The organism is Hymenobacter glacieicola (genome assembly GCF_014640315.1).
Lineage (GTDB): Bacteria > Bacteroidota > Bacteroidia > Cytophagales > Hymenobacteraceae > Hymenobacter > Hymenobacter glacieicola.
This window is the reverse complement of record NZ_BMGS01000009.1, coordinates 1-56,478: the sequence shown is the minus strand read 5'-3', so window position 1 is coordinate 56,478 and position 56,478 is coordinate 1. Positions and strand designations below refer to the sequence as shown.

The window sequence follows — 56,478 nt, the reverse complement described above, 5'->3', positions numbered from 1 at the left end:
CTCCTCCGTGGTGTCAAAACCCTGCTCAAACAGGATGCTGGACACGATTTCCGAGTCGGAGAAGTTCATCTGGCAGCCGTAGCTTTCGATGTAGAGCTTGCGGGTGCGACCCGTGCGGGTAGCCGGATTCACGCGCACTTCGCCCGAGGGCTCGTGCTCATGGGTAGCCGCATCCACGGCGGGCGTGGGCAGGGCGGGCGTATCGAGAAAATCGAGGGTAATCAGCGGTTGGGACATGAGAAAGGCCTGGCGGGCGTCAGCTTCACAGTTCAGAGACGAAAGGCAAAGGTAGCAGATTTACCCCTAAAATGACAGAATGGCAGGGGTAGTGAGGTGGCGAAATCGTGACGTACAGTTTTCACTCACCCCTTTCGCCAATTACCGCATCACTTCACTACTGCTCCTAGCACTTCCAGCAGGGCTTGGGCTTTGAGCAGGCACTCCTCATATTCGCGCTCGGGTACGGAGTCGTAGGTAATGGCGGAGCCGACCTGGAAGCTCAGGTAGCCGGTATCGGCGCGGTACTGCAGGCTGCGGATGACCACGTTCAGGTCGAAGTCGCCGGTGGGTAGCACGTAGCCGATGCTACCGCTGTAGAGGCCCCGGCGGCTGCATTCGTACTCCTCAATAAGCTGCATGGCCCGGACTTTGGGCGCGCCGGTCATGGAGCCCATGGGGAAGGTAGCGCGCAGGGTTTCCGCTAGCCCCACACCTGCGCGGACCTGGGCCTGCACCGTGGAAATCATCTGCCAGACGTGGCGGAAGGGGTAGAGGCCGAACAATTCGGGTACCTGCACGGTGCCGGGCTGGGCGACCCGGGCCAGGTCGTTGCGGACCAGGTCCACAATCATCAGGTTTTCAGCCCGTTCCTTCTCGTCGTGAAGCAAGGTTTGGCGCTGCTGCTCGTCCTGGGCCGCAGTCAGGCCCCGCCGGATGGTGCCTTTGATGGGCTGGGAAAGTAGCGTACGGCCCTGTCGCCGCAGAAAGCGCTCGGGCGAGGCGCACAGCAGAAAATGGTCGTGGTGACGATAAAATCCGGCAAAAGGGGTAGGCGAGGCAGCAGTAAGGCGCCAAAAAACGTCCACCGGGTCCAGTTGCACGTCTTCAGCATAAAACTCCTGGCACAGGTTCAGTTCGTACACTTCCCCACTGAGAATATCCTCCCGAATGGCCTCCACCGCCGCCAGATACGCGGGTCGGGGCATGCGGGGGCGGAGCGTGGGTACCTGCGGGGCGGCGGTGGCGGGCAGCGGGGTAGCGAGAATCTGTTGGTAGAGGGCGGCCGGCTGCGGGGCGTGAATCTTTACGGCGTCTTCCTGCCAGGTCAGCCAGGCGTCGGGCCGGAAGAAGTGCAGGTGCGGCCAGGCCAGCCCGGCCGCGTTGCGGCTGCGTAGGGCTTCTATTTCGTTTTTGACGTCGTAGGTAATAAAGCCGCAACGGGGCGCCTCAGTAGCGGGGCCGGCCAGCCACTCGTCCAGCTCCGGCAGGGTAGCCGGGGCAGCCGGCGCGTGGTGAGTTACGGCCAGCAGCCGCTGGAAGCCGCCGCCGGGGTAAGGCAGGGCATTCGGTTCGAAGTAGGCACAGTGCGCAAACCCAGCGGCCCAGCGCAGGGCCCGGGTCCGGAAGTCAGCCGGAAGTTCAGAAAGCGGAACGGAAAGCACGGGGCAAAGGTAGGGGATGCCAGCGGGGGTAGGCAAACAAAGAACACCTGGGCGGCGCTACTCCAGCTCCTTCAGCGCCAGCTTGGCTTTGGTATCGGTGCTATTCTTGTACTCGTGCCGGGGGTAGGCCAGGGCCTTTTGAAAGTACACCTTGGCCGTGTTGCGCTGCCCTTCCGCTTGGTACAAATACCCCAGTTGCAGGGCCGATTGAGGGGCGAAATAGTAGGGCGCACTCCCGGCCCGGGCAATGGTCTGGGCGTAAAAGAGCCGGGCCGAGTCGGGGCGGCCGAGCAGGTGCCAGGCCCGGGCCCGGCGGTAGGGCTCCTCCAGCCGGTCGCGCAGGGGGGTAGCGGCGCTGGGCCGGAAGCTGTTGAGCGTGAGCAGGGCGGGGCGGTAGTAGCCCCCGTCAATCTGGAGGCGGGCGCGGGTGAGGAGCTTGCTGAGGGGCAGCTTGTCCTCGAAAAAGCGTTGGGCGTAGTTGTCTTCTTCCAGCACCGTGCGCCCCCCGCTGCCAATCTGCCGGCGGTACTGCTCGGCGGCGCCCGCATCACCACCCAGCCACGCCGCCAGGTACAGCTTGAAGGCGGCATCCTTGCGGTAGTGCTGCCCCCGGTACTGCTGCAAAAACTGCTGGTTGGCCCGCAGCGAAGCAGCGTACTGGCCCTGATAAAGCAGCAAGTCGGCGGCCATGTGGTGCAGGTAGGGCAACGATAGGTAGTCGGGTCCGGTAGGGCGGGTCCGGTAGGCGGTCAGGGCCGCGTCGGTGTGGTGCTGCTTTTTGTGCTGGCTGATGAGCAGGTAGCTGATGAGCAGGTTGTCGGGCTGCTGGCGGTACAGGGTTTCTACCAGCCCCAACGCCGCGTCCGGCTTCTTGTAGTACGTTTCCTCCAGCAGGGCCAGAATCAGGCGCGCCTCCAGTTGAAAATCGTTGGCTTGGGTGGCGGCCAGGCGCAGGTTGTGCAGCCCCGCCTCCACGCTGCCCGGCAGCCCCAGCAGCTTCAGAAACCACCGGTAGGATTCCGGCAGGGAGCCAATAAAGAACTGCATCATGCCCAGGGTTTTGCGCGCCGGCAAATACTGCGGATACTGGCGCACTACCTGCTGCATCTGCTGGTAACTCTGGCGCAAATTCCAGGCGCCCTGCACCTCGTGGCCAAACACCACCTGCGCCGCCGCCTGGTGCAAACGGATTTCGGCGCGGGCGTACGCCGGCAGCGCGCCGGGCGCGGCCGCCTTCTCCAGGGCCTTCAGCCGCTGATCCTGGGCCTCCACGGTGGCTTGGTACCGGCTGGCATCCTGGCTAACGAGCAACTCGGTAATACTCAGGCAGTCCTGTACCAGTAGGGTGCCCGGGGCAGTCGGGGGCGCGGCCCGGAGCTGGGCGCGGGCCGCGTCGGGCCGCATTTTTAGTACTTCGGCGTAAGCGCGGGCCTGGGGCGCCGAGAGAACCGGCGCGGGGAAGGTTTCTGGCGGAGGTTCGCTGCGGGCCACACGGGGATTTACAGCGGTAAGCGTCAGCAAAAACAACAGCCTCAGCGTACCTCTGCGTAAACCTCTGCAAACCTCAACGAGAAACTTCATAAGCAAAAAAAGAACGGCACAGAGGCCGTTCTTCTTAAGTGAACCAACACGAAAATCCTTACGCCGTACGAGCTTCCACGTCGGCCAGTACGCGGCCGCAGTGCTCGCACACGATGATTTTCTTGTGGGCAATGATATCGGCCTGGCGCTGGGGCGGCACGGTGTTAAAGCAGCCGCCGCAGGCGTCGCGCTTTACCGTTACCACGGCCAGACCGTTGCGCACGTTGCCGCGGATACGGGTGTAGGCCATCAGCAGGCGGTCTTCCACGGGCTGCACGGCGGTGCCGCGCTCGTCCATGAGCTTTTTCTCGTCGGCTTCGCTTTCACCCACAATGGTTTCCAGCTCAGCTTTCTTGTTGTCCAGGTCTTTCTTACGCTCTTCCAGGCGCTGCTTGGTTCCGCTGATTTCGGTGTTCTTCAGCTCAATCTGGTACTGCGCTTCTTTGATTTTCTTTTCCGAAATCTGGATTTCCAGTTTCTGCAGCTCGATTTCCTTGGCAATGGCCTCGTACTCGCGGTTGTTGCGCACGTTGGTTTGCTGGTCTTCGTAGCGCTTGATCAGGCCATCAGCATCCTTAGCATTTTGCTTGCGCTGCTTGATCTGGTCGTTGAGGGCGGCAATTTCCTCGTCGAATTTGCCTACGCGTACCTCGTAACCCGCAATTTCATCCTCCAGGTCACGAACCTCTTCGGGCAGGTCGCCGCGTACGCGCCGGATTTCGTCCAGTTGCGAGTCAATGCGCTGCAGGTTCAGAAGGGCTTCCAGCTTACTGGCAACGGGGGTTTCCGCGGAGGAATTAGAAATCATAACGGACGGGGTTGGTGATGGTCTCAGCAATGAAGAGCGCAAAAGTACTTCCAAAGTTGCCCAGAAGCAAATCCCGGAAAATTTCGCCGGTAAACTGCTCGCTCTCAAAATGGCCTACGTCGCAGAGCAGCAACCGGCCTTCCGCCCCAAAATATTCGTGGTATTTCAAGTCGCCGGTGACGTAGGCATCAGCCCCGGCGGCGCGGGCTTTGCCAATAAGGAAGCTGCCCGCCCCGCCGCACAAAGCCACGCGGGTAATGGGCTGCTCGAACTCCGTGTGCTTGACCACGGGTATGCCCAGGGCCGTTTTCAGCAGCTGCCGGAACTGTCCCGGACTCAGCGGCGCGGGCAGTTCCCCAATCATGCCGGAGCCGACTTCCTGGTTTACGTTTTCGAGCCGGATGATTTCGTAGGCTACTTCCTCGTAGGGGTGAGCCTGCCGCAAGGCCCGCAGCGCGGGGCCCTGCAGATGCAGGGGCAGCAGCACTTCCACCCGGTTTTCGCGTACCGTTTCGGGCTCGTGCGGCTGCCCAATAAAAGGGTTCGTGCCGGCCCCGGGCGTAAAGGTGCCGATGCCCTCGGTGTGGAAGCTGCACCCAGCGTAGTCGCCTACCTGCCCGGCCCCGGCCTCATACAGGGCATCTAGCACAGCCTGGGTGTGGGTAGGCGGCACGTAGGTAATGAGCTTGGCCAGCAGCCCCGGCTTGGGGTCGAGAATGCGCAGATTCTGCAGTCCCAGCTTTTCGGCCAGCTTGCGGTTGACGCCCTGGCGCACGTTGTCGAGGTTGGTGTGGGCCGCGTACAAGGCCACGTCGTGCCGGATGGCCTTCAGCAGGGTTTGCTCTACTTCGTTGGCTCCGGTCAGGCGCTTAAGGGGCTTGAAAATGAGGGGATGGTGGGCCACTACCACGTTGCAGCCCCGGCTTAGGGCCTCGTCGACTACCGCCGGGGTGCAGTCCAGGGCAATCAGGACGCCTCGCACTTCCATCTGCGGGTTGCCGCACTGCAGGCCGGCGTTGTCGTAAGATTCCTGGTAGGCGAGGGGCGCGGCCCGCTCCAGCACGCGGGCAAGATCTTGAACGGTAGGCATGGGCAGAGAGTAGAAACAAAAGGGCGCAACAGCGGGCAAAGAACGGCAAGCTTTCCAGTTTTACGCTACAGAATAGCGGCGGAAAGCACTTCCACGTAGCGGGCCACATTCTCCGTTAGGTGCCTCCGCTTGTATTGCATGAGGTAGCGCGGATGATCCAGCACGTGAATCTGGTCGAAGAGCTGCAGCTCCTCATTCAGGCGGTTGAAATACAGTGCGTTGCGCCGGCCCAGGCAGATGGCGGCGTGCCGCGCCAAGCCCACTTTCTCCACCTGGCGTTTCATGCCTTGCTGGATGGTAGGCCACAGCGCCGCCGTGACGGCCGGCGAGTCATAGAAGTTGTAATTCAGGCCATTGCGCAGGAGCACCAGCGGGTAAAGGGAGCCCAGGAAGAAACGCTGGTAGAAGGCCGTTGGCCCGCCCATGGCTTCCACTACCGCCTGAATAAACTCGCTGGAGGGCTCCCGGCGGCGGGGCAGTTCATTGGCAATGCCCCAGGCGGCCAGCGCCACCGGATCGGTGAAGGCCACGCCGGTGCGGCCGTTGCCCAGGCGGCCCGGGTTGATGCCCAGCAGCGCTACCCGGCGCTGGTTGCCGGCATAGTACTGCCGGGCAAACTGCGTAAACAAAGCCCGCGGCGTCGACTCCTGGTAGGGGCTAAACGCCTCCACATTCTCAGGGAGGGTAGCCGGTAAAGGAAATTCCGTTAAGAAATGCAGCAGGCGGTCAGAAAAGGACATAAGGCGAGGAAGTCGTGATACATAAAAAATACTCTCTGCGTATTACTAGTGGCCTTAGGTGCTCATACAGGGAATACAGAAAATTATTTTTTATGTATGATACTTATTGCACAAACAAATAAGCTAAGTGAAATAGCTGTAATCAATGTAAATATAGCTAATTCTATAATGCTGCTCCAGTCGTATAAATATCCTCCGAGGATTTCCTCCGAAAATATTGTTAAGCCGAAAAACAGTAGCCAGAACGTGGCGAAAAAGACTTTCAGGCAAAACTTCTCGTGCCTGTCCCTGAAAATCGAGAGCCCCGATACCTTTTTATAAATTCCAACAGTGAAGGAAATAAGTAGACCTAAAATAATAGGAATATAGATGAAACCTGCATTCCACATGGTAGTGTATTTGTTGAGTAAATAAATATACAGCCGCTCATTGCTTTAACAAATGACGCAGAAAATCGTGTCAAACTGAAAATGACATGCCTGCTATTCTGCTTAGCGGTCCACCAAAACAAGAGGCGAAAAAACAGTGGGCGGATTTCATAAGCTGACCGCGAGCTAGCTTGTCAAAACTAAGGAGTATAGAGGTTCCCACCACTGCCACGCGAAAAAACGGATGTGCTGGGGCAACACCCCGCCGAACCCGCTACTTTTGCAATTCGCGCCACTCTCCACGCATGCCCTCTCTGCTCACGCTGTTGCTGCTTCCCGCCAGCTGGCTATACGCCGGCGTGATGGCCGTGCGCAATTGGCTGTACCGCATCGGCCTGAAGCCTCGCACCCGTTTTGCCCAGGTGCCCGTGCTGAATGTGGGCAATTTGCGGGTAGGGGGCACTGGCAAGACACCCCACGTAGCCTGGCTGGTAGCTTGGCTGCAGACCCAGGGGCAGCGGCCGGCGCTGCTGAGTCGGGGGTACGGCCGCGCCACCCGCGGGTACCGCCTGGCCACCGCTACCGACTTGGCCGCTACCATCGGCGACGAGCCGCTGCAGCAGTTCCGGCATTTCGGGGGGCAGGTGCCGGTAGCCGTGAGCGAGGACCGGGTGGCCGGTATCCGACAACTGCTGGTGCAGCAACCCACTGTTACGGCCGTTGTGCTGGACGATGCCTACCAGCACCGGCGCGTGCAGCCGGCCTTTACGATGCTGCTCACGGAGCAGGCCCGACCATTTTACGAAGACTTTGTGCTACCCGCCGGACGGCTGCGCGAAAGCCGGGCCGGGGCCGTGCGGGCCGATGTGGTGGTAGTGACCAAGTGCGCGCCCCGGCTTTCGGCCACAATTCGGCAGGAAATAACCCGGCGCATCCGCCGCTACGCCCGTCCCGGCGTGCCCGTGCTGTTTTCCTGCTATGAGTATGGCGCCCCCGTACCCGTTACGGCGGGTCCCTTGCAGCTGCCCGGAGCTGAGGTAGTGTTGCTCACGGGCATTGCCCAGCCCGGGCCGTTGCTGGAGCATTTGCGGGCGGCGGGCTACCGGGTAGTGCACCACGCCAGTTTTTCTGACCACCACGTCTTTCAGGCCAAGGAGTTGCAGCAACTGGCCGCGCAATTACGGCCGGGCCAAAGCGTTCTGACCACGCAGAAGGATGCGGCCCGGTTGCTAGAACCGGCCGTAGCTGCAATTGTGGCCGCTATGCCCGTATTTTACATTCCAATTGAGGTGCGGTTTCTGGCCGACGGGGAAACCCGGCTGGCCGAGCTGCTGACCCCGTACTTTCAGCCCCACGCTGTTGTCTGACCCACTGCTGTTTTCGTTGTCACAAGCACCTGCCGCCCGTCTTTCAGTTTCCGCCTTGGTTAGCTGCCGGGTGCGCCGGCCACTCCGGCCGGGCCGGGCGGCGGCGCTGCTCCTGGGCGCGGGCCTGCTGACCACTGCAGCTCACGCCCAAGTCATCGACGATTCTACCAAGGTGCGCTACGGGGCGCACACTACGTTCATTTTGCGCGAGGCGGATGTTTTCCGGGGCGACACGCTGGGGCGCATGGTGGATACTACCCTCACGCGCCTGCCCCAAAATCGGTACTGGACCCACGACAGCACCTACCAGCAGGACCTAGGTAACTTCGGGACGGCCTCGCGCCGCTTGCTCTGGGAGCCGAATCTGCAGCTGGGCGCCCGCCTCGGCCGTAACGTGTTCGACCGGTACGTGCGCGACGCCGCCACGGTACCCTACTACGATACCCGCTCGCCCTACACCTTCTTCCGTTTTTTCCAGGGTAACCCCTACGAGCAGGTGTTTGAGCTGTCCTACGCGCGCAGCATCAAGAAAGCCTTCAACGTAGGCTTTGCCTACGAGCGGTTCGGCTCCAACAAGTACCTGGCCGTTACCAACACCCAAACCGGGCAGACAGAGCACAGCAACTTTCTGTTCTTCGTGCGCTACCAGTCGCCCGACAACCGCTACCACGCGCTGGCTAACTTCAGCACGGCCCGGCACCGGGCCGTGGAGCAGGGTGGCATCCAGCCCCTGCCCACCGATACGCTGCGCGATACCAACGGCCAGCAGATTGATTTGTCGCGGCTGTTTGACTACCAGCGGGAGCAGGTGCGCCTAACCAACGCCGTAAACCGCGACTCCCGCGACCGGGTGCGCCTGGCTCATACCTACCGCTTGCTGGGCCGGGGCCTGACCGTATTTCATATTTTCGACTGGAACCGCCAGCTGAATAAGTACACCGACGACCGGCTGGTGCAACAGGCGGGAATCGTGCAGTTTTACCCGGCCCTGCTGCTGAGCACCGCTGCTACCGATGACCGGGCCGAGTTCCGGCAGCTGGAAAACACGGTGGGCGTGATGGGCAACAGCAACACCGTGGAATACCGGCTCTACGGCCGGCAGCGCACGTATTCGCTGGTAACCCGCGCCGCTTTCGGCGAGCCGGCGGTGGTGAGGCAAGCCCTGGCCGAACGCAACGATACCCAGGTGTTTCTGGGAGGTACGGCGGCTTTCCGCTACCGGCAGTTTGCCATTGAAACCGCCGGGGAGCTGCGGCCCGTCACCAACATCAAGGACAGTGAGTACTGGGCCCGCGGCATTGCCCGGCTCGGGCCCCTGAGCGGGGAGCTGCTCCTGACCAGTTATGCCCCCACGCTCACGGAGCAGCAGTTTTACGGCAACCACTACCGCTGGACCAATGAGTTCAGCAACACCCAGGTGCAGCAGCTGAAGGTGCGGGTAGCGCAACCCCTGGGCCGCCACTACCTGGAGGCCGCCGGTATGCTGGCCAACATCAGCAACTTGGTGTACTACAACCAGCAGGCCCTGCCCACCCAGCGCAGCCAGGCCCAGCAGCTCACCAGCCTAATGGCCCGCTACCGCCTGAACGTAGGTCATGTTTTCTTCGATAACCAGGCCACCTACACGCTCGGGGCCGAGGACGACAAGCAGGGCATTCGGGTGCCGAAGCTGGTGGGTACCTCCCGGCTGTACTACCAAGGCTACGTGTTTAAGAAAGCCCTGCTGGGTCAGATTGGCGCTCAGGCCTACTTCCAGTCGCGCTGGAAGGCCTACGACTACAGCCCCAGCACCCAACAGTTCTATCTCCAGGACCATTTCACCATTCGGAACACGCCCCTAGTCGACGTGTTTCTGAGCGGGGACATCAAAACGGTAGGCGTGTTTCTGAAGATGGCCTACGTCAATCAGTTTCTGCCGCAGTCGGGCTACTACACTACCCCATACTACGCCGGCTTGCCCCGCCGATTCGAGTTCGGTATTCGCTGGCAGTTCTTTAACTAAGTAAGTCGTGGGCCTTTCGGATCTTGAATGATGCTCTTTCCCTCTTGTGCCGACTTGTTAAGAGCTACCAGGGTAAGTACTACCATCCAAGCCCTACAATCCGAAGCCCCCCAGATACCCTCGCTCATGAAAGAAAAAACCATTCTGAAGCTGAAGCTGAACACGGACCCCCGGTGGGTAGATATTGCCAGCAAAAACATTGTGGATATTCTGGTAGACCATGCGTACTGCGAGCAGAAGGCGGCCAGCACCGGCATTTCCCTGATTATAAAATACCCCGAGAAAACCCGCTTGGTAGAAGAACTCACTGGCCTGGTGGCGGAGGAGTGGGAGCACTTTACGCGGGTGCTGCAGGAACTGCGCAAGCGGGGCCACGAGCTGGGCCGCCCCCGTCGCGACGAATATGTAGTGCAGCTCATGACCCACGTGCGGAAGGGAGGCCCCCGGGAACGGCAGCTCATGGATCAGCTCCTGGTAAGCGCTCTGATAGAGGCCCGTAGCTGCGAGCGGTTCAAGCTGTTGTGGAAGCACATTCCGGACCCCGAGCTAAGCCAGTTTTATTACGAGCTGATGGCTTCGGAGGCGGGCCACTTCGTGAGTTACGTGGACCTGGCCAAGGAATATTGCGACCCGCAGGAAGTAGACGCCCGGTTGCAGGAGCTACTCAAAATTGAGGGCGAAATTGTCACGAGCCTCCCGGTACGCGACGACCGAATGCACTAGTTCTACCTAAATTATATGCAGCCTTAAGTGTGCTTCCTGTTCATTCGCACTATCAGGCGCCTATATTGGCCTTGGAATTGTACGTGCGACTGAATGAAAAAACTTCTCCTCCTTTTTTTTCTACTGGCCCCAGGCTGGGCAATGGCCCAAACCACCGCGCCTGCTGCCGGCCCTACCGTCAACTTCTGCGGCCTCGATTTGGCGTTAACTTCCGGCTGCACCCCAGAATCGAAATACTCCGTGCGTTGCCAGGACTACCAGATGACGTGGATGTACCTGGACTACAACATGATGCGAACCTTTCCGGAGCAGTTCGTGCAACAAATTCAGAAGAAGCACAAGCACACGGAGCGTCAGCCGCTGGATTGCTTTATCCTGAATACGCCCAGCAAAGGTTTCCGCCTGAGCTACCCCACCGAAGCCGGCGGTATGGCTTATGAGTTGATTGCCTACGGGGTAGCCAACGGCCAACCGGTTATGATTCAGCTAACGCTGGCCACGGACCCTGATAAAACCGCCGATCTACCCGAATTACCCCGGCAGATCCTGCGCCTGGCGAAGTAGCCCGGGCAAATCGGCGGTAGGCTCACGCTACGGCGCCTTATGATGCCTTGGTCTCGTCCTTAGTCTCCGGCGCAGAAGGGCTTTGCGAGGCCAGCAGGCCCTCCGGCACCGATAGTTCCCCGGTGTGCGGGTCCAGCAGGCCGTTGCGCTCATCTTCAATGTTGGTAGCTTGGGTGTACACGTCGCCGGCGATGGGGCGCTTGCGCAGTTCCAGCTTAAACTGCCGGATGCGCTCCGTCCGCTCCTCGGAGCTTTGCGGTCCGCCGTAATCAGCGAAACCGAAGCCACCCCACTCGCTGACAATCAAAGGCTTCTGGCGGCCGTAGAAGAATGGGTCGCCAATTACGAGGGGTAGTACGGCCACGTTGTTTAAGTCGCCCTGCACCATGCGGTCCAGCAGTTCCGCCCACCGCGTCAGCTCCGGCGTGTACACGTGGGCCGTCAGCAGGTCCGACTTCAGGCGGCCCTCCTGGGAAATATGCTGCCACCCATCATTATCGACCACCAAAAACTGCGGGTGGTTGATGTGCATGTAGTGGTACATATCCACGATGTAGCGGCGGGTGTTGGCATTAGTGGCAATGTCCTGGGCGCCCCAGTCCTCATTGTACAAGCTCCAAATAACTACCGACGGGTGCGACTCCGTGAGGGCCAGCATCCGTAGCAACTCCGCCCGGTGGTTTTCCCGGCTCTTGCTGGTAGAAGAGTGAGGGCTAGGTACTTCAATCCAGAGCAGCAGGCCCAGCTCATCGGCCAGGTTGTAGATGCGCGGATCGACACCGGCAATGTGCACGCGCACCAGATTACAGCCCAATGCCTGCATGGCGTGCATGTGGCGCTGCATTTCTTCGTAAGTGGCCGTGCCTGGCTGGTAGAGGATGCCGTCCAGGTAAATGGGCTCATTGTTGAGGTACACATACGTGCCGCGCGACTCAATTTTGCGCAGACCGAAGTGAGTTTCAATTTCCGCCGAGTAGCCTTCACTGTCGATAAGCTGGGCCACGAGGCGGTACAGGTTCGGGGAACCCGGGGCCCAGAGCTTAGCTCCCGGCAGCTCCATTACTACCCGCTGCTGGCGCTGCCCAGCCTCCAGGCGGAGTGGAAAATCGGCCGTGGCCAGGGGCTGGGGGGTAGGCGCCACCCGGTCGAAAACCTGTAGGCGCAGAGTGTACAGGCCGGGGTCGTGGATGCGGGTGGTCATGTTGAAACGCACCATCTGGTCCTCAATTACGCTGTCGACCCCCACGCGGGAGCGGAGACGGTTGCGCTCCACCATTTCCAGCCACACGCTACGCACGGCGCCGGTATACGTCTGGTACCAAATGCCGCCCCGCTTGTACACGTGCGACTCCTGCTTCCCGCGAGGCGTTTCGGCATCCATCGTGTCGACAATGCGCACGGTCAGGCGGTTAACGGGCCGTAAGTGTTCTTCGCGCAGCTCAAAGGAAAAGGAAGTGTACTCGCCGTAATGCACGTCTTCACCCTCAATAGTGCTGAGCAGGAAGCCGTTCAGCCACACCCGGGTTTCATAGCCGCAGGCCCCAAACGTGAGCTGGAACAGGGAGTGGGTGCCATCGTCGCCGCGCTCCGGCAGGGTAAACTCCCGCTCGTACCACACCACTACCTTATCCTGCCAGGCTGGGGCCTGGGGCTGGTACTTGGCCATGTGCTCCTCTACCGAGCCGGGCCAGTTGGCTATTTGCTCGTACGGATGCGCCAGATACCACCCGTCCCGCAGGCCGACGTCCTCCGAGTCCAGGGCAAAATGCCATTCCCCATCCAGTAACAGGTAGTTATTCGAGCGAAGGACCGCGCGCGGCAGCGGGTTAGCCGCACGCACGTCTTTTTTAGCAGTTGAGAAACCGTAGTTAGAGGCAGAGGATGGCATAACAGCAAGTTTGGTGTGATTGCTACAAACGAGTTTAGTACGGAGCTGGATACTTTCTGCAGCGCATTAAAGCGAAAAACCCCGCCGCAGGCTTTCCGCGGCGAGGCCTTTCAGCTTGAGTATAAGTACGTAAGCAGGAAGTAGGTTAGGTTTTCTGCTTTTTCTTTTTCGCCGCCGGAAACAGAATGTTGTTTAGAATGAGCCGGTAACCAGGCGAGTTTGGGTGCAGGGCCAGGTCGGTGGGCTCTTCCTCCACGAAATGCTGGTAGTCCTCCGGGTCGTGCCCCCCGTAAAAAGTCCAGGTGCCTTTGCCCAGCGTGCCGTGCATATAGCGGACCTCATTGGAAGCCTTGTTGTCGCCCATTACCACTACGTCGGGTTTAATCAGGGACTTGCGGAAGGCCGTGGTCTGGCCCATAAAGCCGTGCACGGTGCGCTCATGGTTCTGGGTGAGCATAGTAGGCACGGGGTCGTACTTGGCCGAGAAGGTGAAGAGCTGGAAATAGTCGTTGTCCTCGTACACGCGCCGCTCCCGCGGGTCCATGTCAATGTCGGAGTACTCGTACTCCAGCGGGTCGCGCACCAGATGGAAGTTCTGGAAGGCCAGCGTGCGATTGAAATTAAGCTTCTGCTGCGCGGCCGGATCGGCCGGGTCCCCGTCGTACATGCCTTCCACCAGGTCTACCCCCAGGCCCGCCAGGGCAATGTCGTAGGAGTCGGTGGCCGAGCACATGGCGAACTGAAAGCCCCCGCCGGCAATGAATTCCTGCATTTTCACCACCACGGCCGCCTTCATCTGGCTTACCTTGTTGAAGCCGTTGCGCTTGGCCGTGGCCTCCGACTCGCGCTGCTGTTGCTGGTACCAGGGGCGGCTGCTGTAGTTGCGGTAGAACTTGCCGTACTGGCCCGTGAAATCCTCGTGGTGCAGGTGCAGCCAATCGTACTTGGGTAGGTCGCCGCGCAGTACTTCGTCGTCGTAAATCTGGGTGTAGGGAATCTCAGCGTAAGTCAGCACCAGGGTCACGGCATCGTCCCAGGGCTGTTTGCCTTTGGGGGTGTACACCGCAATTTTGGGCACTTTCTCCAGCTTCATCACGTCCATGTTGGCGTTGGGGTCGGCTATTTCGGAGAGGATGCTGGTGTACTGGGCCTCACTGATTACCTGATAGGTTACCCCGCGCACGGCCAGCTCGTTTTCGGCCCCGGCCACTACGTCGCAGGCAAACGCCCCGCCCCGGTAGTTCAGCAGCCAGTCGACCTCCACTTGCTTGCCCAGCAGCCAGTAGGCTACCCCGTAGGCCTTCAAATGCTCCTTCTGGGTGTTATCCATCGGGATGAAAATATGGTTGGCCCACGCCGCAGCCGGCCGCAGCCAAGCCGTTGCCAGAAGCAGCACCAGCGCAATCAGACGAGAAAATGTCATAGTAAACAAGCGAAACAGGACGCTTTGGGCCTTACCTGCTACCGCCCCACCCGCTGGGGAGCCGAGGCAGATAAGGAAGCCGCGTCAACTGAAAAAATGCGTCTAAATCCGTCCTTCTAAAGGTAGCAAATGCCAGTGGGAGTTTACGTGAAACCCGCTACCTTGCACAGCCGGGTGCTGCTGCCAATACGTTGCTAAGCGCAAGTTTAACCCGCGTTACTTCTTCGCGTCCGCGTCTACTTGCTGTCCTTATGCATCTGCTGGAAAACATCAAAGAGGCATTTCGTTCCATCAACAGCAATCTGCTGCGCACCATCCTGACGGCCCTGATTGTAAGCATCGGCATTATGTCGCTGGTGGGCATCCTCACGGCCATTGACGCCATCAAGGCTTCGCTGAATACCACGTTTGCCAGCCTGGGAGCTAACTCGTTTGAAATCAAGGCTAAAGGCTATAACAACCGGTCCCGCCGCGGCGGGGTGCAGCAGAAAACGTATCCGGCCATTACTTACCTGCAGGCCCGGCAGTACAAGTCCCAGATCGGGGAGGAGGCCAAGGTCGGCATATCGGCCTTTATTGCGGGTGCCGTGGAAGTTAAGGCCAACGGCAAGAAAACCAACCCCAACATGCAGGTAGTAGCCGGCGACGAAAACTACCTCATGATTCAGAACTACAACCTGAAAGGAGGACGGATGTTCTCGCCGGCGGAGCTGGGTAGCGGGGCGAACGTGGCCATTGTGGGCGGAGAAATCAAGGACAAGCTCTACCCCAGCCAGAGCCTGTTGGGCGAGTACGTGTACTTGCTGGGGCGGCGCTTTCTGGTGGTAGGCGAGCTGGAGAAAAGCGGCAGTACCATGGGCGGCGGCGGGGCCGACCGACTCGTGCTCATTCCGCTGGAAACCGGCAACCAACTGCCCCGGCAGCGGGGCCTCACCTTCGACATCAAAACGGCTACGCTGGATGCCAACTACCTGAACTACCTCACGGGCGAGGCCAGCGGCATTATGCGCGCCGTGCGCCACGATGCCCTGGGCCAGCCCGACAGCTTCGAGCTGGAGCGCAGCGATTCGCTGGCGGGCAAGCTGGACTCGTTGTCGGGCAACCTGCGCATGGGCGGCTTTCTGGTGGGCTTCATCACGCTGCTGGGGGCCAGCATTGCCCTGATGAACATTATGATGGTATCCGTCACGGAGCGCACCCGCGAAATCGGCATCCGCAAGGCCCTGGGCGCCACGGCCCTGCAAATTCGCCAGCAGTTCCTGATTGAGGCCATCGTTATCTGCGTGATGGGTGGCACGCTGGGCATTCTGTTGGGGGTAGGCATGGGCAACGGCGTGAGCCTGCTGGTAGGTAGTGGGGGCTTTATTGTGCCTTGGCTCTGGATGATTGTCGGCCTGGTTATCTGCGTGACGGTGGGCCTGGCCTCGGGCTACTACCCAGCCAGCAAGGCCGCCGCCCTGGACCCCATCGAGTCCTTGCGTTTCGAGTAGAAATCTGTTGCCGGTCAAGTAAAACGCTGACTGGTGAAACGGTTCGGCTGGTGGCTGCCGGGGTAGGGGCGACGCTGGGAACAGGAGTAGGAGCCCTGGCCCAAACACGCCCCGGCGAGCACGCATAGGTGTATATAATTACCGGCGGCCCAGGGCCGGGACTTTTCAGATACCTTAGGTCCGGTTGCCTGGTGCCGCCGTAGCTCGGCGTATTAACCGGCGCCTATTGGGCTACGCTACCGACTACATCAGCTCGGTGGACACAACCGCCAGCCCGCGCCGGCAGCTGGCCCAGGTGGCGCGCGAATGCTGCTACGACGAGGATCTGAAGCGCTGGTGGACCAGCGGCGCCGGCACGAGCGGCATTGGGTACGATGTGCTGCTCAACCAGAATGATCTGCTTTCGGTTGGGTACCAAATGGAGTACCAGGGCCTCACGCATCCGTATACCGAGCATTTAACATTCGATTTGCGAACGGGTCGCCGGCTCACGCTAGCGGATCTAGTGGCGGACTCACCGGCTCAGCTAGGTTGCCGGTTGCAAGCTGCCATGAGCAACCGCCTCCGCGACAAGCTGACGGGAGTAGCTGCTGGCTTTGGAGATTCAACTCAGCTTGCCCGCGTGAGCGAGTTATATGAGTTGGAAGATTGGAACATCACCCCACAGCGGGGCCTGCACCTCGATACGGCCCACGGGGCCGAAGCTGACGTTACCGATTTCGCCCTGCGGCCCGATGCGTTCCGGCTGTTCCATCATGTAGGCATGTCGCGCTACAACTTCCAGTTCTTACCGGACGAAAGGTATGGGTTTCCCTTTGCGCGCCTGCAGCTACGGCCGCTGTTGCAACCCGTAGTACAGGCAAATAAGGGAGAGAAATAACCGATTACCCGAGTGGTAGGATATACGCCTGTTTTGTATACATTTGCACAAAATAGCATTTGGATATATGGTAAACCCAGAAACGGTCGGGCAGCGTTTTACGGCATTGATTTCCCATTTGGGTATCAGTAAGAATGCCTTTGCTGCCTCTCTTGATAAAACCGCTACGGTTATTCAACATCTTGTAGATGAGCGTAATAAACCAGGTTTTGACCTTTTGTGTAAGGTTTTTGAGGTTTATCCAAGTGTTTCAAAAGATTGGTTGCTACAAGGCATTGGGCCCATGCTAAACGAGAACTCTGCTTCTCTGCCTCGGCCAAGCTCAGCTACCAGCAATCCGGCCCCTTCCCAGGAAAAAGTAACTAACTCCATAGCCCCGGTTACTACCCCTGCAGTGGCCCCGGCCGCTGCTACCGCCCCCGCGGCCGTAGCAGAAGCAGTGCCAACAGTAGCTCCTGAGCCAATAGCAGCCCCCACTCCCGCGCCTTCCGCGCCCGACGCAACCAGTAACCCCGTCGTGGCTTTGCCCGCGGCGCCTGCCCCCGCGACTAGCCCGCTACCCGTAACCACCCCTGCACCCGTGGTGGCTCCCGCAGCGCTGGCGGCTGATACTGGCTGGCAAACGGCGCTATACACGCAGCAAATGGCTCACCAACTGGCCCTGGCCGAGTTGCGCAACCAGCATATGCAGGAACAGCAGCGCCTCATGCAACAAATGATGGATTTGATGCAACGGCAGCTTACTCGTTAAATCTCTGCGCTACTTAAAAGCAAAACCCCACGGCGTGGGGTTTTCCTTTTGTGGAACGCCAAGCTGGTTGCTCAGTGCTGAAATACTTCAATGCCAAGCTCTTCCGCCTCCATGAGATTTTGCGCATTGACTGCTACCAGCCGCAGGCGTTTTAGCTCGCCTACCAGCAGCGGATCGTATTTGGCGGTTACCCGAATGTAGTTGGGGGTGAACCCTTCCATTAAACCATTTGTCACATCGTCTTCAAAAAGCACGGCGGTTTCCAGGCCCACGTGTTGCTCATAGAAATAGCGCTTTTTCTTTTCCGAAAGGCTGCGCAGCTGGGTGGTCCGCTCGTGGCGGTGGCGGTCCTGCACGCGGCCGGGTAGGGTAGGCGCCAGCGTATTCTCGCGCTCCGAATACGGGAAAACGTGCAGGTAGCTGACATCCAGCTCGTTGAGAAACTGGTAGGTTTCCAGGAAATCGGCTTCCGTTTCGCCGGGGAAGCCTACAATGACGTCGACGCCAATGCAGGCGTGGGGCATCACTTCCTTGATCAGGGCGACGCGCTCCTGGTACAGCTCCCGGCGGTAGCGCCGGCGCATCAGGCCCAGAATTTTGTTGGAGCCCGACTGCAGCGGAATGTGGAAGTGGGGCATAAACCGCTTCGATTGGGCCACGAAGCGGATAATTTCGTCAGACAGTAGATTGGGCTCGCAGGAGCTGATGCGAAACCGCTCGATGCCCGCTACCTCATCGAGGGCACGCACCAGGTCGTAGAAGTTTTCTTTCCGCTCCCGCTCCGGGCCCTGCAAGCCGAAGTCGCCGAGGTTTACGCCGGTCAGCACGATTTCCTTGACGCCGGTTTGGGCCAGCTTTTCCACGCGTTCTACCACGCTTTGCACCGAATTGGAGCGGCTCTTGCCCCGGGCCAGCGGAATGGTACAGAAAGAACAGGAGTAGTCGCAGCCATCCTGCACCTTCAGGAAGGTGCGGGTCCGGTCGCCGTAGCTGTGGGCAGCATGAAACTCCGTGGCTTCCGCAATGGGGGAGGCAAACACCTGGCCCGGCTGCCCGGCAGCGGGTTTTTGAAAGCCGGCCAGCGTTTCCACGAGCTGAAACTTTTCGGCGGCGCCTAACACGGCGTGCACGCCCGGAATTTCGGCAATTTCCTGGGGCTTGAGCTGGGCGTAGCAGCCCACAATGGCCACGAAAGCCTCCGGGTTATGCTTCAGCGCCTCCTTTACCACCTTCCGGCACTTACGGTCGGCGTGGTCGGTAACGGAGCAGGTGTTGATGACGTAGATGTCGGCCGCATCTTCAAAGGCTGCTTTCACGAAGCCGTGCTCCTCGAACTGCCGGCCGATGGCCGAGGTTTCGGAGAAGTTAAGCTTGCAGCCCAACGTATAAAAGGCAACTTTTCTGGTTTCCATAAGCAAGACCGCAAAGATACTACCTCTGCTTGGATCCGACACGGGGTGAGCAGCTGCGCCAGCCCGGAGCCGCCGTAGCTGTAGCCTAATTGCCGGAGAGGTAGGGTTTGTTCCAGTGCTGATCTGTTTTTCGCCCATGACTGCCCCACTTCGCCCAATTACTCAACTCGTACCAGCCACGCCGAATCAGGCGGAAGACCTGCTTATTATGCAGCCGCTGCCCTCCGACCAGCTGCCAACGCTGGACCCGTTTCTGCTGCTGCACCACATCGGTCCGGTTGCATTTGCGCCTGACAATGCCGGTTTGCCGTTTGGGCCGCACCCGCACCGGGGCTTTGAAACCGTAACGCTGGTGCTGGAAGGCGAGGTAGAGCACCAGGACAGCCGCGGCAACCACGGCACTGTGGGCGCCGGCGGTGTGCAGTGGATGACAGCGGCGCGGGGCATCATTCACGCCGAAAACTTGCCGCCTGACTTTCGGCGCCGCGGTGGCCGGCTGGAACTGCTGCAGCTGTGGCTAAACCTACCCGCCGCCCGCAAAATGGAGCAGCCGGCTTATCAGAACCTGCCCGCGGCGGCGCTACCGACCGTTGCGCTGGCCAACTGCGGAAAGCTTACGGCAGTAGCTGGCGAGTGGGAGGGCCAGCGGGGCCCAGTTCACTCCTTGCTGCCGGGGGTGCGGCTGGCGGTGGTGCACCTACCAGCCGGTGGGCAGTACGCCGTGGTCATTCCTGCTGCCGAAACCGTGCTGTGCTACCTGGCCCGGGGCGAGGCCAAGTTAAACGGACAAGCAGTGCCGGCTCAAACTTTAGTTATGTTTGGAGACAAGGGCGAAGGAATAGAGCTACTGGCTACCACCGCCGCAGTGCTGCTGCTAGCCGCCGCACCCCCGCTCCGGGAGCCTGTAGTTCAGCAAGGACCCTACGTCATGAACACGACTACGCAGGTTATGGAAGCCATGCGCGACTACGCCCTGGGCCGGATGGGCGTCTTTATCCCGCACTATCCTGGCTAAGAAACCACCGGCAGCCGCTGGCGGATAAGCTGAATCAGGTCTGGTAAATCAAGGGTTTGCAGCTCCGCGGCGGCCACAAAGAGCTGCCAATCTGCAGCCGCACTTTCCCGCCGAAACACCGCCGGCAAAGGCTCAGTCAGCAGCGTTGGGTAGCGCCGGGCCAGTTCGTCGCGGTGCAGGAAGGTAGGGTGCACGGGCAACGACTTGAGAAACTCCCGCCACTGCGGCCTCATGCTGGTAGCGCCGTACGTGAGGGCGCAGAGCGAGCAGGCGTAGGTAGCCGGCGACAAGGCTTTGTGCAGGCTGTCCAGCAGGCCATTAACTACCCCCGAGTCGGCATTGTATACAAAGAGCAGTTCCGTCATAGAAGTACGAGAGGCACTAAGGGCACCCGGCGCTGGCAATGGTAGAGGGCCGGGCGGCTACTTTTTCAGAAAGTCCGCGAAGGAGGTTTGCTCGTAGGCTTGCCCGAACTGCAGCTGCTGGGGTGAAATCTGCCCGGTACGCTCAATTTCGCGGCGGGCTACGTTATCGTAGGTCACCGTGCCGCCGGGCGCCGCCACCCCAAACCCATCGGTGAAGCAATAAAAGGCCGCGCCGCCGGGCCAGGCCGCCGGAGCCGGGGCCAGCAGGTCGCGGCTCCAGGGAAAGTCGGTGGCAGGAAGGCCGAACTGCCGAAGCAAGGTTGCCGCTACGTCCGTCTGGCTGCCGAAGGCGCTGATCTGGCGGCCTTGGGCGCGGGGTAGCAGGGCCCCGCCGGTCAGGAGCAGCGGAATCCGGAACTTGGCCGGCGCGTGGTTGGGCGTGTCGCCGGGCTGGTGGTGGCCGTGGTCCGCCACCAGCACCACCAGGGTAGAGTCCCACCAGGGCTGCTGCCGCGCCCGCTGCAGAAACTGCCCCAGCACGTGGTCAGTGTAGTACACCGAGTTGCGAAACAGGGCCGCCTCGTTGGTGCCGGGAAAGCGCGGACGCATGGGTACATCGAAGGGCTCGTGGCTGCTCAGGGTAAAAGCCGTCACGAAGAAGGGGGCGCGCTGCCGGGGTAGCTCCTGCAGCAGCCGCGCCACCAGCACGTGGTCGTGGGCGCCCCACTTGGAGTTCTGGTCGCGGCGGGCAAAGTCGGCGCGCTCCGTAAACTGCTCGTAGCCAGCCGTTACGAGGTAGCTTTTCATGTTGGCGAAAGCCAGCTCGCCCCCGTGGTAGTAGGCCGTGCTGTAGCCCTGGCCCCGCAGCGTGCGGGCCAGGTGCGGCAGGCGCTCGGTTTTGCGCGGCGACTTGATAATGCTGGTCGTGGGCTGGTTGGGGTAGCCCGAGAGCAGGGCCACCAGTCCCTTCTGGCTCCGGTCGCCGGCCGCGTACAGGTTCTGAAACGAGACGCCTACCCGGCTCAGGCTGTCCAGGGTGGGCGTTACGCCGGCCTCGCCACCCAAATGCCCCACCAGCTTGCCGGTAAAGCTTTCCAGAATAATAAACAGCACATTGGGCCGGCGCGTCCGGAGTAGCGCAACGGTATCCGGGCCGGTAGGAGCGTAGAGCTGCTGGGTCAGGCGCCGGGCGGTTGAATCGGGCAGAAACTGGTACGGATTCGGCCCGCCGTTTTGCAGCCGCAGCGAGTTGACCACGTTCCAGGACACATTTACGGCCGCGTGGTTCGCAAACGGCTGGCTGGAAAAGTATACGTCGCTCTGGTTAACCGGAATTTGCTGCAAGCCCCCGCGCAGCGGCACTACCAGCAGGGCCAGGTACAGCAGGCTGGCTAGGGCCGCCCGGCCCCGGCCAAAACCAGCCGGAAGTTCCGGCAGCCGGCCTACCACCTTCTTATATAGGAGCCAGCCGCCGCCCAGCAGGCCCAGCCCCAGGCTCAGCAACAGCGGCACGGGCGCACTGCCCGCCGAGGCGGCCATTTCCCGGGGAGTACTCAAGTATTGCAGGGGGGTAGCATCGAGGCGAAACCCCCAGGCGCGGTACAACTCCAGGTCAGCAACGGTAAATACGGCTACTACCAGGCCGAACACGGCCGTGAAAAAACGAGTCAGGCGCTCCAGCGGAAAACGGGAACCCGCCAGGCTGCCCACCAGAAACAGCAGAAACGGCACCACGCACAAGTAAGCCGCCGCCGCGCCGTCTAGCCGCAGTCCGTAGCCGAAAATGCCGGCCACCGTCTCAGCGGACAGTGTCTTCGTCTGGTGCCAGTGGTAAGCGACAAAGACGGCCTTCCCCAGTACAAAGTAGAGCAGCCAGAACAGAAAGTAGCGCGGCTGAAACGCAAAGCGGTTTTTCACCCCGCAAAGGTAGGCGACTGGCCTCAGCTCCTTGTTTTGTTAAGCAAATTTGGAGTTCTGCCCCAACCAAGCCAGGAGTGGCTAGTAAAATGAGTGCCGGTCTATGAAATTACCACCAGCTTAGTATAAGTAGACTGATTTCAGCGCGGGCGGTATAGGAACAGGGTAGGTTGATAGATAAAGGGTAGCGTTTTGTCGAAAATGGGGTAAAAAATGAAGGGGGTATTGCAAAAAGTGAGCTTTACCTCCTACCTTTGCCTTCGTAATCCCCCGAAAGTTCTCTCACGCCTAATTCTAGCATGGCAATTCTTCGCTTTAAAGCTCTTGAACTAGTAGACCAGCGCGAGCCGCTGGCCGTTACCATTGCCGGTGAGCGTCGTTCCGAGACGTTTGGCAAAAACGTCTTCAACCTGGATGCCATGCGGGCCACCATGCCCGGTGAGTACTTTAAGAAGCTGCAGGCCGCCATTAAGCAAGGCTCGCCGGTGGAGCGCAGCGTGGCCGACGCCGTGGCTTCGGCCATGAAAACCTGGGCCATGGCCAAGGGGGCTACCCACTATACCCACTGGTTTCAGCCTCTGACCGGCGCTACCGCCGAAAAGCACGATTCCTTTTTCGACCTGAACTCCGACGGTCGGCCGATTGAGAACTTCAAGGGCTCGGCCCTGGTGCAGCAGGAGCCCGATGCTTCCTCGTTCCCGAATGGTGGCATCCGTAACACCTTTGAGGCCCGCGGCTATACCGCCTGGGACCCCACTTCCCCCGCTTTCATCATTGAAACCGCCGGGGCCAAAACCCTGTGCATCCCGACCATCTTCGTTGCCTACACCGGCGAAGCGCTCGACTACAAAGCGCCCCTGCTGAAGTCGTTGGCCGCTCTGGAAAAGGCTGCCGTGGATGTGTGCCAGTACTTCGACAAGGACGTACAGCGCGTGCACACTACCCTGGGAATCGAGCAGGAATATTTCCTGGTAGACCGCGCCTTGTACAACGCCCGTCCTGACCTGGTGATGACCGGCCGCACCTTATTCGGCCACGCGCCGGCCAAAGGTCAGCAGCTCGAAGACCACTACTTCGGCTCTATTCCGGCCCGCGTACATGCCTACATGCTGGACTTCGAAGAAGAGTCCAACAAGCTCGGTATTCCGCTTCGCACCCGCCACAACGAGGTAGCGCCCCACCAGTTTGAGTGCGCCCCGACCTTCGAGGATGCCAACCTGGCCGTTGACCACAACCAACTGCTCATGGACATCATGGAGCGCGTGGCCGACAAGCACAACTTCAAGGTGCTGCTGCACGAGAAGCCTTTTGCAGGTGTAAATGGCTCGGGCAAGCATAACAACTGGGCCATGAGCACCGATACGGGTGTGAACCTGCTGGCTCCCGGCCGTCGGCCCAAGGAGAACCTTCAGTTCCTGGCTTTCTTCATCACTACCATCAAGGCCGTGCACCGCTACGGGGAACTGCTGCGCGCCAGCATTGCTTCCGCTAGCAACGACCACCGCCTCGGCGCCAACGAAGCCCCGCCCGCCATCATGTCGGTATTCGTGGGTTCGATGCTGGACTCGGTGCTGGATGAGCTGGAGCGTACCGCTAAAGTACCCCTGGACAAAGGCGACAACATCTACCTCAAGCTCGGCATCGATAAGATTCCGGCCATTCTACTCGACAACACCGACCGTAACCGTACCTCGCCCTTCGCCTTCACCGGCAACAAGTTCGAGTTCCGCGCCGTGGGCTCTTCAGCCAACTCTTCGTCGGCCATGACCACTCTCAACACCATCGTGGCCGAGCAACTCATCGACTTCAAGCAGTCGGTTGACGCGCTGATTGAGCAGGGTAAGAAAAAGGAGGTAGCTATTGTAGACGTGCTGCGCGAGTACGTGATCAGCTCCAAGAACATTCGGTTCGAGGGCAATGGCTACTCCGACGAGTGGAAGGACGAGGCGGCTGCCCGCGGTTTGGCTAACGTGCCGACCACGCCCCAGGCTCTGGACGCCATTATCAAGGAGGATGCGGCCTCTCTGTTCGAGCGTCACCGGATCTTCTCCCACGTGGAGCTACACGCCCGCCACGAGATTCTGCTGGAGGATTACATCAAGAAAATCCAGATTGAAAGCCGCGTGATGGGTGACCTGGCCGTGAACCATATCATCCCTACGGCGGTTGCTTACCAGACCAAGCTCATAACCAACGTGCGTGGTCTGCGGGAGCTGGGCCTCGACGATGAGAATTCAGAAGTAACGGTAAACACCATTAAAGCTATTTCGCGGCACATCTCTACCATCAAAACCCAGGTAGACGAGATGACCAATGCTCGCAAAGTAGCTAATAAGATTGACGATACGCGCGAGCGGGCCGTAGCCTACTGCGACACCGTCAAAGCACATTTCGACACCATCCGCCGCTCGGTTGATAAACTGGAGCTGATGGTGGCCGATGAGGACTGGCCCCTGGTAAAGTACCGCGAACTGTTGTTCCGGCACTAAGTCCAGGGTCAGAGTCGGGCCGGAGTTGGGTGGGAATTTTCTCCGCGCCTCGATTTTAGAAAAAGCCGTTCCGGGTGGGGCGGCTTTTTTTGTTGTCAGTACCTGTCACCCGAATGCTCTCTTCATTATCTAAGGGACCATCTAAGCTTTCCTGCTCCACTGATATTGACTAATATAATTAGTAAAAATATAGCTAAATATATTAGTCGGGCGTATACTTGCAGCGAACCAGTTTTTGTTGGCTATGAGTGAAGTCCTGTTTGTCCCGCTTATTCGCCGGCCCCTGTGGCTGACTTTCTTTGATTCCCGGGTACCAGCGGGCTTTCCTTCCCCGGCCGAAGACCACCGCGGCGTCAAGCTGGACCTGAACCGCCTGCTACTACCGCACCCCGACTCGACCTACCTGGTGCGGGTGATGGGCGACTCGATGACCGGCGGCGAGTCGGGCATTCGCGACGGGGCGCTGCTGGCTGTGGACTGCCAGCTGCAGGCCGAGCCCGACGACGTGGTGATTGCCGTGGTAGAAGGCCAGTTTACGGTCAAGCGCCTGGTGAAGCGGACGGGCGAGGCCTGGTTTCTGGTGCCGGATAACCCGTCTTACCCGGAGCGGGCCATTGACGAGCCTGATTTATTTGATGTGTGGGGCGTGGTGACGCACGTCGTGACCGAAACCCGGCGCGGCCGGAAGAAGGCCTATGTTTGCGTTAGTTGATTGTAACAACTTCTACGTGAGCTGCGAGCGGGCCTTTCAGCCCAGTCTGGAAGGTAGGCCCGTCGTGGTGCTCAGCAACAATGACGGGTGTTTAATTTCCCGCTCGGCAGAGGCCAAGGCCCTGGGCTTGAAAATGGGAGAGCCCTACTTTAAGGTAAAAGCCTTGCTGCAGCAACACGACGTGCGCGTGTTTTCCAGCAACTACGCCCTATATGGGGACATGTCGGCCCGGGTGGTGCACTACCTGAGTTCCGTGGCTCCCGAGGTAGAGGTCTACTCTATTGACGAGTGCTTTCTGGACCTGCACGGTATGGAGGCCTACCACGGCCCCCTGGCCGAACTGGCCCAGACCTGGAAGCGGGAGATTAAGCGCCGCACCCACATTCCCGTCTGCATTGGCATTGCTCCTACCAAGACGCTGGCGAAGCTGGCCAACCGCCTGGCCAAGAAGTTGCCCGGGCTGGAGGGCGTGCTCCACCTGGACTCAGACGAGCGCCGGCAGTGGGCCCTGGCGCAGACCCCGGTAGAGGACGTGTGGGGTATTGGCAGCCAGTACGCCCAGAAGCTTTGGGCACAAGGCATCGGCACGGCCGCCCAGCTGGCAGCTCAGAGCGAAGGTTGGGCCCGCAAGCAATTAGGTGGGGTAGTCGGGGCGCGCCTGGTGCGCGAGCTGCAGGGCACGTCCTGTCAGCAGCTAGCCCCGAGCGAGGATGGCAGTTTGGCCCGTAAGAGTATTGCCTATACCCGCACCTTCGGCGAGCCGCTCACCGAATTTATGGACGTGCTGACCGCGGTAGCGCATTTCACCTCACGGGCAGCCGAAAAGCTGCGCCAGCAGGGCTCAGCCGCCAATGTGCTGACGGTCTTTATCAGCAAGGGCCGGTACACCGCGGAGCCCCCGCCGTACACGCGCTCGGCCGTGTTCACGCTACCCCTAGCTACCAACGACACGACGGAGCTGCTGCGCCACGCCCGGGCGGCCTTGAAGAGGCTGTGGGAGCCGGGCGGGGTATATAAAAAAGCAGGCGTCCTGCTGGATGGCCTGGAACCAGCCGGGCAGCAGCAACTCCTGCTGTTCGAGCCTAATGAGCAGGCCGAGCGCCGGGCCACGCTTATGGCCGAGCTGGACAAGGTCAACCAGCGCTTTGGCAAAGGAGCCGTGCGCTTTGCTACGGCCGTACCCGGGGTGCGGGGCCTGGCGCCCTGGGCCGGGCAGCATCAGTTCCAAACCCTGGCCTATACCACCTGCTGGGAGGATATCTTGTGTATTCGGGCCTGAGCAGGGGCTTGACTACTTTCGCTCCAGCTAATAGAAGGAAGGGCTTTTAGCGTATATAAACGTCTTCCTGCTCAGTATAGGCTCCACCTGGGGGCGTTGTGGCCTTGAAGCGTAAAATCAACTTGTGGTTGGTCAACTCCAGTATCGTGCAAGAGATTCGCCCAAAGGTCAGGTTCTTGTTCTGGCGAAATAGCTTGTAGTGGCCCAATGAACGATTATCTATGGCTGCGTGGTAGCCGATGGAGTCCGGTGTAATGCGCAGATAGTAGTCCGGTATTACGGTGATGCTAGTTCTGCTCACGAAGGCGCCCGACGCCGAGTAGTTATAGTCGAAAGAACTGTCCGGTATCCAGCGGCCTTCTAGGGGCGCCTCGACGGGTTCCGGCTCGTTCGATTCCTTCTGACAAGCAGCCGTGAGCAGCGTCAGGCTTAGCAGCAAAAGAGGTAGGAGTCGATTCATAGAGTAGGGGAAAGGCAGCTCGATGCTTAGTGCCCCTCGGCAACGGGCGCAGCGGGGCGGCGGGTGAAGCTGTTTCGAAATAGGAAGAGGCCAACGACGAGTAAGCACCCAAACGGGAGCAGGATCAGCGCCCGAGCCAGTAGATCCGTGGGCGGGGCCAGAAACGAGCTCAGTGTAAGGAAAGCCTGCCAAAGCAGGTAGAATACGAACAGCACGCTGGCCCACAGCCTGCCCGAGCGGATGCCCAAACCGATTGCCACCACCAGGACCAGACTAAACAGCGCCTGCGCCAGGATGATGTACTGAATGCCGTTGCCTGCCCCTTTGGGTGCAGAAGAGCCAAAGACATGTAGCAGTAGGAAGCAATGCGGGAGTTGGGGCAGCAGCATCGAAACCAGAAATACATTGGAGGCGATGCGCTGGTTTCGACGACTGGATAACGGCATAAGGCAGAACTAAAGGGGGCTTAGTCAACAGCAGCCACTGCAATTGCTTAACAGAGGAGGAGATAGTAGTAGGAGGCAGCGGCACAAGCACAAGTGCCGTCGATTTAACGTGTGTAATGGTCCTCAACACAGCCGTAGGAACCGTCGAAAGAATTTACGTACAATTTATAGAACTGCAGGGTCAGGGCGTGTTCGGTCAATTAGGTGATAATGGCCTGAGGCGCATCTGAGCCGGGACCCAGTTCCAAAGTGTCGCCTTTGCGCCCGCGAATGACATCAATGTCAAACTGGTTGTTGGTTGTGGGTTGCATGTACCGGAGGGCATCGGGGGCTATGAGCAGATAGTAGGAATTGAAGGTATGCGGCTTGTGAGCTAAGACGTTACCGGCTTTATCATAAGTGTAGCCGTCGCTGCTCCGGTATTCCCAGCGGCCTTCTATCGTAGGTTTTGGTGCCGTTTCTTCGTCTTTCTGGCAGACGGCCGTGAGTAGCGTCAGGCTCAGCAGGAGCAAGGGGAGAAGTCGGGCATAGAATGGCGACAAGCAATAAACAGTAGGAAACGCAGACAGCCTTAAAAGCACATAAGCTGTTTAGCCTCTAACCGTTTGTCTGAGGGCTGAACAGCTGTGCAAGCTAGCAGCGTAACCGATAAAATTCTGCTGTAAAGGGTCAATTCTGCTGGCGAAGTATGAGCTGCCAGCCTAGGGTAGGCGCTAGCACCTGCCCTTCAGGGGGCGTTTCATCAGAATATCGGTTTGCTCATCATCACCTAGCACAAACACGTGCTTGCCAAACTCAGTGAAGCCGTTTTTCTGATAAAACCGGATGGCTCGCGGATTTTCCTCCCACACCCCTAGCCACACGTAGTCGGCTTGGGCTTGCGTCGCCAGCTGCATTGCCTGCTCATAGAGTAGTTGGCCGACCTTTTTCCCGTGGTATTCCTCTAACACGTAAATGCGCTCGATTTCTAGGGCGTTGGCCTCCTGCGGCTCAGTTTGTGCCAGATCCGTGTTCACTTTCACGTACCCGACCACGATGTTGTCCAGCTTAGCCAAGTAAAAGGCCGAGTGAGGGTTCCGGAGCTCCGCCGTCAGCTTGTCGAGGGAAAATCCTTCCTCTAAGTAGGCGTGCATGTTTTCCGCCGAGTTGCTGGCGGCGAATGTTTCGAAGAACGTCTGACGGCCAATGCGTTGCAAGTGCTCCACATCCTGAAGGGTTGCTTGAGTGATGATAAGCTGGTTCATGTGTTGGTTTGAGGGCATGGTTGGGTAGGTAGGGGCAATGGAAATGCGGGCGGCGCTTCTGATCTTGGGCGCTTTTCGTGGCCCTTCCGTACGCTTGCTCATGACCTTGCCCGAGATTCTGCACGCCACGTATCCGCTGCCCAGCGCCTCGCTGGAAAAGATGCTGACCCTGGCCGAGCTATTTGCCTTTGACGAAGGTTGCCGGTGTGCGCTGAATTACTGCGGCTATCGTAAAATTCAAATAAGCCAATCATCAATCATATCTCCAAGGTCACTTACTCCCAACGTAAACTGAATAATAATAACGGCTAAAATAATTTGCACCACCCGAGGAATAGAAACCCCCATTTTATTTTTAAAAAATGTATTTACCGGAGGCAGAAAGACAAGTGAAAGAAGAAGATAAATAATGCCTGGCACGGGGTGAACCAGAACGATATTCAGTATTCCAATTACTAAAACGGAAATTCCGAAAATCCAGCTTATTACGTTTGTTACAGCTGCCTTTGCTTGTATTGTATTACTGCTCATACTGCCGGTAGCTGTTTTAAAAATAGCCAAATACTACATCTGAAAAAATGTGCTTTGCGCCTTGTTTCACCTGTGAAGGTTGCTAGTACAGTGTTAGAAAGACTGCAGCATAAGCTCTATTTTATCAAACAACTCGCCCACACCTAGCGAAGCCCACAGAATAAAGAAACCCAAAAGCCATTTTGCTGCCACGGGAATGCGCAGACCTGTTTTCTCCCTGATAAAGGCATTGACCGGAGGAAAGTAAACGGAAGCAAGCAGAAAAATAAAAATTCCAAAACCAGGATCATTCCCCCAAAACGTATTAACTACGCCAATTCCCGCAGTCAGCAGACCACATAGCCAGCCAGCTACATTTGAAACGATTGTCGAAGGGTTTGACACGTTGTCCATAACCGTGGCGTTGAAGAAGTGTGGTTTATATTAAAGGTAAATCAAAAAACGAGAGGCTTACCTGCTTGAAAAGTGGGTGGCACACCGGGCGTTACTGCCGAGATTAGCACTACACAAAAGCAAAGCAGAAATGTAGTGCTACCCCAGGGCTGACTTTCACTAGTGGCAGTGAACAATGACATCCTGTTCTGAACGACGATGTAAAGGAAAAGAAAGAACTTTGTATTTCAAAGTAAAGATGAAACAGTTTTCGGACTGGTCGTTGCTCAATTGACATTATTAGCCAGTTGCTATTTGGTTCGCCTCGGTCTGTCTCTGAGGGCCGGTCGTCTTGTTACCTACTATGCTCCAGCAGAGGCGCGCTCTTACTACCCAATTGAGTGTGTTCGGCTTAGCCCTGCTACGGCTGTGGGGTAGGCCGTCCGGTGTACCAGATAGCCTACCCCACGACTGTGTTTGCAAGTGTTTGTTTGACAGTACGTTATCATACTGAATGGAGTACTTGCCGCTTCAGTAACGGGGTAGGACCGTAGCCCGGTGCCTAAAAAGCTTGCTCACCGGCTTTTGCCAAGCTGATGCGTTGCCTCCGCCGCCAGCACTTTATCGAGGACCACCAACATCTGCTGCATGATCAACTGCCAATCCTCGGGCCGATTTAACTGCAGATGGCCTTGCTCCAGCTGTTGATACAAGGTGTCGAGGTGAGCGAACTGCTGCCGGAGAGCAGGCCCGTCCAGGTGCAAGAAGCGGCCGTGGGGAAGCGAGAATATCTCATCGATGAAAAACTGTACCGCGTGCTGCAACTGTTGCTGATCCACCAGGCGGTCTTTCTGCAGCGTAGGTAGCTCTGCACGAAGATGTTGAAGCTGAGCGGTAGGCAGAGAATAGTCCATACAAGCAGTAGCATATAGGCAAAACAGTACCCCCTGAGACTATAACAAGGAAGAGAATTACTTACGAAAATGCGCAGCTCAAGGGTTGATTTTGCCGCTTCCGCTAGTCCAGCAATCCTACTATAGGGTAGTAATGTGTTATCATAACGAGCTGATTAATAGGGGTATATTCACTACGTAAAAGGTGCCAGAGCCGCCAGCAAAATAGTAGTAACCCGCTGCCAGCAAGCATACGACCATGGTACTGTGGCTATGCTGGCCTCACGTTTGGCTGCCGCCACCCAGGCCAACAGGACGGCGCGGGAGGGCAGAATCTGACCCGAGTGCAGGGCTTGGGGCCATTCATCCGCGGGCCACGCGTGCAGAAAATACTCCGCCTGATCGGCAATGCGGGTTAGGCGGGCTGGGGCATAAGGGTCAGTAAAATGCAGGCGGCGGGCCACGCGGTACAGGTCGCGCAGGGCTGCTTTGGGCGCAATGGGAAGGTGGGTAGTTCCATCTTCCGGTAAGGCAGAATGCTGAGTCATAGGCGCCACTTACGGGCGCGCAATCCGGCCCGGATTGCCTCGTAAGGGCATAAAGTCAACAAAAACGAATAAAAATGAGGGGCGGAATTTTTTACAATATTCCGGCGTTTTGGGCCGGCTCAGGCGGGTAGTTGCCGCGGTAGTTCCGTGTCATCGGGCAGCACTTCGGCCCCGCTGCCGTGGTCGGGGGAGAGGCGTTTCCAGGTAGCCCGCTTCAGCTCCTCCAGCCGCTGCAGCGTGTCCTGTACCGTCTCCTGCTCGCGGAGCTTGTCGAAAAGCCCCGACTTCTGCCCGGCTTTCACCAATTGTTCCAGCACGAGCGGCAGCACCCAGCCTACCACGCTGGAGGCCAACGCCCCGCGCAGCCCCAGCCGAACGAGCAGGCGGGCCGTCATGCGCTCCAGCAACAAACTGCGGGCGGCGGGTAGGGCCTTGCTGGTCAGAAAGTCGCGGACGAGCTGCCCATTGCCTTTCTGCACCTCCGCCCTAAGTACCTCCTGCACCGATTCTAGCGCGGATTGGGCCGCCTTGCGAAACAAGCGGCCGGTTTGCCACGCGGCCAGGCCCGTAAGCTGCCCGGCCGTGCGCAGGAAGTGAGGAAGCAGGGAAATGTTTTTCATAAGGCAAGAAACGGAAAAAGGCGGCCGGCGGATAGCCTTTCCCGCTTTATTGCAACGTAGCCACCTGAACTTCCCGCCCGTTGCGTAGTTGTTTGCCTACTTCTGTCCGTTATTCTGCCATGCAAGCACTGGTTATTACCCGCCCCGGCGGCCCGGAGGTGTTGGAAGTCCGGGACATGCCCCGGCCGGTACCCGCCGCCCACGAAGTTCTCCTGAAAGTGCACGCGGCCGGCGTTAACCGGCCCGATGTGCTGCTGCGCCAGGGCAAGTACCGCGGCAGCGGCGACGTGAGCGGCCTGGTGCCCGGCCTGGAGGTAGCGGGCGTAATAGAAGCGTGCGGGGCCGAGGTTACCTGCTGGCAACCCGGCGCCGCCGTGTGCGCCCTGCTGGCCCAGGGCGGCTACGCCGAGTATGCAGTCGTAGATGCCCGCCACTGCCTACCCCGGCCCGCGGGCTGGACCTTCGCCGAGGCGGCCAGCTTACCGGAAACGGTATTTACCGTGTGGCACAACGTATTTCAGCGGGGGCAGCTGCAGCCCGGTGAAACGCTGCTGGTGCACGGCGGCAGCAGCGGCATTGGGGTTACGGCCGTGCAGTTGGCCTGCCTGTTGGGCAGCCGCGTAGCCGCCACGGCCGGCTCCGAAGAAAAGTGCGCCGCCGTGCGGGCCCTGGGAGCCGACCTTGTGGTGAACTACCGGGAAGAAGACTTTGAAACCGTAGTGGCAGAGGCCGGCGGGGCCGATGTAATTCTGGACATGATTGGGGGCGACTACACCGCCAAAAACCTGCGGCTGCTGCGCGACGATGGCCGCCTGGTGTTCATTAACGCCATGCAGGGAAGCACTGCTCCGTTCAACGCCCTAGAAGTAATGGCCCGCCGCCTCACCATTACGGGCAGCACCCTGCGGCCCCGCTCCGCCGAGTTCAAGGCGGCCCTGGCTGCGGACGTTGAGCGCCACGTCTGGCCCTTGTTGCCCGACCGGCGCTTCCGGCCCGTCCTGCACTCCACGCTCCCCCTGACTGCCGCCGCCGACGCCCACCGCCTGCTGGAAAGCAGCGCCCACATTGGCAAAATAGTGCTGACGGTAGGTAGCTAAGCCTGCGTTATGCCCTTCGCCCGCGCCAGTGAAGGGTGTTTTTCAGCGGGCCGGGCTACCCGCTGTATGTTCTTCCAACCTTCCTTTCCTCGTCTGTATGCGTACTGCTCTTCTCATTGGCGCCACCGGCCTAGTCGGCGACCAGTTGCTCCGCCAATTACTGCTCGATAACCGTTTCGACCAACTCAAAGTATTTGTCCGCCGGTCTACCGGTTACCAAAACCCCAAGCTGGAAGAACACCTCGTCGATTTCGACCAGCCCCAGACCTGGCGCGACCAGCTGACCGGCGACGTGCTGTTTTCGACCCTGGGCACTACCCTGCGCCAGGCGGGCAGTCAGGAGGCCCAGTACCACGTCGATTACACCTATCAGTATCGCACGGCCCGGGCCGCCGCCGAAAACGGCGTTACTACCTACGTGCTGGTTTCCTCGGCCGGCGCTGATGCCGATTCCTTTGTGTTTTACAACCGAATAAAGGGCGAGCTCGAGCGCGACGTGAAGCGCCTGCCATTCCTGCGCATCCGGATTCTGCAGCCTGGGGTGCTGGCCGGCGGCCGCGCCCAGGTGCGGCTGGGCGAAAAGCTGGGTTTAGTGCTGGCCTCGTTAGTTGGCGCGGTGCCCCCGCTGCGCGCCTACCGCCCCATTCATGCCCGCATAGTAGCCCAGGCCATGATCAACGCGGCCCTAGACGAAACCCCCGGCGTCAGCACCGACACATTGGAAGGAGTGTTTACGCGGGCCGGGCAACTGGCGTAACTTCCTTCCAGCCAACAAAAAAAGCCCGCTACCTAGCGGGCTTTTTTTATGAGGAGTAACTGCTAACGAGGCTAGGCCCGCTTCCACTTAATGGTGCAGCCAATGGCTTTGGTCGAGTTTACCGAAGCCGGTTTACCGGCGATGATGTCGGTCATGGCGTTTTCCAGGTACTTGGTTTTCACCAGCTTGGCGTCCTCGGAGTTGTCGTCGATGGCTCCAATATAGCTCACCACGAAGTCCTGGCCCTGGCGGGTGAGTACGTAGAGGTGGGGCGTGCGGGTAGCGCCGTACTGGCGGGCTACCTGCTGGGTTTCGTCCTGGAGGTAGGGGAAGGCGTACTTCTTGTCCTTGGCCCGCTTCTGCATGTCGGCGAAGGAGTCGCCGGGGGCTACGGCCGGGTCGTTGGGGTTGATGGCCACCACGGGGTAGCCCTGGGCGGCGTACTTGGTGTTCAGGTCGATGATGCGCTGCTCGTAGGCCTTGGCGTAGGGGCAGGTGTTGCAGGTAAACACCACGATGTAGCCCTTGGCCGCCTTGTTATCAGCCAACGACACCAGCTTGCCGTCCACGTTCTTGAGCTTGAAGTCGGCGGCTTTATCGCCCACCTGGTAGCCCTCGGCCGCCGGCCGAAGTACAATAAAGCTGCTCAGGGCCAGCACCAGGCACGCCGCCAGAAAAGGAAGAAGCTTTTTCATAAAATGACTGGGAAAAAGGTGGAAGATATCTTGGGGTGTCATTCCGACGCAGGAGGAATCTGGGTTCACTACTTAACGATTTAACCCAGATTTCTCACTGCGTTCGGAATGACAAGCAGTGGCTTTGTATGACAGTTATTTCACGAAAGCCTGCACCTGTTTGTGCAGTTCCTCGGCTGAAAGCTCCTGCTCAAACGTGACTCGTTTGCGCTGGGCGTTGTTCAGGATGATGGTAAACGGCAGGGCCCCGGTCCACTTGGTATCTACCTTGTCAAGATAGGTATTCGGGTCGGTTTCATTGAGCAGCACCACTTCCGATTTCAGGGCGCGCTTCTGCACGAAGGGCTTGACTTTTTTGTCGAGCTGGGAGGCGTAGTCCATACTCACCAGCAGCACTTTCACTTTCTGCCGGGCGTAGGTGGTGGTGAGCTGGTCGAAGTGGGGCAGCTCCTTCACGCAGGGCGCGCACCAAGTAGCCCAGAAGTTGACTACGTAGGTCGTGTCGGTGGGGCGGCTCAGGCGCTTCTGCAGCTCCGGCAGCTTAATAACGGCTACTTTCTGGGCCTGGCCGGGCAACGCCAGCAGCAAAAAGGCCGCGGCCAGCACAAGAAATTTCAGTTGGTTCATGGTGGGAGGGTAGTAGTTGGGGTAAAGACAGGCAAGACGGCCAGAAGTTGCGGAGGGCTTCACCTACCACCCAAAACTTTATGCTTGATCTGACGTCCGTTTATCGAAGCATTTTTACGCTTTCCCGGTCGTCATGCAGAGCTGGAGGCGAAGCATCTCGCCTGCAATCGTTACCGCAGTGACCAGATGTCAGTCGAGCGAGATGCTTCGCCTCCGGCTCTGCATGACGTTCTTCATACAGCCTATAAGCCAGACAGCGGCGCTGCAGACCTTTTTTTAGCAAAATGACGCATGTGGGCGTCTCTGCTGCGAAGCCCATACCTGCCGGCCGCATCGTCATTTCCTGCTCCTGCATTGCGCACAATCCTTGCTTACCTTTGTTACTCCTCTGAAAAAAGCCTCCCTATTGGGTTATGAATAAGATCTATTGCCCCAGCCTAACTGAATACCAGCGCCGCCTTTCCCGGGAAGTTCAGCTCGGCGACCTGCCCATGGGCGGGCTCAACCCCATTCGGGTGCAGAGCATGACCACCGTGGACACTATGGATACGCTGGGCTCAGTGGAGCAAACCCTGCGCATGGTGGAGGCCGGCTGCGAATATGTGCGCATCACGGCGCCCAGCGTGAAGGAGGCCCAGAACCTGCTGGAAATCAAGAAGGAGCTGCGCAAGCGTGGCTGCAACGTCCCCCTCATTGCCGACATCCACTTCACGCCCAACGCCGCCGAGCTGGCCGCCCGCATCGTGGAGAAAGTGCGCGTGAACCCCGGCAATTACGCCGACAAAAAGAAGTTCGACGTCATTGAGTACACCGACGCTACCTACGCCGCCGAGGTGGAGCGCATCCGGGAGCGGTTCCGGCCCTTGGTGCAGATCTGCAAACAGTACGGCACGGCCATGCGCATCGGCACCAACCACGGCTCCCTTTCCGACCGGATTCTGAGCCGGTATGGGGACACTCCATTGGGCATGGTAGAATCGGCCCTGGAGTTTTTGCGCCTCTGCGAGGAGGAAAACTACTACAACGTGGTTTTGAGCATGAAGGCCAGCAACACCCAGGTGATGGTGCAGGCCTACCGCCTGCTGGTGCAGAAGCTCGACGAGGAAGGCCTGCAGCCCTACCCCCTGCACCTGGGCGTAACCGAAGCCGGCGAGGCCGAAGACGGCCGCATCAAGTCGGCCGTGGGCATTGGCACGCTGCTAGAGGACGGCCTCGGCGACACTGTGCGCGTGAGCCTCACCGAAGCCCCCGAAGCCGAAGCCCCCGTGGCCCGTGCCCTCATTGACCGCTACACCAACCGGGCCCAGCAAGCCAAGCCCATTGCCCCCCTCACGGCCGATTTCGCGGCTCCGACGGCTAGCCTGGCTTCTGATGCGCACGCCTTCAAGCCCGAACTGATCAGCAATGACGCTAATCTGTCGCCAATTGACCCATTCCAGTACCACCGCCGCGTTACGCGCGAAGTGCTGAACCTGGGCGGACAGAACGTGCCCCGGGTGATGGCCGACCTCTCGCGTCTGCCGGGCCTGGAGTACGCCGATCTGCGCGCCGCCGGTCACCTCTACTCGGCCTTCCTCGACAAGTTCCAGATGAACGACCTCGGGGCCGACTACGTGTACTCAGGTCAGCGCCCCATTCCGTTCATGCTGCCCAACGGCCTGAAGGAAGTTGTGGATTATGCGGCCTGGCTGGATGGCGGCCAGCGCCCCGAGCACTACCCCGTCCTTACGCAAGCCGAGTACGCCACGACTAGCACTCGGCACCCGGAGCTGAACTTCGTATTCCACAACCTCGATTCGCTCACGCCCGCCGCCCTGGAGCAGCTGCGCGCCGATGCTACGGCCGTGGTTATCCTCTACACCGATAACGCCCACGCCATGCCAGAAATCCGGCGGGCCTTTTTCCGCTTGATGCAGAGCGGCCTCACCAACCCCGTACTCATCAACCGGCAGTACCCCGAGCTGACGCCCGAGCAAACCCAGCTCTACGCCGCCACCGACGTCGGCGGTCTGCTCCTCGACGGCCTCGGCGACGGGGTGGTGCTGAGCACCGAGCTGCTGCCCGAGCGCCCCAAAGCCGAGTGGCTTCAGACCATCGACCAGCTCAATCAGCTCTCCTTCGGCATCCTGCAGGCCGCGCGCACCCGTATGAGCAAAACGGAGTACATCAGTTGCCCCAGCTGCGGACGCACTTTGTTCGATTTGCAGGAAACCACCGCCATGATCCGCAAGCGCACCGACCACCTGAAGGGCGTGAAAATCGGCATTATGGGCTGCATCGTGAACGGCCCCGGCGAAATGGCCGACGCCGACTACGGCTACGTAGGCGTGGGCAAAGGCAAAATTGCCCTCTACCGCGGCCAGGAAGTCATCAAGAAATCCGTACCCGAAGAACAAGCCGTGGACCAGCTCATCGACCTCATGCGCGAGGATGGCAAGTGGATTGAACCCGTGCGGCTGGAGGAGCCGGTGGTGGGGTAGTTCAAAAACAAACAGGGCCGACTGATATCAGTCGGCCCTGTTCTTATTACGTGAGTATGCTAGATTTTTACTTGATTCATGATAGCCAAAATCCATCCAGCAAAGGCTTGGATTTGAAGCGTATTGGAGGCATCAAAGACGAGTTGTTTTTCCAACTGCAGACTGAAGGAATTATTGATTCGTGGTTTGATTATTATGGTAAGTTTCGCTGGGGTAATGAACTTGTAGTGCGGATGTTGACAAAGCTGCGGGGAAAGCCGAACTCGTTAACCTTGCAGCACGAGCAAACAGCGTTCATTGCTATTTTACAGAAGGCAGTTGATGCCAATAGTGGATTACTAGCCTTTGGCGACTAAAAGCTATGAGTGAGTTTCTAGAAAGGGAAGTAGTTAAAGGATACTGGCTTTATGATGGCATAATTAGAAAGGGTCTTATTATTAAGGCAATCAACTATGATTATTGGTACGAGCTTGAAAAGTCAGAAGGCCTGGATATGGCTGGTCAAGAGCCGGAGCTAAATGAAATGGGCGAAATGTATATGATAGAATGGACGGATCATATCCATAAAAACCGGGAGAGCTTCGCTGTTGGAACCTTGGACTTGGAGTCAACGAAATTAAAAGCCGAAGACATTGTAAATCAGGCTATAGAGTGGGTTTAATTGCCTAGATAAAATATCTACGCCGCTTATCCGTCTGCCACCCCATGAAACTACGTGTGATAGTAACCGGAACTACCGGTATGGTGGGAGAGGGTGTGTTGCTGGAATGTTTGAACAGCCCTGAGGTAGAGCAGGTATTGTCTGTGAGCCGCAAGCCTAGCGGCCGGCAGCACCCCAAGCTGCGGGAAATCCTGCACGCCGACTTCCACGACCTCACGCCGATTCAGGACCAGTTGACGGGCTACAACGCCTGCTTTTTTTGCCTGGGCGTGTCGTCGGTGGGGATGAAGGAGCCGGAGTACCGCCGCCTCACCTACGACCTGACCCTGCACTTCGCCCAAACGCTGCTACCCCGCAACCCGGGCCTGACGTTTTGCTACGTGTCGGGCGCCGGCACCGATGGCACCCTGAAAAGTAGCCAGATGTGGGCGCGGGTGAAGGGCGAAACCGAGAATGCCCTACTCCAGCTTGGCTTCAAGCAGGCGTTTATGTTCCGGCCGGGCTTTCTGAAAGCTACGCCAGGCCAACAGCACGTGCTGTCCTACTATAAGTATTTCGGCTGGCTGTACCCGGTGCTACGGGTGGCAACGCCCAAGTACGTTTCTACGCTGGCAGAACTTGGGCAAGCCATGATTCGGGTAGCGCAACGCGGCTACCTCAAAAAGGTGCTGGAGGTGCCGGATATCGTGGCGCTGTCCCGCCTGCATCAGCGGCAGGCTTCGCCGATATCGGAGGGGTAGTACCCCGGCCGAGGACTGTGCGTATACTTCCCGGACTTGGTTCTCAGCGAAAGAGCAGCAGAGGCAGGTCCAGGAAGCATGAACCAGCGCCCCCTACACCTGCCGGAACTTGGCCTGCTGATTTATCTGCTGCGGGGCACCCCAGCGGCGGAGCATCTGCTAGCGGCGCTACATACGGTGCGGGTTGCAGAGGTAGCGGCCGGAGCAACCAGCAGCCTCCGCTTCCTCAGCGCTACCCCCAATCGGCGCCTTGGTCAGCAGATAGCCACCACCCAATTCCTGGACGAAGACGGCGTAGCGGTGCTCGTGTCCCTGTACCTGGACCAAGTAGGGGAGCTGTACGAGCTGGATTGCTGGAAAGTAGATGACACGCCTGTAAAGCGCATTACGGCTTTCTGAATATGCTTGTCATTCCGAGCTTAAGCGAGGAATCTGGGGTAACCGTTATATGGTGAATCCAGATTCCTCGCTTAAGCTCGGAATGACAACCGTAGGCGCTTCTTGTGGCGGCTGGCTACTTGCACTTTTCCTTGCGGCGCGTATCGATGACGTGGGCAATGCGCCAGCCCTCGGCTAGCTTCACTAGCTGAAACGAGTTGTAGCCGCAGTGGCTGAAGGTGCTACCCACGTAGAACTCGTAGGGCGTCCAAACACTGGCCAAGTTGGCGTCAATCAGGACTTTATCGAAGGTGATGCGCTCATCATAGACCTCCTTGTGCGGGGTACCTACCATCTTCACGAAGCCTGCCGGATTCTCAGGCCGCAGCTGCGTCTGGCCGCTCTTGGTGCTGATGGTATGAAACACCGCGCCGGGCGCCAACGTGGCCCGCACCATTGTGCTGTCGCCCTTGCGCATGCCCTCAAAGAAGGTCTGGATGGTGCGCTTCACCGCCTCGGTTTCGCTGGCCGGTTTTTGGGCCAGGGCAGGGGTAGCGGCCAGGAGCAGGCAGGGGAGTAGCAGGTGTTTCATGGGATAGGGAAGTTGAGTGTGAGCAAGGACGTAGTTTGAATGCACACGTTGCGGTTGAGGTAGAGGAGTAACTGGTGTTAAGCAGGGCAGAAATCTAGTAGGGCACCAATCGTTGTCATCCTGAGCCCAAGCGAAGGACCTCTACCTCTGGCTAATTAAAAGAAGTTACCCCCGGTAGAGGTCCTTCGCTTGGGCTCAGGATGACAGGTGTACATACAGGTGTGAACGTATAGTGACAGGTGTAAATGGTAGTGACAAGTGTAAGTGACAGATAACGCAACAATACATTGGTATTAGCTCTTGCTCCCATCAATCAACGCTACCGTAAAATTATGGGCTACCCCCTCGTAGCGGCTCAAACAGGCTATTTTTGCGGGAGCAAGAAATCCAACTGTAGCCCTTGTTCGTTTGCCTTTGCATGGAAATCCGCCGCACCTTCGACCTGCTACCCCACCGTATTGCTACCTCACCCCAGGCCGATTGTCTGGTAGAAAAGAAAGCCGGCACCTGGCAGCCGCTCAGCACTACCCGCGTGCAGGAGCTGAGCAACCAGGTTAGCTTGGGTTTGCACCAGCTCGGCATCGGGCGCGGCGACAAAGTAGCCATCATTTCGGCTAACCGGCCCGAGTGGGTCATTGCTGATTTTGGTATTGCTCAGTTGGGGGCCGTGAGCGTGCCCATGTACCCCACCATCACGGTGGAGGACTACCGCCACATTTTCCAGGATGCGGGCGTGCGCGTGGTACTGGTGGAGGACAAAAAGCTGCTGGCCCGGGTGCAGCAGGCCGTGGCAGGCTTGGCCCACGGTCCCGAACACATCTTCACCTTCGACAAAGTGGAGGGGGTAGGGCATTTTGGCGAGCTGCTCGCGCTGGGTCAGGGCGAAAACCCGGCGGAGCTGGAGGCGCTGAAAGCCGCCGTGCAGCCCGATGATCTGCTGACCCTGATTTACACCTCCGGCACCACCGGGCGGCCCAAGGGCGTGATGCTCAGCCACCGCAACATTCTGTATAACTGCGAGAACCTGACCGGCTACCTACCCATGCCGGTGGGCCAGAAGGCGCTCAGCTTTCTGCCGCTGAGCCACATTTTCGAGCGCACTGCCACCTACCTTTACCTGCTGTTGGGCTTTAGCGTGTGGTATGCCGAAAGCGTAGAGCGCATTGCTGATAACCTGCGCGAGGTGCAGCCCCAGGTGTTTACCACCGTGCCCCGCCTGCTCGAAAAAATCTACGACAAGATTGTTGCCCAGGGCCAGAAGCTAACCGGCGCCAAGAAAAAGCTGTTCTTCTGGGCCCTGGATTTGGGCCTGCGCTACGATACGCAGAAGGACCAGGGCTTCTGGTACAACACCCAGCTGGCGCTGGCCAACAAGCTGGTGTTCAGCAAGTGGCGCGAAGCGTTGGGCGGACAGGTGCGCTACATCGTGAGCGGGGGCGGGGCCCTGCAGCCGCGCCTGGCCCGGGTGTTCTGGGCCGCCGGCATCCCCGTGATGGAAGGCTACGGCATGACGGAAACCGCGCCCGTAATTGCTGCCTCCCAGCCCGTAGCCGAAGGTAACTTCATCGGCGCAGTAGGCCCCATAATTCCCGGCGTGGAAGTAAAACTGGCCCCCGACGGCGAAATCCTGACCCGCTCGCCCTCCGTGATGCAGGGCTACTACAACCGCCCCGACCTCACGGCCGAGGTGATTGATGCCGAAGGCTGGCTGCACACCGGCGACATTGGTGAGTTCGTACAGGGCAAATTCCTCAAAATCACGGACCGCAAGAAGGAGATGTTCAAAACCTCCAACGGCAAGTACGTGGCCCCGCAGCCCCTGGAATCCAAGATCTCGGAGTCGCCGCTGGTGGAGCAGGTAATGGTAGTGGGCGAGGGGGAAAAGTACGCGGCGGCCCTGCTGGTGCCGGCCTTCGCCGAGCTGCGGGCCTGGGCCCAAAGTCACAACCTGCCCACCGACCTCTCCGACGCCGCCCTGGCCGCCCACGCCCAGGTGCAGCAGCTCTACGAGCAGCTCGTGCAGCAGGCCAACGCGGCCTTCGCCCAGTGGGAGCAAATCAAGAAAGTGGCCCTGCTACCCACCCTCTGGAGCGTAGAATCGGGCGAGCTGACGCCCACCATGAAAGTGAAGCGCAAAATCGTGAGCCAGAACAACCAGCAGCGGATTGAGTCGCTGTTCCGGTAAGAGGCATCATTTTGAGAAGCCCCCATTGTCATCTTGAGCGGAGCGAAGGACCTCTTCCGCTTCTTTATAATGTTAACTAGGAGCTGTTAACAGTAAACCAAGAAACAGTCATGCAGAGCGCAGCGAAGCATCTCGCTCGCATCGTTGAGTTAGTTTGGCAACATCAGCCGAGCGAGATGCTTCGCTGCGCTCTGCATGACCGTCTGATGCAATTCACAAGCCCTGACTGTACACATGACCCAGTTACTACCCTAACGAAGCGGAAGAGGTCCTTCGCTCCCACTCAGGATAACAATGGGTTATCCAAGAGCCGAAAAGCAACGAAGCAGGTTCCCTTCTCGCCCCGGATATAGACGAATGAATATCTTGCGGATTGTAAATCTTTCCGCCCCGGCGGATGTTATCAAAGCGTACCAGACAGCACTTCAATCATGCGCAAAGACCTGTTTAACTTCGGTCCGGCTCTCGGTTACTTTTTCCGCAAGCCCGACCCTACCCGCCACACCAACTTCAACCTGCGCACCATGCACTTCATCAATAAGCTGAGCATGGCCATGTTCCTGGTGGGGTTTATCATTCTGCTCTACCGCTGGTTTCTTCGCTAGTTGCCAGCCTTTCTTTATAGAAGACCGCCCGGCTCCTCTCTCCAGCCCGGCGGTCTTTTTGCGTGTATCGGTTTACTTAGCGGCCATGAACATTGAAGACTTCCGCGACTACTGCCTGCTGAAAGCCGGCGTCACCGAAGAAGCGCCCTTCGGTCCTGATACACTGGTATTTAAAGTGGCAGGCAAGGTATTCGCCCTTACCGACATCAATACCTTCGCTAGCATTAATCTGAAGTGTGACCCGGAGCGAGCCCAGGAGCTGCGCGAGCAGTACGAGTACGTGCTACCTGGCTTCCACATGAACAAGAAGCACTGGAACACTGTGCTCATGGGCACGGGCATCCCTAATCGGCAGCTCCAGGAACTCATCGACCATTCTTACGACCTGGTCCGCGCTTCCCTACCCCGGAAACAGCGGGAAGAGCTGGCCGCCGCTGAGCAGGAGGGGGAGTAGCTGGTCCGGGAGTGTGAATAATGCTTGTGCACAATTCCAGGCCGTCATTCCGAACGCAGTCGAGGAATCTCGCTCAAATCGTTGGAATACCATCCCTACGTCAGCACGCGAGATTCCTCGACTGCGCTCGGAATGACAGGCATGTGTATTGATAGCATACTAATGCAGGAAACAGAAACTCTCTCTTCTCTTAAAACCTTAGTGTAACTATTGCGGTTACAGTCGTATGTTTGCTTCGCCGCGCGGTAGTAGTTGCTAGCGCGAAGGCGTCGCTTACCCCTGATCATGCAGATTAGCAGCCGTTTCTCCGTCGCCGTCCATGTTCTTTCCTTGCTGGCTATGCAGCAGGAGGATGATGTATTGCTGACGTCGGAGCGGATGGCGGGGAGCGTGAACACTAATCCCGTCGTGATACGGCGGCTGCTGGGCCAGCTCAAAAAGGCCGGTTTGGTGGAAGTGCGCCCCGCTTCGGGCGGTACTTTCCTGACTCGCCAACCGGCCGCCATTTCCCTGCTCGATGTGTACCGGGCCGTGGAGGTGGTAGAGGAAGGCCAGTTGTTCAGCGTCCACGACAAGCCCCTACCGGCTTGCTTGGTGGGCCGCAACATCCAGGCCGCTCTTGATACTACCTTACGGCGGGCACAAACTGCCATGGAGCAGGTGCTGGCCGGCGTAACCTTGCAGCAAGTCACTACCGAAATCCTGACGCAGGAAAACCTGAAAGACTAAATTTTTTTACCCTGGATTGTAACAAACGCAGTTACAACCGCTTTATACTTCTCACTTCACTTTCATTCTTATGAAAATTGCCCTCATTGGTGCTACCGGCTTTGTTGGCCCGAAACTGCTGCACGAAGCCCTCAACCGCGGCCACCAGGTAACCGCCATTGTGCGCGACCCCGCCAAACTCACCGAGCAACACGAAAACCTGACGGTGGTAACCGGCGACGTCAACCAGGTGGACGAGCTGGCCCAGCAGCTGGCCGGTCACGACGTGGTGCTGAGCTCCTTCAATGCCGGCTGGACCAACCCCAACCTGTACGAAGATTTCCTGCAGGGCTCCCGCAACATCGAAGCGGCCACGGAAAAATCGGGCGTGAAGCGCCTGATAGCCATCGGCGGGGCCGGCAGCCTCTACCTCAACGGCCAGCAGCTGGTAGACGGCCCGGAGTTCCCGGCCAACATCAAGCCCGGCGCCACCGCCGCCCGCGACTACCTTAGGGAGCTCAAGCAGAACACCACCCTCGACTGGACGTTCTTCAGCCCCGCCATTGAAATGCACCAGGGCATAACCACGGGCCGCACCGGCCACTACCGCCTCGGCACCGAAAGCCCCGTCTTCAACGAGGAAGGCCGCAGCATCCTCTCCGCCGAGGACCTGGCCATTGCCATCCTCGACGAGGTAGAGAACCCCAAGCACATCCGCCAGCGCTTCACCGCGGCGTACTAGAAACCAGTTCCCCTCCTCATCTGAGGAGGGGAACTGGTTTCTAGCTCTAGCTTTAAACACAAAGGCCCGCCGGATTTCTCCGGTGGGCCTTTGTGTTTAGCAATGGGGGTAGGAGTTACACTACCACGTTTACCATGCGGCCGGGCACCACAATTACCTTTTTGGCTTCTTTGCCTTCGGCGTAGCGGGCCAGGATATCGGTGGCGCGCACGGCGGCCTCGATTTCGGCGGCGGTGGCGGTGGCCGGGAACTGCAGTTGTTCGCGCACCTTGCCGTTGATGGCTACCGGGTAGTTCACCGTGTCTTCTACCAGGTATTCCTCTTTGAACTCAGGGTAGGATGCCGAGCTGATGGAGCCAGCCTCGTGACCAAGCTTCTGCCACAACTCCTCGGCTAAGTGCGGGGCGTAGGGCGAGATGAGCACCACGAGCGGCTCCAGAATAGCGCGGTTGTGCGTGTTCAGGGCCGTGAGTTCGTTCACGGTAATCATCAGGGCGCTGACGGTGGTGTTGAAAGAGAACTTCTCAATGTCCTCTTCCACCTTCTTGATGGCCTTGTGCAGTGCTTTCAACTCAGCAGGCTTGGGGGCCTCGTTGGTTACGGCGAAGTCGCCGTCCTGGGGGTGGTAGAGGCGCCAGAGCTTCTTGAGGAAGCCCGCCACCCCGCTCATGCCATTGGTGTTCCAGGGCTTGAACTGCTCCAGCGGCCCCAGAAACATCTCGTACAAACGCAACGCATCCGCCCCGAACTTCTCAATGAGCGTATCGGGGTTCACCACGTTGTACTTCGACTTCGACATCTTCTCGACCTCCACGCCGCACACGTAGGTGCCGTTGTCTTCGAGGATGAACTCGGCGTTGGCGTACTCCTCGCGCCAGTTCTTGAAGGCTTCAATGTCCAGCACATCGTTTTCCACGATGTTTACATCTACATGCAGAGGAGTGATACCATTGAAGGTTACATATATCTCGTCACCTCTAAACACTTTGGCATCCCTTCCGTCGTGGTTCTCCTCATGATATTTCTGGATCTTACTCATCAGTATTTCCTCCAGAGTGTTGATAGGAAATCCTGCCTCAATTTTATCAACCAAACTTTTAGAGATGAAGTAGGTCGGTAACTTAAGTTTTACTTGTTCTAGATCAGGGTTAGGGATATAATCAAAAGTGAGATTTAACCGATACACGAAATTCGAGCGGCCCAGAATCATGCCCTGGTTGATGAGCTTCTGGAAGGGCTCATTGGCGGTTACTAGGCCGAGGTCCTTGAGGAAGAGGTGCCAGAAGCGGGAGTAGAGCAAGTGGCCCGTAGCGTGCTCTGCGCCGCCGAGATACAAATCCACCTGCTGCCAGTACTGCTCGGCTTCCTGGCCCACGAAACGGCCCGGGTTTTCGGGGTCCATGTAGCGCAGGAAGTACCAGGAGGAGCCGGCCCAGCCGGGCATGGTGCTCAGCTCGTAGTCATACTGACCCTTGTACTTCCAGTCCTTGGCGCGGGCCAGGGGCGGCTCGCCGGTTTTGGTGGGCTTGTACTCGTCGATTTCCGGCAGCACCAGGGGTAGGTCGGCTTCGGCGACGCCGTAGGCCACGCCGTCCTTGTAGTAAATCGGGATGGGCTCACCCCAGTAGCGCTGGCGGCCGAAGATGGCGTCGCGGAGGCGGAAGTTCACCTTGCCTTTGCCAATGCCGCGCGCCTCGAGCTGCTGGATCAGGGTTTGGGTGGCCTGCTTGTAGCCCATGCCCAGGATGAGGCCGTGCAGGTAGGTGCCCTCCTTGGTCGGGTCGGCCTGCTCCTCGATCTGCTGCTGGTCCACTACCTGCACAATGGGCAGGCCAAAGTGCTTGGCAAACACGTAGTCGCGCTGGTCGCCCGAGGGCACGGCCATCACGGCGCCGGTGCCGTAGCCGGCCAGCACGTAGTCGGCAATCCAGATCTGGATGGGCTCGTTGGTGAACGGGTTCAGGGCGTAGCTACCCGTGAAAGCTCCCGATACCGTTTTGGTATCGGCCATCCGGTCGCGCTCCGAGCGGCGCTTGGTGGCGTCGATATAGTCCTGAATAGCCTGCTGCTGCTCGGGGGTAGTCAGCTCGGCAACCAGTTCGTGCTCAGGAGCCAGCACCAGGAAGGTAGCGCCGTAAATGGTGTCCACGCGGGTGGTGTACACCTTGATCTGCGCCTGCTCGTGGCCCTGCACCGCAAACGTTACCTCAGCCCCGATGCTCTTGCCAATCCAGTTGCGCTGCATCTCCTTCACCGCCTCGGGCCAGTCGATGGTATCGAGGCCTTGCAGCAAACGGTCGGCGTAGGCCGTGATGCGCAGGTTCCACTGCGGCATTAATCGACGTTCCACGGGGAACCCGCCGCGCTCCGAGAGGCCATCTTTCACCTCGTCGTTGGAAAGCACCGTGCCCAGGCCGGCGCACCAGTTCACGTAGGTGTCTGACTGGTAGGCCAGTCGGTAGGGGTGCACGGCTTGCAGGCGCTGCTTCTCGCTCATCATCTGCCACTGGCCGGCCGTGAAATCGTGGCGCTCTTCCTCGTCGCCGGCGGCGCGCACGCCCTGGCTGCCGTTCTCGGCAAACTTGTCGAGCAGGGTTTTCAGCGGCTCGGCGCGGTCGGTGTCGAGGTTGTACCAGCTATTAAACAGCTTGAGGAAAATCCACTGCGTCCATTTGTAGTAGCTGGGGTCGGAGGTGCGCACCTCCCGGCTCCAGTCGTAGCTGAAGCCCAGGGAGTTAAGCTGCCGGATGTAGGTGTCGATGTTCTGCTCGGTGGTAATGGCCGGGTGCTGGCCCGTCTGGATGGCGTACTGCTCGGCCGGCAGGCCAAACGAGTCGAAGCCCATGGGGTGCAGCACGTTGAAACCCCGCAGGCGCTTGTAGCGCGAGACAATATCGGAGGCAATGTAGCCCAGCGGGTGCCCCACGTGCAGCCCAGCCCCGGAGGGGTAGGGGAACATATCCAGCACGTAATACTTGGGCTTATTCGACTGATTTTCAGCCTTGAAGGTATTATGTTCTTTCCAGTGGGCTTGCCACTTCTTCTCGATATCCTGGGGATGGTAGCCGGGCATGGGCAGTCGGTAGTACGGTTGTTCTAAGCGGGCGAAATTACGGAAAAACAGCGGCGGGCCCCAGCTTTTCGCCAGCGGCTACCCCTCTCCTCATTCGAAACCCAGGCGCGGGCTACCGAGGCTGGCGTAAGGCAGTGCTACGACCAGGGTGCCAGGCTGCAAAGACAGCAGGGACTTCCGCAGCAGATGAGACCTTCATTCCAGGCTCCGCGGACAGTCATGGCGTGTAATTCCCATACGACCGTCCGGTAGAGCCGCAGCATTTCGCGTGCTGACCTTGCTGAAGTAATTGTCAGGCTAAGCGCAGTCGAAGCATCTCTACCGCTTCGTCACTACCCTACGAAAGGAATTAGCCAGTGGGAGAGATGCTGCGGCTCCGCTCAGCCTGACGGTCTTTTATCTGCGGTCTACATCCTGCGGCGAAACAAGATCCTTCGCACGCTCTGGATGACAGCAGATAAACAGTCGGCCAATTCCTTCTGATTTACAGAGCCCGCCCGTCCCAGGTGCCTTCCGTGCGCAGCACCCGAAACCGGGCGAATAGCTCCTCGCCGTACCAGTTTTCCTGGCGGGTGAGCTTGATGACTTGCTTGTGCTTGTCGCTGCGGTAAGCGTAGTCCTGCATGGCCTGCGCTGACTCCCAAAGGCTGAACGTGGCCTGACGCACCACCGGCAGCTCGCCCAGGCCAATGGCGGCCCGTACGCCCGGCGCGTGGGCCACCGTGGCGCTGGTAGGCGCCACGTAGCGCCAGAAGCGGGGCGTTTTGTGCAGGCGGATGGAGGCGCGGGTCAGCACGGCCACCGGACCGGTGGTGGCTTCGGGAGCTTGGGTGGGGTAGGCAAAGGGGTTCACCCCGTCCCATAGCCCGTGCGATTTGAGCGGCGCCAGCTCGGCAGTCCAGATTTCGGACGTGCGCTGCTGGTACTGCTGCCACAGCGGGTGCTCGGCAAAGAAGCAGGCGGCCGCCTCTGCCGATTCCCAAACGGCCATCAGGCCGTAGCGCCACAGGTTGGGCAGGGCCCCGAAGCCGCCCGCGCCGCTGCCCAGCAGCTTCTGAAACTGCAGACCCGGCACTTGCCGCAGGGGCCCCTGGGCGGTGCCCATCTGCGCAAAGCCCCAGCGCTTCTGATCGGGGAGCAGGGTAAGAATGGAAAGGGTAGTAAGCACCAGAAATAGGGTATCAGAACAACGTTGCAAGCTTCCGCGAAAACCGCGGTGCCTTCGGCGGAAACCGTCACCGGCGCCGTAGCGGCCGTTATCCGGTAAGAAGGCGCCGCACGAAACAACAAAAAAGGGCCGGAATTACTCCCGGCCCTTCTTCCGTGCGGATGCAGAAGCAGAAACTACTTGGGGTTTACCTGGGCGTGCTCATCGCCGGTGGGCTGGTACCGCTCACCGGTGGCTACGGCTTTCACGTAACCGAAGGCGCGCACCAGCACGTTGCTGGGTTGGTCCCAGTACTCGCCCCGGTCGATGGTGATTTTCAGCAGAGCAATGTTCGGATCCTCCGGGCCTTTTGGGAACCAGGCGCGCAGGCCTTCGCTCCACAGCTCCTTAATTTTAGCTTGGTCGGTCAGCACCGAGGCCGTGCCGGAAATCGACACGTATAAGTTATCGTTGGGTTTTGAGTAGCCCAGGTTTACGTGCTGGTCTTTGCGCACCTCGTAAATCTTGGCCGAGTCTTTTTCAGTGAAAAACCACAGCGTACCATCAGCATCGGGCTTCTGGGTGTACATGGGGCGGCTATGCAACCCGCCTTCCATATCGGCGGTGGTCAGCATAGCAATTTTAATATCCTGGATTCGTTCGATCAGCTTGGTCACATCGTGACTTTGGGCAACATGCTCAGCCATTATCTTCGGGTTTTGGTGTAATAGGATGGTTCAGGAAATACGGCCGACCGGCCCGAAGGTTCAGGTAACCGCCATTGTCCCTCGTACAAGCGCCCATGAACTTCCTGGCCCACCTGCTGCTCTCCGGCTCTCCCGCTACCACCCCGCACTACGCCGATAGGGTGGTCGGAAACTTTGCCGCCGAAGCCGTGCGGGGCCGCGCCGGCTTGCTGGCCTATCCCGTGGCCGTGCAGCAAGGTATTCAGCTGCACCGTTTTATCGATTCCTTTACCGACACGCACCCCGTCGTCCGGCGCAGCACGGCCCGCCTGCGCGCGGCTGGCTTGGGCAAGTGGGCCGGGGTAGTGGCCGACGTCGGCTACGACCACCTGCTGGCCCGCGACTTTGCCCGCTACCACCCTGACCCCACCGAGCCGCTCCCAGCCTTCGCCCAGCGCCTGTACGCCCTGCTCCACGAGCGCCGCCACGAGCTACCGGAGCGCCTGCAGGAAATGCTGCACTACATGCGCCAGCACGATTGGCTGACGGGTTACGCCCAGCCCGCGGGGTTCCAAAAAGCCCTGCAAGGCCTCGCGCGCCGGGTACCTAGTGCGGCAGTGCTAGCTACCGGCGCGGCTGCGTTTCTGGCGGAGCTGCCAGCGTATGAGCAAGATTTCCAGGAGTTCTGGCCCGAGCTGCGGGCAGCAGTGGACACTATTTCTCAGGTGTCGAACAAAGCATAGGTTCAACTAGCCCGCAATAAAAAACGGGGCCACATGGCCCCGTTTTCAACAGTAACAAATAGCTAAGCTGGCTTAGTGATGGTGGCCGCCTTCGCCGTGGACGTGGCCGTGGTCGAGTTCCTCGCGGGTGGCGTCGCGCACACCGGCTACTTTGCCGTCGAAGTGCATGACCATGCCGGCCAGAGGATGGTTGAAGTCCATTTTCACGGCGTCAGGGCCGATTTCAACTACTTTGCCCTGCATGTGGTGGCCCTGGTTGTCGGCCATGGGCAGGAAGTTGCCGACTTGCAGCATTTCCTCGTCAATCTGCCCATCAATTTCAAACACGTTCTTCGGGATGTCAACGACGGCCTGCTGGTCGTAGTCGCCGTAAGCCTGCTCCGGAGTGAGCGAAAAGGTAAACGTCTCGCCGGCTTGCTTGCCTTCGAGCTGGCGCTCAAACTCCTCGGGCAAGCCGCTCTGGCCGAACAGAAATACCATCGGTGCGTCTTCCTCGGCCGATTCGACCAGGACTTTCTCTTGATTTTCGTCGGTTACGCTCAGGTCGTAAGTGATGGTAACGACTTTGTTTTCGCTGATTTGGGCCATACTGCGGGGTGGACGAAGGCCGTCCGGGGCTGGAAATGGAGAATTGGGTTTCGCTAGGCTAGTTACGGAAATAGCCCGGATTTGTCGGTGCCCGCGGCGCGACTAGTGCCAGTAGGGCGGCGGAAAGGCCGTTTGTAAAATTTTGGCATCGGCTAAGCCTATGACAAGTCCTCGGGTTAAACAAGTGAATTACTGCCTGCTCCAACTCCCGTTTTTTGCCTGATTCCTACCCCTGTAGCCCCTTAGTTACCGCCTCCGTCCAGAACCTAACACGCTGGCACACGGCCGATAGAAAACCGCTGGTTCACGTTCGGCTTTCCTGCAATGTGTAGCGGAACATGACGGCTATTCGTCTGCGATACGGCTGTTTATCTGCGATGGTCACACCACTCCGGGCCAGATAAAAACCAGCCACTGCGTCACGGCTTTACTCCAGTTCCTGGCGCCACACGGCCACGAAAGGCTCCTGCTCGCCGATGCGGTAGGCGCAGCGCATGATGTTGGTGTTGCTCTCGATGGCTACCTGCCCGTCCTTGTCAATGGCAATAAAGCCTTTATCGCCCTTTAAATCTTCTTCGCGCAACTGCACGGCGGCGCGGCAGGCTTCGGGAGCCGAGAGACCTTTGTACTTGACCAAGGCGTACACTTCGTGGGCCAGAGAGCCGCGCAGGATTACTTCACCGTCGCCGGTGCACGACACGGCGCAGGCCTCGTTGGCCGCGTAGGAGCCGCCCCCGATGATGGGACTGTCGCCGACGCGCCCTTTCAACTGCCCTTCGATGCCGCCGGTGCTAGTGGCTACGGCCAGGTTGCCGTCCTGGTCCAAGGCCACGGCGCCCACGGTATCGTGCTCCTGGGGCTGCTTTTCCTCATCCTGGATAATCTCCAGCCACTCCTTGCGGGCTTTTTCCGTCTGGAAGTAATGGGCGGCCTCGATAGTCAGGCCGTGCTGCAAGGCAAATTCCAGGGCTCCTTCGTCGGAAATATGCACGTGCTGGCACCGCTCCATCACGGCCCGGGCCAGGCTAACGGGGTTCTTGACGTAGCGGACACTGTTGACGGCCCCGGCCTGTAGGGTGCGCCCATCCATGATGGAGGCATCCATTTCCACCTCGCCCTGTTTGTTGAGGCTACTACCACGCCCGGCATTGAACTGCTCGTTGTTTTCCATGCTGCACACGGCCGCTTCCACCGCATCGAGGGCCGAGCCGCCTCGGTGCAGGATTTCCCAGCCGGCTTGCAGGGCCTCCTGAAGCCCTTGGCGAATAGACGCCTCCAGGTCGGGCGTCATCTTGGTAGGGTCCATGGTTACGGCGCCGCCGTGGATTACAATCGTGTAGGTTTTCATAGGGCGGAAGAGAACAGGGTGGTAGCCGTGGTACGCACAAAAAAAAGCCCCGTTCAGAGCGAAGGGGCTTTTCCGTGTTAGTACGGGAGGGCGGGATAAATACGGAGGGAGGTGGTGAGGTAGTGAGGTGGTGAAATGGTGAGTTTGACACTCTGCACTTCACCATCCTGTCATCCTGAGCCTAAGCGAAGGACCTCTACCTCTAACTAATCATTGAATAACAAAGAAGCGGTAGAGGTCCTTCGCTTAGGCTCAGGATGACAGAACAGGAAACTCACCACTTCACCATTTCACTATTTCACCACTTCACTGTAGCTCCCAGGCCGTGCGGTAGGCGCCAATGCTTTCTACGTAGTCGAGGAAGGCTTTATAGAAGGGGTGGGAGCCCAGAGTGCTGGAGTCGCCGACGAGCAGGAGCTTGCGGCGGGCCCGGGTCATGCCCACGTTCATGCGACGAATGTCACTTAGGAAGCCGATTTCGCCCTGGGGGTTGGAGCGGGTGAGGCTGATGGCAATAATGTCGCGCTCCTGGCCCTGGAAAGAGTCAACGGTGCCGATGCTGAGCATGCGGTGTTCCATCAGGCCGGCCAGCTCGTCGTTGTCTTCTACCGCGTCTTTGAGGTAGTTGATCTGGGCGCGGTAGGGGGCAATGACCCCGATGGTGAGCAGGTCCTCGGTGTGGTCGGCGGCATCGTAGGGCTCCAGCAGCTGGGCCAGGCGTTTCAGGAGCAGGTCAGCTTCTTCGGGGTTGGCAGTGGAGCGGCTTTCCTCAATGGTCAGTTCCTGGAAGCCGAAGCCGGCCGTATCCAGGAACTCCACGGCCATGTCGGGGGCGAAACGCAGGTCGTAGTCGGGCAGGTCGGCGTGGGCCACGCTGGGCGCGGCTTTCAAGCGGCCCTCGTAGAACTGCTCCGAGCTGAACTCCATGATCTGCTCGTGCATGCGGTACTGCACTTCCAGCATACGGGCCGTGTCGGGCTGGCGCCGGATGCACTTCTCGAACAAGGTTTCGCGCAGGCCCTGGGCCGCGGCTTTTTCGCTTTTCACGGTGGGCGGCAGCTGCTGATGGTCGCCGGCCAGCACCACGCGGTTGGCCTTGGTAATCGGAATCCAGCAGCCCGGCTCCAGGGCCTGGGCGGCCTCGTCGATGAACACGGTTTCGTAGGTCAGGTGGCGAATGGCGCGGTTGCTGGCGCCCACCAGCGTACACGTAATCACCTGCACCTGCTCCAGCAAATCCTCCGTAATGTAGCGCTCCAGCTGGTCCGACTCCTGCAGCAGCAGGTGGGCCTGCTCCTTGAGCTGGCGACGCTCCTCGCGCTCCTCCCAGCCGAAATGGCGCTTGAACTTGCCGGCCTGCTCACGGTACTGCTCCGCCGTCTGGCGCATGCTTTTCAGCTCGGCGTAGCTCTTATGGCTCATGATCTGGGCGTCGAGCGTGTGCTCCAGTAAAAGGTCCGAGACGCGCGAGGGGTTACCCATCCGGATGACGTTGACGCCGCGCTCGGCCAGCTTTTCGGTGAGCAAGTCCACGGCCGTGTTGCTGGGGGCGCACACCAGCACCCGCCGCTCCCGCCGGATGGTTTCCAGAATGGCCTGCACCAGCGTGGTGGTTTTGCCGGTGCCCGGAGGGCCGTGAATAATAGCTACGTCCTGGGCCGCCAGCACGTGGCGCACGGCCGCCAACTGGCTTTCGTTCAGGGGCGAGGGGTAGTACAGGGTAGCTTCCGACTCGGGCTTGTAGCGGGCCGGTTTGGCGCCCAGCAGCACGTCGCGCAGCTTGGCCAGACGGCTTTCGTAGGCGCCCATGACCTTGCCCAGGGCGTACTCCATCTCGCGGTAGCTGACCTCGTCGAAGGTCAGGTCCACGCCCAACTTGCCCTCGTCCACCCAGTCGGGCAGGTCTTCCTTGGTGGTGGCCAGCAGGATTTTGTTGCGCTTGACGCTGGTAATCACGCCCGAAAGGGTCGGCCGGTCGGAGCCCGAGCGGCCGGGAATGTTCCCGAACAAAGCCGCGTTCTTGCCCACCTGAAACAGGTGCAGCCCACCGGCCCCAGCCGGGCGCTCCAGCTCCAGGACGAGCTTGCCGCCGAAGCCAATGTCTTCCTTGGTTATTTTGACGGGATACCAGGTGAGGCCCCGCTTTTGGCGCTCGGCAATGGTGGCCTGGACGCTTTTGATTTTGAATTGTTCCAGGTCCTCCTGCTGCTCGAGCTTCATGAGGGCCTGTACCTTGCGCAGCTCTTTTTCCAGCGCGTACGGGTCAGTATAGGTAGGTTGTTCAGCCAACAGATTGGTTCTTTGAGATTCGTTGCTAACAACGAAACGGGCAATAAGGTGGCCGAAGGTCGGGGAGAAATTTAACTTTGGCTGATTGAAGACTGTATATAAACGCTTCGTGCCTAATCCTGCTAAATCGGTTGGTTTGCTCCGCAAGTTGGTGTCAACAGCTCGTTTAATCACTACAGGGTAAGTAAGGTCGGGGAAAGCAGCGTGGCCGGCGCAAAAAATGGCTGATGCGGCGCCCACTATTTCCGGGTTCCTGCGTACTTGCCGGCCCAACGCTATCCACTGTTCCTGCCCATGCCCTACCAACCAAGCTCCACCCGCTACTCCGATATGGTTTACCGCCGCTGCGGCCGCAGCGGCCTGAAGCTGCCCGCCGTTTCGCTGGGCCTCTGGCACAACTTCGGCGACGTGGACGTGCTCCAGAACTTCCGGGCTACCCTGCACCGGGCCTTCGACAGCGGCGTGACCCACTTCGACCTGGCCAACAACTACGGTCCGCCCCCCGGCTCGGCGGAAACCAATTTCGGCCGCATCCTGAAAGAGGATTTTCGCGGCTACCGCGACGAGCTGATTATCTCCACCAAGGCCGGCTACCACATGTGGGAAGGGCCCTACGGGGAGTGGGGTTCGCGCAAATACCTTATTTCCAGCCTCGACCAGAGCCTTCGGCGCATGCAGCTGGAGTACGTGGACATCTTCTACTCCCACCGCCCCGACCCCGATACGCCCCTGGAAGAAACCATGGGCGCCCTCGACCAGGTAGTGCGCCAGGGCAAGGCCCTGTACGTAGGCATCAGCAATTACCAGCCCCAGGAAGCCGCCGAGGCCATGCGGATTCTGCGGGAGCTGGGCACGCCCTGCCTGATTCACCAGCCCAAGTACTCGATGTTTGAGCGGTGGGTGGAAGGCGGTTTGCTCGACTTGCTGGGCCAGGAAGGGGTAGGGTGCATCCCGTTTTCGCCCCTGGCCCAGGGCCTGCTCACGGACAAGTACCTGCACGGCATTCCCGAAGATTCGCGCGTGGCCAAGGGGGTAGGCTTCCTCACCGAAAATCAGCTCACGCCAGAGCGCCTGAACCAAGTACAACAGCTCAATACCCTGGCCCAGGAGCGTGGCCAAAGTTTGGCCCAAATGGCCCTGAGTTGGATTCTGCGCGACGAACGGGTAACGTCTGTACTCATCGGCGCCAGCAAACCCGACCAGCTTTCCGACTCCCTGCGCTGCCTGGATAACCTACAATTCAGCAAGGAAGAACTGGCACGGATTGAAGGAATTTTGCGAGGGTAGAGCGGCTTATTGTCAAAACAGCATCAACGATAAAATCAGCATAGTCATGCTTAGCAAGACGGCATGACTATGCTGATTTTATCGTTGATATATCTACTCACTCAGCTTTATAGTCCTTAGGTAATATCTAGAATGTGACAAAAAATCTTTACTGATTGGAGCTTCTCGAGCAGTTCGTAATTCAAAAGTTAAACGAAGCAATAATGACTTAGTAATAGTGACTGCTTCTAATCTTTGGGCTATATGTTGATTTAATGAGTCATGTTCCGAGTAGGCGAATATGGAAAAGAACTTGTTATTTATCTTCTCTACTGTATCTGACAGTAAGACGTCCGCAGGTACTCTTCCTCTGAACCTGACTAAGTTATCCTCTTGCTCTGAATTGTGAAAGCTAAATACGCTAGAGGAGTCAGTTTTAATCTTTACTCCATAGGAATCTGAGTGTACGATTGTAAACCTCTCTATCGAATCCTGCGGTATTTTCCAGAAAAACCCATCTTCCTTCAATAGTGTACGATTCTTAGGTTGGACACGATATCTGAAATCAAAGCAAGATGTACAATCAGAGTGGTTTACCCAGTTAAAGATAGTATCATATCGGGCCGGTAAGCTAATAGTAATTTTACCTTGACTACCTGAACTATCACCCAGGTTTATAGTTACGTCTTTAATTCTCTCTGGTGGCGCTTTATAAGCCTGATTTGCTTGTTGATTACAAGATAAAGTGGCTAGTAATACAAAGAAAAAGCAGCCTTTATTCATAAAATTACCTTTTGTTTAGGCTTAAAATATATATTTAGTAATAATGGAATTTAGAGATAAAAGATATTTTTTGTAATCATATCAAAAAGCTATTACGTTGAAAATATTAATAAAAATGGTGGTGGTAAAATAGCAGGTGATTAGCCATCTGCTTCTATGCGTTGGTTATGCGCATCGATGACGAGTTGCAAGCGG

General features: G+C 58.7%; 54 protein-coding genes (1 of these 54 only partly in view). 25 read left to right on the top strand and 29 right to left on the bottom strand.

What is annotated here, in order from left to right:
* From miaB to IEW18_RS16360, 6 genes are all read right to left on the bottom strand, one after another.
* Nucleotides 1–237, bottom strand: partial view of a tRNA (N6-isopentenyl adenosine(37)-C2)-methylthiotransferase MiaB gene (gene miaB, locus IEW18_RS16385; RefSeq protein WP_188558956.1) — the 5' portion only. It extends 1,224 nt beyond the left edge of the window; 237 of the gene's 1,461 nt are visible here — the first part of the coding sequence; the start codon lies at nt 235–237; the stop codon falls past the left edge of the window.
* 149 nt (nt 238–386) lie between these two features.
* Entirely contained in the window at nt 387–1,661 is a 1,275-nt protein-coding gene (locus IEW18_RS16380; protein ID WP_188558955.1) for an anthranilate synthase component I family protein, read from the bottom strand.
* Between the two features lie 57 nt (nt 1,662–1,718).
* Nucleotides 1,719–3,152 (bottom strand): tetratricopeptide repeat protein, encoded by a 1,434-nt coding sequence (locus IEW18_RS16375; RefSeq protein WP_188558954.1) that lies wholly within the window; start codon nt 3,150–3,152, stop codon nt 1,719–1,721.
* A gap of 148 nt (nt 3,153–3,300) precedes the next feature.
* The gene (locus tag IEW18_RS16370; RefSeq protein WP_188558953.1) at nt 3,301–4,050 is read right to left on the bottom strand and encodes a zinc ribbon domain-containing protein; all 750 of its coding nucleotides are present in this window, start codon (nt 4,048–4,050) and stop codon (nt 3,301–3,303) included.
* Nucleotides 4,040–5,140: a Nif3-like dinuclear metal center hexameric protein gene (locus IEW18_RS16365; RefSeq protein ID WP_188558952.1), complete on the bottom strand. Its 1,101-nt coding sequence runs from the start codon at nt 5,138–5,140 to the stop codon at nt 4,040–4,042. Before IEW18_RS16365 ends, IEW18_RS16370 begins: the two co-directional genes overlap by 11 nt.
* Nucleotides 5,141–5,205: 65 nt before the next feature.
* On the bottom strand, nt 5,206–5,880 hold the full coding sequence (locus IEW18_RS16360) for a uracil-DNA glycosylase family protein (protein ID WP_188558951.1): 675 nt from the start codon (nt 5,878–5,880) through the stop codon (nt 5,206–5,208).
* A 673-nt stretch (nt 5,881–6,553) separates the two neighbouring features.
* On the opposite strand from IEW18_RS16360, the gene lpxK reads away from it, so the two are divergent.
* The 4 genes from lpxK (at nt 6,554) to IEW18_RS16340 (ending at nt 10,904) form a co-directional block, all read left to right on the top strand.
* Complete coding sequence (gene lpxK / locus IEW18_RS16355; protein ID WP_188558950.1) at nt 6,554–7,615, top strand: tetraacyldisaccharide 4'-kinase; 1,062 nt, start codon at nt 6,554–6,556, stop codon at nt 7,613–7,615.
* A complete protein-coding gene (locus IEW18_RS16350; RefSeq protein ID WP_188558949.1) occupies nt 7,608–9,617 on the top strand; it encodes a putative porin in 2,010 nt (669 codons plus the stop codon). The genes lpxK and IEW18_RS16350 overlap by 8 nt, the downstream gene beginning before the upstream one ends.
* A 126-nt stretch (nt 9,618–9,743) precedes the next feature.
* Nucleotides 9,744–10,340, top strand: coding sequence for a MiaE family protein (locus tag IEW18_RS16345; protein WP_188558948.1), 597 nt, complete (start codon nt 9,744–9,746; stop codon nt 10,338–10,340).
* 93 nt (nt 10,341–10,433) lie between these two features.
* A complete protein-coding gene (locus IEW18_RS16340; protein WP_188558947.1) occupies nt 10,434–10,904 on the top strand; it encodes a hypothetical protein in 471 nt (156 codons plus the stop codon).
* Between the two features lie 37 nt (nt 10,905–10,941).
* Here the strand turns inward: IEW18_RS16340 and IEW18_RS16335 are convergent, their stop codons facing one another.
* Both IEW18_RS16335 and IEW18_RS16330 read right to left on the bottom strand, forming a co-directional pair.
* Nucleotides 10,942–12,792 (bottom strand): glycoside hydrolase family 2 protein, encoded by a 1,851-nt coding sequence (locus IEW18_RS16335; protein ID WP_188558946.1) that lies wholly within the window; start codon nt 12,790–12,792, stop codon nt 10,942–10,944.
* Nucleotides 12,793–12,937: 145 nt separating this feature from the next.
* Nucleotides 12,938–14,215: an asparagine synthetase B gene (locus IEW18_RS16330; RefSeq protein WP_188558945.1), complete on the bottom strand. Its 1,278-nt coding sequence runs from the start codon at nt 14,213–14,215 to the stop codon at nt 12,938–12,940.
* A gap of 251 nt (nt 14,216–14,466) precedes the next feature.
* Between IEW18_RS16330 and IEW18_RS16325 the strand changes: the two genes are divergently transcribed.
* From IEW18_RS16325 to IEW18_RS16315, 3 genes are all read left to right on the top strand, one after another.
* Nucleotides 14,467–15,705 carry an ABC transporter permease gene (locus IEW18_RS16325; RefSeq protein WP_188558944.1) on the top strand — a complete coding sequence of 413 codons (1,239 nt, stop codon included), beginning with the start codon at nt 14,467–14,469 and terminating at the stop codon, nt 15,703–15,705.
* A 226-nt stretch (nt 15,706–15,931) separates the two neighbouring features.
* The gene (locus IEW18_RS16320) at nt 15,932–16,585 is read left to right on the top strand and encodes a hypothetical protein (RefSeq protein ID WP_188558943.1); all 654 of its coding nucleotides are present in this window, start codon (nt 15,932–15,934) and stop codon (nt 16,583–16,585) included.
* A 283-nt stretch (nt 16,586–16,868) separates the two neighbouring features.
* Entirely contained in the window at nt 16,869–17,336 is a 468-nt protein-coding gene (locus tag IEW18_RS16315) for a hypothetical protein (protein ID WP_188558942.1), read from the top strand.
* A 71-nt stretch (nt 17,337–17,407) separates the two neighbouring features.
* Here IEW18_RS16315 and mtaB read toward each other — a convergent pair whose 3' ends face one another.
* Nucleotides 17,408–18,748 carry a tRNA (N(6)-L-threonylcarbamoyladenosine(37)-C(2))-methylthiotransferase MtaB gene (mtaB, locus tag IEW18_RS16310; RefSeq protein WP_188558941.1) on the bottom strand — a complete coding sequence of 447 codons (1,341 nt, stop codon included), beginning with the start codon at nt 18,746–18,748 and terminating at the stop codon, nt 17,408–17,410.
* Between the two features lie 136 nt (nt 18,749–18,884).
* On the opposite strand from mtaB, the gene IEW18_RS16305 reads away from it, so the two are divergent.
* Complete coding sequence (locus IEW18_RS16305; RefSeq protein WP_188558940.1) at nt 18,885–19,763, top strand: pirin family protein; 879 nt, start codon at nt 18,885–18,887, stop codon at nt 19,761–19,763.
* Here IEW18_RS16305 and IEW18_RS16300 read toward each other — a convergent pair.
* Both IEW18_RS16300 and IEW18_RS16295 read right to left on the bottom strand, forming a co-directional pair.
* A complete protein-coding gene (locus IEW18_RS16300) occupies nt 19,760–20,128 on the bottom strand; it encodes a hypothetical protein (protein WP_188558939.1) in 369 nt (122 codons plus the stop codon). The two genes, IEW18_RS16305 and IEW18_RS16300, sit on opposite strands and share 4 nt — an antisense overlap.
* A 57-nt stretch (nt 20,129–20,185) precedes the next feature.
* On the bottom strand, nt 20,186–22,045 hold the full coding sequence (locus IEW18_RS16295) for an LTA synthase family protein (RefSeq protein ID WP_188558938.1): 1,860 nt from the start codon (nt 22,043–22,045) through the stop codon (nt 20,186–20,188).
* A 299-nt stretch (nt 22,046–22,344) separates the two neighbouring features.
* Here IEW18_RS16295 and IEW18_RS16290 point away from each other — a divergent pair, with 299 nt between their 5' ends.
* The 3 genes from IEW18_RS16290 to IEW18_RS16280 all read left to right on the top strand — a co-directional run bounded on the left by IEW18_RS16290 (nt 22,345) and on the right by IEW18_RS16280 (nt 26,525).
* Complete coding sequence (locus tag IEW18_RS16290) at nt 22,345–24,534, top strand: glutamine synthetase III family protein (RefSeq protein ID WP_188558937.1); 2,190 nt, start codon at nt 22,345–22,347, stop codon at nt 24,532–24,534.
* 244 nt (nt 24,535–24,778) lie between these two features.
* On the top strand, nt 24,779–25,246 hold the full coding sequence (locus IEW18_RS16285; RefSeq protein WP_188558936.1) for a LexA family protein: 468 nt from the start codon (nt 24,779–24,781) through the stop codon (nt 25,244–25,246).
* On the top strand, nt 25,230–26,525 hold the full coding sequence (locus tag IEW18_RS16280) for a Y-family DNA polymerase (protein WP_188558935.1): 1,296 nt from the start codon (nt 25,230–25,232) through the stop codon (nt 26,523–26,525). The genes IEW18_RS16285 and IEW18_RS16280 overlap by 17 nt, the downstream gene beginning before the upstream one ends.
* Before the next feature lie 46 nt (nt 26,526–26,571).
* On the opposite strand, the gene IEW18_RS16275 is transcribed toward IEW18_RS16280, so the two are convergent.
* The 9 genes from IEW18_RS16275 to IEW18_RS16235 form a co-directional block, all read right to left on the bottom strand.
* On the bottom strand, nt 26,572–26,985 hold the full coding sequence (locus IEW18_RS16275; protein ID WP_188558934.1) for a hypothetical protein: 414 nt from the start codon (nt 26,983–26,985) through the stop codon (nt 26,572–26,574).
* 26 nt (nt 26,986–27,011) lie between these two features.
* Entirely contained in the window at nt 27,012–27,431 is a 420-nt protein-coding gene (locus tag IEW18_RS16270; protein WP_188558933.1) for a hypothetical protein, read from the bottom strand.
* A 200-nt stretch (nt 27,432–27,631) separates the two neighbouring features.
* A complete protein-coding gene (locus IEW18_RS16265; protein WP_188558932.1) occupies nt 27,632–27,973 on the bottom strand; it encodes a hypothetical protein in 342 nt (113 codons plus the stop codon).
* 171 nt (nt 27,974–28,144) lie between these two features.
* Nucleotides 28,145–28,693, bottom strand: a complete 549-nt coding sequence (locus IEW18_RS16260; RefSeq protein ID WP_229728788.1) for a GNAT family N-acetyltransferase — start codon at nt 28,691–28,693, stop codon at nt 28,145–28,147.
* Between the two features lie 219 nt (nt 28,694–28,912).
* On the bottom strand, nt 28,913–29,236 hold the full coding sequence (locus tag IEW18_RS16255; protein WP_229728787.1) for a hypothetical protein: 324 nt from the start codon (nt 29,234–29,236) through the stop codon (nt 28,913–28,915).
* Nucleotides 29,237–29,299: 63 nt separating this feature from the next.
* The gene (locus IEW18_RS16250; RefSeq protein ID WP_188558931.1) at nt 29,300–29,599 is read right to left on the bottom strand and encodes a hypothetical protein; all 300 of its coding nucleotides are present in this window, start codon (nt 29,597–29,599) and stop codon (nt 29,300–29,302) included.
* A gap of 554 nt (nt 29,600–30,153) precedes the next feature.
* Nucleotides 30,154–30,492, bottom strand: coding sequence for a hypothetical protein (locus IEW18_RS16245; RefSeq protein WP_188558930.1), 339 nt, complete (start codon nt 30,490–30,492; stop codon nt 30,154–30,156).
* Between the two features lie 173 nt (nt 30,493–30,665).
* Nucleotides 30,666–31,019, bottom strand: a complete 354-nt coding sequence (locus IEW18_RS16240) for a hypothetical protein (protein ID WP_188558929.1) — start codon at nt 31,017–31,019, stop codon at nt 30,666–30,668.
* A gap of 119 nt (nt 31,020–31,138) precedes the next feature.
* Nucleotides 31,139–31,639: a hypothetical protein gene (locus tag IEW18_RS16235; RefSeq protein ID WP_188558928.1), complete on the bottom strand. Its 501-nt coding sequence runs from the start codon at nt 31,637–31,639 to the stop codon at nt 31,139–31,141.
* A gap of 119 nt (nt 31,640–31,758) precedes the next feature.
* Here IEW18_RS16235 and IEW18_RS16230 point away from each other — a divergent pair, with 119 nt between their 5' ends.
* Nucleotides 31,759–32,736, top strand: a complete 978-nt coding sequence (locus tag IEW18_RS16230; RefSeq protein ID WP_188558927.1) for an NAD(P)H-quinone oxidoreductase — start codon at nt 31,759–31,761, stop codon at nt 32,734–32,736.
* Between the two features lie 97 nt (nt 32,737–32,833).
* Nucleotides 32,834–33,493 (top strand): NAD(P)H-binding protein, encoded by a 660-nt coding sequence (locus IEW18_RS16225; protein ID WP_188558926.1) that lies wholly within the window; start codon nt 32,834–32,836, stop codon nt 33,491–33,493.
* Between the two features lie 71 nt (nt 33,494–33,564).
* On the opposite strand, the gene IEW18_RS16220 is transcribed toward IEW18_RS16225, so the two are convergent.
* The gene (locus tag IEW18_RS16220) at nt 33,565–34,188 is read right to left on the bottom strand and encodes a thioredoxin family protein (protein ID WP_188558925.1); all 624 of its coding nucleotides are present in this window, start codon (nt 34,186–34,188) and stop codon (nt 33,565–33,567) included.
* Between the two features lie 135 nt (nt 34,189–34,323).
* Nucleotides 34,324–34,815, bottom strand: coding sequence for a TlpA disulfide reductase family protein (locus IEW18_RS16215; RefSeq protein ID WP_188558924.1), 492 nt, complete (start codon nt 34,813–34,815; stop codon nt 34,324–34,326).
* A 413-nt stretch (nt 34,816–35,228) separates the two neighbouring features.
* Here IEW18_RS16215 and ispG point away from each other — a divergent pair, with 413 nt between their 5' ends.
* The 5 genes from ispG (at nt 35,229) to IEW18_RS16190 (ending at nt 39,095) form a co-directional block, all read left to right on the top strand.
* A complete protein-coding gene (gene ispG, locus IEW18_RS16210; protein WP_188558923.1) occupies nt 35,229–37,295 on the top strand; it encodes a (E)-4-hydroxy-3-methylbut-2-enyl-diphosphate synthase in 2,067 nt (688 codons plus the stop codon).
* Between the two features lie 56 nt (nt 37,296–37,351).
* The gene (locus IEW18_RS16205; RefSeq protein WP_188558922.1) at nt 37,352–37,651 is read left to right on the top strand and encodes a hypothetical protein; all 300 of its coding nucleotides are present in this window, start codon (nt 37,352–37,354) and stop codon (nt 37,649–37,651) included.
* Nucleotides 37,652–37,656: 5 nt separating this feature from the next.
* Complete coding sequence (locus tag IEW18_RS16200; protein WP_188558921.1) at nt 37,657–37,956, top strand: hypothetical protein; 300 nt, start codon at nt 37,657–37,659, stop codon at nt 37,954–37,956.
* Between the two features lie 44 nt (nt 37,957–38,000).
* Nucleotides 38,001–38,696: a Rossmann-fold NAD(P)-binding domain-containing protein gene (locus IEW18_RS16195; RefSeq protein WP_188558920.1), complete on the top strand. Its 696-nt coding sequence runs from the start codon at nt 38,001–38,003 to the stop codon at nt 38,694–38,696.
* A gap of 78 nt (nt 38,697–38,774) precedes the next feature.
* Complete coding sequence (locus tag IEW18_RS16190) at nt 38,775–39,095, top strand: DUF6984 family protein (protein WP_188559119.1); 321 nt, start codon at nt 38,775–38,777, stop codon at nt 39,093–39,095.
* Nucleotides 39,096–39,210: 115 nt separating this feature from the next.
* Here the strand turns inward: IEW18_RS16190 and IEW18_RS16185 are convergent, their stop codons facing one another.
* Nucleotides 39,211–39,666 (bottom strand): nuclear transport factor 2 family protein, encoded by a 456-nt coding sequence (locus tag IEW18_RS16185; protein WP_188558919.1) that lies wholly within the window; start codon nt 39,664–39,666, stop codon nt 39,211–39,213.
* A 418-nt stretch (nt 39,667–40,084) separates the two neighbouring features.
* On the opposite strand from IEW18_RS16185, the gene IEW18_RS16180 reads away from it, so the two are divergent.
* From IEW18_RS16180 to IEW18_RS16160, 5 genes are all read left to right on the top strand, one after another.
* Entirely contained in the window at nt 40,085–41,851 is a 1,767-nt protein-coding gene (locus IEW18_RS16180) for an AMP-dependent synthetase/ligase (protein ID WP_188558918.1), read from the top strand.
* Nucleotides 41,852–42,282: 431 nt separating this feature from the next.
* The gene (locus tag IEW18_RS16175) at nt 42,283–42,456 is read left to right on the top strand and encodes a DUF6728 family protein (protein ID WP_180754489.1); all 174 of its coding nucleotides are present in this window, start codon (nt 42,283–42,285) and stop codon (nt 42,454–42,456) included.
* A gap of 85 nt (nt 42,457–42,541) precedes the next feature.
* Nucleotides 42,542–42,910, top strand: a complete 369-nt coding sequence (locus tag IEW18_RS16170) for an MmcQ/YjbR family DNA-binding protein (protein WP_188558917.1) — start codon at nt 42,542–42,544, stop codon at nt 42,908–42,910.
* Between the two features lie 285 nt (nt 42,911–43,195).
* A complete protein-coding gene (locus IEW18_RS16165) occupies nt 43,196–43,639 on the top strand; it encodes an Rrf2 family transcriptional regulator (RefSeq protein ID WP_188558916.1) in 444 nt (147 codons plus the stop codon).
* A 70-nt stretch (nt 43,640–43,709) separates the two neighbouring features.
* Nucleotides 43,710–44,360 (top strand): NAD(P)-dependent oxidoreductase, encoded by a 651-nt coding sequence (locus tag IEW18_RS16160; RefSeq protein ID WP_188558915.1) that lies wholly within the window; start codon nt 43,710–43,712, stop codon nt 44,358–44,360.
* Nucleotides 44,361–44,475: 115 nt separating this feature from the next.
* On the opposite strand, the gene IEW18_RS16155 is transcribed toward IEW18_RS16160, so the two are convergent.
* The 3 genes from IEW18_RS16155 to IEW18_RS16145 all read right to left on the bottom strand — a co-directional run bounded on the left by IEW18_RS16155 (nt 44,476) and on the right by IEW18_RS16145 (nt 49,287).
* The gene (locus IEW18_RS16155; protein WP_188558914.1) at nt 44,476–47,433 is read right to left on the bottom strand and encodes a leucine--tRNA ligase; all 2,958 of its coding nucleotides are present in this window, start codon (nt 47,431–47,433) and stop codon (nt 44,476–44,478) included.
* Between the two features lie 484 nt (nt 47,434–47,917).
* Nucleotides 47,918–48,601: a spheroidene monooxygenase gene (locus IEW18_RS16150; RefSeq protein ID WP_229728786.1), complete on the bottom strand. Its 684-nt coding sequence runs from the start codon at nt 48,599–48,601 to the stop codon at nt 47,918–47,920.
* A gap of 176 nt (nt 48,602–48,777) precedes the next feature.
* Nucleotides 48,778–49,287 (bottom strand): pyridoxamine 5'-phosphate oxidase family protein, encoded by a 510-nt coding sequence (locus IEW18_RS16145; protein WP_188558913.1) that lies wholly within the window; start codon nt 49,285–49,287, stop codon nt 48,778–48,780.
* Between the two features lie 95 nt (nt 49,288–49,382).
* Between IEW18_RS16145 and IEW18_RS16140 the strand changes: the two genes are divergently transcribed.
* Nucleotides 49,383–50,009: an acyl carrier protein phosphodiesterase gene (locus tag IEW18_RS16140; RefSeq protein WP_188558912.1), complete on the top strand. Its 627-nt coding sequence runs from the start codon at nt 49,383–49,385 to the stop codon at nt 50,007–50,009.
* A 72-nt stretch (nt 50,010–50,081) separates the two neighbouring features.
* On the opposite strand, the gene IEW18_RS16135 is transcribed toward IEW18_RS16140, so the two are convergent.
* The 3 genes from IEW18_RS16135 to IEW18_RS16125 form a co-directional block, all read right to left on the bottom strand.
* Nucleotides 50,082–50,597 (bottom strand): FKBP-type peptidyl-prolyl cis-trans isomerase, encoded by a 516-nt coding sequence (locus tag IEW18_RS16135; RefSeq protein ID WP_188558911.1) that lies wholly within the window; start codon nt 50,595–50,597, stop codon nt 50,082–50,084.
* Between the two features lie 427 nt (nt 50,598–51,024).
* The gene (locus IEW18_RS16130) at nt 51,025–51,945 is read right to left on the bottom strand and encodes an isoaspartyl peptidase/L-asparaginase family protein (protein WP_188558910.1); all 921 of its coding nucleotides are present in this window, start codon (nt 51,943–51,945) and stop codon (nt 51,025–51,027) included.
* Between the two features lie 306 nt (nt 51,946–52,251).
* Nucleotides 52,252–54,234 carry an AAA domain-containing protein gene (locus IEW18_RS16125; RefSeq protein WP_188558909.1) on the bottom strand — a complete coding sequence of 661 codons (1,983 nt, stop codon included), beginning with the start codon at nt 54,232–54,234 and terminating at the stop codon, nt 52,252–52,254.
* Between the two features lie 294 nt (nt 54,235–54,528).
* On the opposite strand from IEW18_RS16125, the gene mgrA reads away from it, so the two are divergent.
* The gene (gene mgrA / locus IEW18_RS16120) at nt 54,529–55,521 is read left to right on the top strand and encodes an L-glyceraldehyde 3-phosphate reductase (RefSeq protein ID WP_188558908.1); all 993 of its coding nucleotides are present in this window, start codon (nt 54,529–54,531) and stop codon (nt 55,519–55,521) included.
* Nucleotides 55,522–56,478 lie beyond the last annotated feature (957 nt).

Coding starts and splice junctions, on each gene's coding strand:
- IEW18_RS16370 (WP_188558953.1), bottom strand. CDS start 4,050: ATGATTTCTAATTCCTCCGCGGAAACCCCCGTTGCCAGTAAGCTGGAA.
- IEW18_RS16365 (WP_188558952.1), bottom strand. CDS start 5,140: ATGCCTACCGTTCAAGATCTTGCCCGCGTGCTGGAGCGGGCCGCGCCC.
- IEW18_RS16360 (WP_188558951.1), bottom strand. CDS start 5,880: ATGTCCTTTTCTGACCGCCTGCTGCATTTCTTAACGGAATTTCCTTTA.
- lpxK (WP_188558950.1), top strand. CDS start 6,554: ATGCCCTCTCTGCTCACGCTGTTGCTGCTTCCCGCCAGCTGGCTATAC.
- IEW18_RS16345 (WP_188558948.1), top strand. CDS start 9,744: ATGAAAGAAAAAACCATTCTGAAGCTGAAGCTGAACACGGACCCCCGG.
- IEW18_RS16340 (WP_188558947.1), top strand. CDS start 10,434: ATGAAAAAACTTCTCCTCCTTTTTTTTCTACTGGCCCCAGGCTGGGCA.
- IEW18_RS16335 (WP_188558946.1), bottom strand. CDS start 12,792: ATGCCATCCTCTGCCTCTAACTACGGTTTCTCAACTGCTAAAAAAGAC.
- IEW18_RS16330 (WP_188558945.1), bottom strand. CDS start 14,215: ATGACATTTTCTCGTCTGATTGCGCTGGTGCTGCTTCTGGCAACGGCT.
- IEW18_RS16325 (WP_188558944.1), top strand. CDS start 14,467: ATGCATCTGCTGGAAAACATCAAAGAGGCATTTCGTTCCATCAACAGC.
- IEW18_RS16315 (WP_188558942.1), top strand. CDS start 16,869: ATGCTAAACGAGAACTCTGCTTCTCTGCCTCGGCCAAGCTCAGCTACC.
- mtaB (WP_188558941.1), bottom strand. CDS start 18,748: ATGGAAACCAGAAAAGTTGCCTTTTATACGTTGGGCTGCAAGCTTAAC.
- IEW18_RS16305 (WP_188558940.1), top strand. CDS start 18,885: ATGACTGCCCCACTTCGCCCAATTACTCAACTCGTACCAGCCACGCCG.
- IEW18_RS16300 (WP_188558939.1), bottom strand. CDS start 20,128: ATGACGGAACTGCTCTTTGTATACAATGCCGACTCGGGGGTAGTTAAT.
- IEW18_RS16290 (WP_188558937.1), top strand. CDS start 22,345: ATGGCAATTCTTCGCTTTAAAGCTCTTGAACTAGTAGACCAGCGCGAG.
- IEW18_RS16285 (WP_188558936.1), top strand. CDS start 24,779: ATGAGTGAAGTCCTGTTTGTCCCGCTTATTCGCCGGCCCCTGTGGCTG.
- IEW18_RS16280 (WP_188558935.1), top strand. CDS start 25,230: ATGTTTGCGTTAGTTGATTGTAACAACTTCTACGTGAGCTGCGAGCGG.
- IEW18_RS16275 (WP_188558934.1), bottom strand. CDS start 26,985: ATGAATCGACTCCTACCTCTTTTGCTGCTAAGCCTGACGCTGCTCACG.
- IEW18_RS16270 (WP_188558933.1), bottom strand. CDS start 27,431: ATGCCGTTATCCAGTCGTCGAAACCAGCGCATCGCCTCCAATGTATTT.
- IEW18_RS16260 (WP_229728788.1), bottom strand. CDS start 28,693: ATGCCCTCAAACCAACACATGAACCAGCTTATCATCACTCAAGCAACC.
- IEW18_RS16250 (WP_188558931.1), bottom strand. CDS start 29,599: ATGGACAACGTGTCAAACCCTTCGACAATCGTTTCAAATGTAGCTGGC.
- IEW18_RS16245 (WP_188558930.1), bottom strand. CDS start 30,492: ATGGACTATTCTCTGCCTACCGCTCAGCTTCAACATCTTCGTGCAGAG.
- IEW18_RS16240 (WP_188558929.1), bottom strand. CDS start 31,019: ATGACTCAGCATTCTGCCTTACCGGAAGATGGAACTACCCACCTTCCC.
- IEW18_RS16235 (WP_188558928.1), bottom strand. CDS start 31,639: ATGAAAAACATTTCCCTGCTTCCTCACTTCCTGCGCACGGCCGGGCAG.
- IEW18_RS16230 (WP_188558927.1), top strand. CDS start 31,759: ATGCAAGCACTGGTTATTACCCGCCCCGGCGGCCCGGAGGTGTTGGAA.
- IEW18_RS16225 (WP_188558926.1), top strand. CDS start 32,834: ATGCGTACTGCTCTTCTCATTGGCGCCACCGGCCTAGTCGGCGACCAG.
- IEW18_RS16220 (WP_188558925.1), bottom strand. CDS start 34,188: ATGAAAAAGCTTCTTCCTTTTCTGGCGGCGTGCCTGGTGCTGGCCCTG.
- IEW18_RS16215 (WP_188558924.1), bottom strand. CDS start 34,815: ATGAACCAACTGAAATTTCTTGTGCTGGCCGCGGCCTTTTTGCTGCTG.
- ispG (WP_188558923.1), top strand. CDS start 35,229: ATGAATAAGATCTATTGCCCCAGCCTAACTGAATACCAGCGCCGCCTT.
- IEW18_RS16205 (WP_188558922.1), top strand. CDS start 37,352: ATGCTAGATTTTTACTTGATTCATGATAGCCAAAATCCATCCAGCAAA.
- IEW18_RS16200 (WP_188558921.1), top strand. CDS start 37,657: ATGAGTGAGTTTCTAGAAAGGGAAGTAGTTAAAGGATACTGGCTTTAT.
- IEW18_RS16195 (WP_188558920.1), top strand. CDS start 38,001: ATGAAACTACGTGTGATAGTAACCGGAACTACCGGTATGGTGGGAGAG.
- IEW18_RS16190 (WP_188559119.1), top strand. CDS start 38,775: ATGAACCAGCGCCCCCTACACCTGCCGGAACTTGGCCTGCTGATTTAT.
- IEW18_RS16185 (WP_188558919.1), bottom strand. CDS start 39,666: ATGAAACACCTGCTACTCCCCTGCCTGCTCCTGGCCGCTACCCCTGCC.
- IEW18_RS16180 (WP_188558918.1), top strand. CDS start 40,085: ATGGAAATCCGCCGCACCTTCGACCTGCTACCCCACCGTATTGCTACC.
- IEW18_RS16175 (WP_180754489.1), top strand. CDS start 42,283: ATGCGCAAAGACCTGTTTAACTTCGGTCCGGCTCTCGGTTACTTTTTC.
- IEW18_RS16170 (WP_188558917.1), top strand. CDS start 42,542: ATGAACATTGAAGACTTCCGCGACTACTGCCTGCTGAAAGCCGGCGTC.
- IEW18_RS16165 (WP_188558916.1), top strand. CDS start 43,196: ATGCAGATTAGCAGCCGTTTCTCCGTCGCCGTCCATGTTCTTTCCTTG.
- IEW18_RS16160 (WP_188558915.1), top strand. CDS start 43,710: ATGAAAATTGCCCTCATTGGTGCTACCGGCTTTGTTGGCCCGAAACTG.
- IEW18_RS16155 (WP_188558914.1), bottom strand. CDS start 47,433: ATGCCCGGCTACCATCCCCAGGATATCGAGAAGAAGTGGCAAGCCCAC.
- IEW18_RS16145 (WP_188558913.1), bottom strand. CDS start 49,287: ATGGCTGAGCATGTTGCCCAAAGTCACGATGTGACCAAGCTGATCGAA.
- IEW18_RS16140 (WP_188558912.1), top strand. CDS start 49,383: ATGAACTTCCTGGCCCACCTGCTGCTCTCCGGCTCTCCCGCTACCACC.
- IEW18_RS16135 (WP_188558911.1), bottom strand. CDS start 50,597: ATGGCCCAAATCAGCGAAAACAAAGTCGTTACCATCACTTACGACCTG.
- IEW18_RS16130 (WP_188558910.1), bottom strand. CDS start 51,945: ATGAAAACCTACACGATTGTAATCCACGGCGGCGCCGTAACCATGGAC.
- mgrA (WP_188558908.1), top strand. CDS start 54,529: ATGCCCTACCAACCAAGCTCCACCCGCTACTCCGATATGGTTTACCGC.